The following is a 50,575-nucleotide window of genomic DNA, read 5'->3' as shown; positions in this document are numbered from 1 at the left end:
CGCACCCGGGCAGCCGCCTCTCGCTCCTCCAGCATTCCCAGCACCGACGCCACCGCGAACCCCTCGACCATGAAGCGGACACAAGACGTCGCGATACCTGCCTCAACCCGAGCGAAACCATGCTTGACCAGCAGGAATCAAGGGATCACGTTCGGTTGAGATACGGCTTCTTAGACGCAGAAGCTACCCACAACGCCCCGGAAGTCCCACTACAAACCACACAACCCAGGTCAGCCCCATCCCACCCCGTAAAAGCCCATTCTCAACCAACCCCCAACGCCGCACCTCACACCCCACCCAACACACCAACTACCCACCCCCCGATCGACAACTTGAAGCCGCCTGTTTCAGCCTGTGAACGTTTCTGCCCGCGTGTTTTGCGCGAGGTATTGACGCTGATCACCGGAACCCTATTATCCAGTTGCTCGATACTTCGACCCGTGTTCGCCATGCCGAACACTTCAGGGCCGCACCACACCGCCTCCGGACAGCCCCTGACGGGCCGAACCGGAGTCGCTTGCTCAAGGATGACGAGGTCCTTATGCACAGACGTAGTTTCAGTCTCAGACGTCCGTCCGCGGTGCTCGCCGCCGTGGTCGCGGCCCTGGCCGCGTTGGCGGCGCTGCTCGTCGCCGGCCCGGCTCAGGCGGCCACCTCCAGCGACGTGCGCGGTGTTGATTCCGGCAAGTGTCTCGATGTGTCGGGCTTCAGCCAGACCGACGGCGCGAACGTGCAGATCTGGGACTGCCACGGTGGAGTCAACCAGCAGTGGACGTTGACGGACAGCAACCAGCTGACCGTGTACGGCAACAAGTGCCTGGATGTCCGGGGCGGCGCCACCACGTCCGGGACCCCGGTGCAGATCTGGACGTGCAACGGCAGTGACAACCAGCAGTGGCGGGTGAACCCCGATGGCACGATCGTCGGCGTGCGGTCCGGGCTGTGCCTGGAAGTCTCGGGCTGGGGTAAGGCCAACGGCACGGGAGTGCAGATCTGGTCGTGCCACGGCGGCGCCAACCAGAAGTGGACCGGCCTGTCCGGGGCGAGCAACGCGTGTGCTCTTCCGTCGACCTACCGGTGGACCTCGTCGGGTCCGCTGGCGGAGCCGGCGAACGGGCAGCTCGCGCTGAAGGACTTCACCACCGTGAAGTACAACGGCAAGAACCTGGTCTACGCGACCACCGCCAACGCAGGTGGGTGGGGCTCGACGATGTTCAGTCCCTTCACGAACTGGTCGGACATGGGGGCGGCCACCCAGACCAAGACGAACCAGACCGCGGTGGCGCCCGAACTGTTCTACCTCTCGACCAAGAACATCTGGGTGATGGTGTACCAGTGGCCGGCGTTCCTCTACAGCACGTCCAGCGACCCCACCAACCCCAACGGCTGGTCCGCCCCGCAGTCGCTGTTCACCGGCACGCTCCCCCCGGGCCCCGATCCGAACCAGCAGGACGCCCCGCTCGACGCGACCCTGATCGCCGACAACCAGAACATGTACCTGTTCTTCGCCGGTGACAACGGCAACATCTACCGGACGAGCATGCCGCTCGAGAACTTCCCCAGCAGCTTCGGCTCCTCGTACACGACGGTCATGAGCGACGTAAAGGACAACCTGTTCGAGGCGCCGGAGGTCTACAAGGTCCAGGGCCAGAACCAGTACCTCATGATCGTTGAGGCGTCGGGTACGAACCGCTACTTCCGCTCGTTCACCGCCTCCAGCCTGAACGGTCCGTGGACCCCGCAGGCCGCCACCGAAAGCAACCCCTTCGCGGGCCAGGCCAACAGCGGTTCCACCTGGGCCCAGGGCGTCAGCCACGGTGACCTGGTCCGCAGCAACCCCGACCAGACCATGACCATCGATCCCTGCAACCTGCAGTTCCTCTACCAGGGCCTCCTCAAGGACATCCCGCCGGGCACCGGCTACATGAGCCTGCCGTACCGGCCGGGCGTGCTCACCCTGCAGCGCTGAACCGCCCGGTCCACGGTGATCGCGATGGGGTGCGGTCCGCCGACGCGTAGACGAGCGGTCTACGGCGTAAGCGACTCCACCTGCTGACCGATACTCACCGCCTTGAGGAACCCCAGCCGCGCGTCGGCTGGGGTTCCTCCCTTTCGTGGTTTTCCCCCGCGGGCGCATGGCGGCGTAACGGGCAAGCGTGCACTGATCCGTACCTGACATCCGTGCGCAGTCCGGCAGGATGCGATGACGATCCCGCATTCGAGGAAGTCGTGGCCGAACGCCGCTGGTGCCCGGCTGGTCGGCCTGGTGGATCAAGTCGATGACGTCGTCCACCATGCCCTGGCGATTTGGCCCAGAGACGGCCTAGTCCGCGCCCGGAGACGCCCAGGGCCCCGTGGATCACTCATGACGTCCTCGGGGGCCCGACTCGGGGGCCGCACCGTGGGGGCCGGCCGCGTGCCGGGCAGTGGAGCGCTGCTTTGTGTTGGGGTCCCGTTGTCAGTGCCCGGGAGCACAATGGGGAGGTTCACTCACCTGGAGCAACAGGAACACGATGGAAAGGCGCCTCATCCGTACCGCCGTCTTCGGCACGCCGGACTCAGACGAGCCGGCTCTGTGCCCTGAGACCGCTGAGGAGCTGGATGCGTTCCGGCGTGACCATGAGGACGTCACCATCTGGTGCGGCACCATGTTCGAGGGCGGTTGTGGCCGTCAGCTCATGACCCGGCGGTGCACCGACAAGATCTGCCACTTCGCCCACTACGGAAGCGGCGGCTCCGACCATCAGTGCGGCCGCAAGGAGCGCGGCAAGGACAGCGCCGACCATCTCTTCGCCAAAGCCCACCTGGCGTCCTGGCTGCGGGCCCACGCCACCACCGCCGAGTTCACGTTCCCCGAGCCTCGCGGCTCCGCTGTGGTGATGCGCCTGGAGGACGGGCGGACTCTCCTGGTCCACCTGGACCGGAACCGGCCCGTCGCCTGGGAGAACGAGGCGTGGGAGACCATTCTGGGGCCCGGCGTAGCCATGTCCTCCGGCGTCCTTGCCCAGCGCGGCTACGTCCATCGGATCCGTTTCGAGGACCGTCCCGGGGGCGGCCGCACCATGCGCTGTTCCGCCCCCGCCACCGCTACCGCTACCGCTACCGCTACCGCTACCGCTACCGCTACCGCTACCAGCCGCATCATGCGACACCGAAATGAGAACTGCGCCTGGTATAGAGGTAAGTCGTCGCAGCTTGGCCATGCGTCCCTCCGGTTCTTCGCCCCATGTGCGGTTGCCCGGGTGGGCGGGACCGCGATTGGTACTGAGACGCCGGAGAAGGGCGCGGCGTTCGGCCCGTGGTCCGGAGATCTCCACGCCTTCCCCGCTCTCACCCCTTCCGTCGCGTTCCAAAGGTCGTGCGGGGGTTGCGCCTCTTGAGCCTCGCCCCCCTCCGTGGGTCGCGGGCAGCCGGGGTCAGGCGCCAGTATCCGTACGGGTTGTGGAAGAAGTCGTCGTCCTCGAACCGTTCGCACTCCACACGGTTCATGATCCAGCGCGTGGCGTCCTGCGCGATGCGGAAGCCCTCGCCGTTCTGGACGCCGTGGTCCGGCTGCTCGGTCAGCAGGTAGTACGACGCGATCTCCATGGTGGTCACCCACTCCCACAGCAGCTCCGGCTCGGGCACCGCGGTGCTTCTGGGGGCCAGCTCCACGTCGGCCTCGCCCAGGAGGTGCATGCCGCAGCTGTAGTAGACCTCCCCGTCGTGGATCACCGGCACGACCCACGCCCGGACGAGGGCGCCGACCAGGTCGTCCGCGGTCTCGGCGGCCGCCGCCTCGCTCGCCAGGGCCAGCCACCGCTCCCGACCGCAGGCCACCCCGCTGGACTCGTTCTTCACCGCGGTGGCTCCGTTGGCCAGCAGGGCAGCGGTGACGGCCAGCGCCCGGCGGGACACGTCGAGGCCGGTGGCCTGGGAGACCGGCGGTGACAGGACATAGGCGACCGAGTCGTGTGCGTCCACCGCGGCCCAGTCGTCGTCGCCGAACTCGTCGACGCCGGTGGCCCGGCGGGAAGCCACCGCGACGTCGAACGCCTCACGCATCCGGGGGGCAGGCTCCCGCTGGAACTCGTCGAGCGTGAAGTCCCCCGCGCCCGCCTCCTCGATCACCCTGCTGATGACATCGGGATCCAGGCCCACGCCGACCGCACACAGCACGTGCCTCGGCGTCACACCGGACGCCGGGACCACGAAGCGCGTGCCATCGATGACGTGTCCTTGCCACACCTTGCTCATCTGCCCAGCATCGCAGATGTGCGTACGACGTTGTGATCTCTGTGGCACCAACAGACATTGCGGTCCGGCCCGTTCAGGCGGTTCCCCTCGTCCCCGGGAAAACAGGGGCGCGGGAACGGTCGGTCACATCTGGCTCCACCTCTGGTTGTCCTGACCGTTGCAGGACCACAGGACGAGCTTCGTGCCGTTGGCGTGGTCCGCGTTGTAGGCGTCCAGGCAGAGACCGGATGCGACGTCTCACCTCAGCGCGCTGGAAATTCTCATCAAGTGTCGCTCTTGGGTCTCACTCCATGTTCCGCCCCCGCCACCGCTACCAGCCGCATCATGCGACACCGAAATGAGAACTGCGCCTGGTATAGAGGTAAGTCGTCGCAATCAGAGTGACGCTCGGTCGGGGATGGCGTCAGAAGTGCCGTTCCCGAGACAGTGGAGCGGAGTGGGGTGTACCGCCCCATGACAACCGCGCCGCTACAGAAACCGCCCCACGGCAGTGACCTCGCCCTTCCTCGACACCCGACCAGCGGAAACACCCCGGCCTGACAAGCCGTCACTGACACCCACCCACTGACACCAACCTGCCACATCGCACCAGAGCGCTGTGCGACGGCCCGCGAATAAGGTATACAGCAGGCCCTGAATTCCGGGTGGTCAGAACTCAAAATCTGTCGACCGCACGTGCGTTAAATCCGCTCGGAGGCCGTCGGCACCGGGGGCCCCACTCCGTGAAATTCGACTCGGTGATGGCCTCCGCGACGATCGGATGCAGGTCTTCCTCCGTCGCACCGGCCTCCTGGAGCTGGAGGATCTGCGCGGCGTAGGCAGGCGAGATCGGCGTAGTGATGGTGCGCTCGCGGCCGTCGTCCGAGCTGCCCGTGCAGGTGAATCCGAAGTAGGCCGTCACCTCCACCATCATGCCGCTGGAGGTCGCCGCTCGCTCCCGCGCCTGCGCCCTGACCTGCGGTTGCCACTGAGATTCAGTCTCCTCCACCAGCGCGGCCTGCAGACGCTTCTGAGGGCGCTGTCACGTTGGCTGAGCGGGTGGGATGATCTCCGGGTTGATCATGGTGGAGGGCGATCGTCCGTGGGGAGCGCGTCGCCGCAGTACATAGGGCACCGGTACCCGGTCGAGGTGATCTCCCACTGCGTGTGGCTGTACTTCCGGTTCCCCCTCAGCTTCCGTGAGGTCGAGGAGTTGATGCTCCAGCGCGGCGTGATCGTCTCCTACGAGACCATCCGCCGCTGGTGCATGAAGTTCGGGCAGCAGTACGCCAATTCGCTGCGCCGCCGCCCCGGCCTGGTGACAAGTGGCACCTGGACGAGGTCTTCATCAAGACCAACGGCGAGCAGAAATACCTCTGGCGGGCTGTCGACCAGGACGGCATGGTGCTGGACATCCTGGTGCAGAACCAGCGGGACAAGACCGCGGCCAGACGCTTCTTCCGCAGGCTCCTGAAGAAGACCCGCACGGTGCCAAGGGTGATCATCACCGACAAGCTCCGCTCCTACAGGGCGGCCCACCGCGAAGTCATGCCCTCCGTCGAGCACCGTTCCCACAAGGGCCTGAACAACCGGGCGGAGAACAGCCACCAGCCAACCAGGCAACGCGAACGGGCAATGAAAGGCTTCCGCGGCACCGGCGCAGCCCAGCGGTTCCTCTCCGCGTTCAGCGGCATCTCACCCCACTTCCGACCCCGACGGCACCTGATGAACGCCACCGAACACCGCACCGAGATGATCAACCGCTTCGCGATCTGGGACCAGATCACAGGCGCCGCCGGCCAGCCCACCACAGCTTGAGCCAAGGCTGACGCCTGGGCCAGCCACACCCTGGCACCCCATCAGACACCCACATCCCCAACAACGTGACAGCGCCACCCCTGCCCCTGTCAGCCGCGTGGCCGCACCAGCCCCTGCCGCACCGCGAACAGCGCGGCCTGGGTCCGTGAGGTGAACCGGAGTTTGCGCAGCACGTTGCTCACGTGGGTGCGGGCGGTGCGCTCGCTGATCACCAGTTCGTCTGCGATCTGCTGGTTCGACCGCCCCTCGGCGACGAGGACGAGGACGTCACGTTCCCGGCCGGTGAGCGAGGCGAGCCCGGTCGGTGGCGAAACAATCTCCTGGGTGAGTCCCCTGGCCACCACGGGATCCAGGAACACCTCGCCCCGGGCGGCCGCGCGGATCGCGGCGACCACCTCACCCGCTTCGGCGTCCTTGAGGAGGTAGCCGACGGCTCCCTGCGCGAGCGCGGCGTGGACGCGTTCCATCTCGCCGAAGCTGGTGAGCACCACGCCCCGGAGCCCGGGGTGGCGCTGCTTGATCACTCCGATCGCCGTGACCCCATCCATCTTGGGCATGAGCAGGTCGATCAGTACCACGTCCGGCAGTTCCCGGTGCGCGGCCATCGCGTCCAGTCTGGTGAGGGCCTCCTCACCGTCGGCGGCCTCCGCGGCCACCTCCATGTCGTCCAGGACCTCGAGGTAGGCGCGGATTCCACGGCGTACGACGGCGTGGTCGTCTACGATCAGGACCCGGATCGGACGGGGTCCGCCGGCTCCCGGAGCGGGACCGCCGTCGGGGCGCTCCGGGACTCCGAGTCCGCGGGAGGCGACTCCGGTACCCGTACGGGGAGGGGTATGACGACCCGTACGGCCGTACCGCTCTTCCCGGATCTGATCCTCATGGTGCCGCCCCATCGCTCCGCCCTTTCCCGCATGGTCGTCAGTCCGTATCCCTGGCCGCCGGTCGAGCCGGTCGTCCGGCTGCCCTCCCCTTCCGGCACGGCCCGGCGCCCACCGGATGCCGCGAAGCCGCGACCGTCGTCACGGACGCTCGCGGTCAGAGTGTGGTCGCGCACGCCGAGTCGGATGGTGACGCTGGTGGCCTCCGCGTGCTTGACCGCGTTGTGGATGGCCTCCGCGACGATCCGGTACATATCCTCGGCCAGGTCCCGTTCGACGGCGTCCAGCTCCGCTCCGCACAGCAGCTGGATGCTGAGGCCGGTCCGGTTCTCGGTGCTCTTGACGAGCGCGCTCACCGCGTCCTCCAGGCCGAGCCGGGTGGAGGAGGACGGACGCAGTTCGTGCACCATCGCCCTCAGGTCGGCGAGGACGGTCCGCGACAGGGCCCCGACCTCGTCCGCGAACTGCTGGACGGCCTCCGCGGGCACCGGTCCGCCGCGCGCCCCCAGCACTCCGGCCGCGTTGGCCTGCATGCCGATGGAGAACACCTGCTGGACGATCGAGTCGTGCAGGTCCCGGGCGAGGCGCTGGCGCTCGTTCCGGCGGGCCCCCTCGCGCTCGCGCTGCAGCAGCGTGGCGTAGTCGACGGCGAGCGCGGCCTGCTCCGCCATGGCGGCCAGGAACTCCAGCGTCCGGCCGCCGATCTCCTGCCCAGGCGCGAAGTACGCGTTGAGCACGCCTTCGGGACGGCCGCGCGCCATCAGCGGGACGCTGACGAAGGAGTCCCAGTTGAGCTCGCCGAGGTAGGCGTGCAGCGGTTCCCAGGCCGGGTCCTCGCGGATCTGGGCCCAGCGATGGGGGACGACGATCGGTTCGCGCTCCTTCAGGGTGTCCAGCATGCACAGCCGGGCGCCTCGGTCGCGGCACTCCAGCAGACGGTCGAGGAACGCGTCCCAGTGCCGCAGCCCCGCCGAGCCCATCAGCCGCAGTTCCCTGCCGGTGCTGTCCAGGATGAGGATCTGCACACCGGCCAGGCCGTCGGTCTGGACGATCTGCCGGGCCACGGCGTCCAGGATCGAGCCGAGCGAGCCTTCCGAGGCAAGGGCGATCGACGTCTGGGCGATCGCCGCGATCCTGCGCTGCCGGTGCCATGCGGCGGTCACGTCGCGGAACGACACGACCATGAGCTTCGGGTCGTCCGGCAGGCCGCGGGCGCGGTAGGCGAACTCTCGCCGGGTGCCGGAGGCGGGCTCCCAGTGGACGACGCTCTCGTCCGACTGCTCCTCCAGCAGCCCTGCCCGCCACTCCCCACGGGCCCCTTCGCCGAGCGTGAACGGGGACGTCGTACCAAGCAGGTCGGCCTCCGCGCTTGCGCCGCACATCGCGACCCCCGCGCGGTTGACGCGGACGAACCGGCCCCCGAAGTCCACGACCGCCAGGCCGTCCGGCGCGACGGCGGCGACCTCGTCCCACCCCACGAGCGGCGATGCGGACATGACCGGTCTCCTCCTCATCATCATGATCGACGGGCGACGGACCTGCCGTCGAAGACCGCCGTGCCGGAGGCGATGCGCCGGAGAACGCGTCGGTGGTGAGCGGGGCAGGGGGCGCCTGGCCGGTCACAGCATCGTAGCCCGGCGGATTCGGCGCGGGTCTACGTCATTCGTCCTGTTCACCGCCCCGTCGAAGCGCCGAGCCGGTCGAGTCATTGCACGCGTTCCTCAGGGCTGCGCCCCGCCTACCGTGAGGAAAGAGCGCCCGTGGTCCGCTGCTCCCCGAGACAGCGCCCCGGCCGTGTGCCCGGCCGTGCGGTCTGCCCATGCCGCGAGGACGAGGAGGTCTGAGGTATGGACGTGTCCATCGGCACGATCTGGGAGGCGGTCTCCCGGGCCCTGCCCGATGCCGTCGCCATCACCGAGCCCGGACGTGACATCACCTACCGGGAGTTCGACGAGCGCGCGTCACGGCTGGCCGCCGCGCTGGAGGTGGCCGGGGTGCGCGGGGGCGACACCGTGGCCTGCTACCTGTTCAACGGCTCCGCTTACCTGGAGACGGTCTTCGCCGCCTTCAAGCTCGGCGCGGTGCCGGTGAACGCCAACTACCGCTACACCGGTGAGGAGCTCTCCGAACTCCTCACCGACGCCGACGCGGCCGCGGTCGTCTTCAGCGGTGCCCTGGCCGACCGGGTCACGCACGCCGCCGGCCACGTACGCACGCTGAAGCTGCTCGTGCGGGTGGGCGATCGGCCGGCCGACGGCCCGGCCGGCCCCGACGTGCCCGAGCTGGAGGCGCTGCTTGCGGCCCACGCACCACGGGAGCCGTGGGCGCGGCCCGGCTCGGACCGGCTCTTCATGTACACCGGCGGGACCACGGGCAGGCCCAAGGGCGTGGTGTGGCGGCAGAGCGATCTGCTGCACTCCCTGGTGGTCCCGATCTTCCATCCGCTCGGTGTCCGCGAGCTCCCCTCGACGCTCGGCGAGGTCGTGGCCGTCGCGGTCGGGGCCCACGGTGAAGGCCGTGCACCGACCACCATGCCCGTCGTGCCGCTCATGCACGCCACCGGGCTGTTCAACACCATGGGCGCCCTGATGGTGGGCGGCCGGGCCGTCACCGCGCGGCCGGGCGGCCTCGACCCGGAGCACGTCTGGCACACGGTCGCCGAGCAGCGGGTCGAGACGGTCATCGTCGCGGGCAACGCCGTGTGCCGACCACTCGTCGATGAGCTCGCCCACGCGGAGGAGATCGGGACACCGCACGACCTGAGCTCCGTGCGCCGGATCCTCAGCTCCGGCACCGCGCTCAGCGACCCACTCAAGAGGGTGCTGCACGAGCGTGCCGAGGTCACGGTCATCGACGCCATCGCGTCCAGTGAAGGCGGTCCCTTCGCCTTCGCGATCACCTCGTCGGTACGGGACCTGCCCGCTCGCTTCTTCCCCGTGCCCGCGACGAAAGTGGTCGGCCCCGATGACCAGTTCGTCGAACCCGGCAGTGACGAGGTCGGCACCCTCGCCTACCGCGGGCCCATGCCGCTCGGTTACTACAAGGACACCGCGAAGAGCGCGACGACGTTCCGCACCATCGACGGGGTCCGGTACGCGATCCCCGGCGATCTCGCCACGATCGAGGCCGACGGCGCGATCCGGTTCCTCGGACGCGGCTCGGGCGTGATCAACACCGGCGGGGAGAAGGTGCACCCGCAGGAAGTCGAGAGCGTCCTGCTCTCGCATCCCGCGGTGAAGGACTGCGTCGTCGTCGGGGTCCCCGACGAGACCTGGGGAGAACGGGTGGCAGCCGTCGTGGCGATCCCGCCCGGCGCGGCCGTCACCGGCGAGGAGCTGCGTGACTGGGTGCGGCTCAACCTCGCCGGCTACAAGGTGCCGCGTTCCGTCGTCCTGAGGGACTCCCTGCCGCGCACCCCGACCGGCAAGCTCGAAATCGCTTGGGCCAGGAAGACGGTCCGGGACTCCGGCGCGGGCGACGGAACGTGACAGCCGGGTGTGAGAAGGCCGCTCTGAACGGCTGTGGTGCCGCTGGGACGCGCATCCGGATTGCGGGCGGCACCGCCGGTTCACGGGAGATGCACGCCTCGGGACGGCGGCACCCGGGCAGCGGCGGCGTATGTCATGCTCTGCCGCCCTGTCGGGTTTCAGCCCACGCGCTCCTGGCGGGCTTCGAGCGCCCGCAGCGCCTCCACCACGCCGGCCACGTGGTCCCGCATGGCCGCTTCGGCCTCCGCCGGGTCGCCGGCGACGATCGCCCCGATGATCCGCTGGTGCTGGGGCAGCGACACACGAGTCCGTCCCGGCACCAAGGAGAGCATGAACTGGTGCCGGACCACCTGGGCCCGCAGCCGTTGAATGACCTGGTTGGCCGTCTCGTGGCCGACGATGTCGCGCACACGGCGGTGCAGGCAGGCGTTGAGGTCGCTGTAGGCCATCAGTTCGCCGTCGGTGACCGCCTGGGCCGCGCCGATCCCGCGCAGTTCCTCGGCTCGCGCAGGGTCGCCCCGTTCCGCCGCGCGAGCGGCGGTCATGCCTTCCGGAACCATCCGAACCTCCGTCACCTCGACCGCCTCGACCGCCTCGACGAAGGAGATCTCCCGGACGCGGGCGCCGCTGTTGCGCTGGATTTCGACCAAGCCCTCCACCTCCGGTTGTGGGAGTGCCGACCGAACACCGGAGCGGCTGGCGCCGAACTGTTCGCAAAGGTGCGCATCGATCAGGCGTTGTCGCGGCACGCAGTCACCGCGCAGCAGCGCGGCCCGGATCACATCGGTGACGCCGGTACCCCCAGAAGTGCTCACCGTGCTCCGACACCATCCACCACGGGTCCAGGTCAAGAAGACAGTCGAGAAGACCGGCGGTCAGTCCTGATAGGTGACGCCCAGTTCGGCAAGTCTGGCTCGCAGTCCGTAGTAGTCGACGCCCAGCGTCCCGGAGCGCAGGACTTCCCGGGTGGCGGCCTCCTTGGCGATCCGCTTCTCGGCGAGCTGTGCCGCCTCCTCCGCCTCGGCCAGGGGCACCACGACCACGCCGTCGTCGTCGGCGACCACGACGTCACCGGGCGAGACGGCAACCCCGCCGAGCGTCACGGGCACGTTGACCGATCCCGGGGACGCCTTCACCGTGCCCTGGGCGGAGATCGACCGGGCCCAGACGTGGAACCCCATCTCCCGCAGTTCGACGGTGTCACGCACACCGGCCGCCGTGACGAGTCCGATGACGCCCCGAGCGGCGAGGGAGGTCGCCAGCAGTTCGCCGAACATGCCGTCCGTGGACGGCGAGGTGGTCGTCACCACGAGGATGTCCCCGGGCCGGCAGACCTCGACGGCGGCGTGGATCATCAGGTTGTCCCCCGGGTGGGAGCTGACCGTCACCGCCGGGCCGGCTATGCGCACGTTCTGCTGGTTCGGCCGCAGACCGGTTCCCGCGAAGCCACGGCGGCCGATGGCCTCGTGGACGGTGGACACCCCCGCCTCAGCGAGCCGGGCGACGACGTCCGCGGCGGGCCGGTCGATGTTCCTCACGACGGCATGACGGTTCGGCATGTCTCCTCCGGGGGCTACAGGGCTGGTATCAGGAGAATTACCTACATCCACACCATTGTCAATAAATTCCTTGACTATATGCCGACTTCGGGCGGTTAGACCTCTTTCACCCCGCACTTCGTATGTGAAAACCGCGCTGCGACAACGGAGTTCGCATGGCCCCGGGGTCGACGCGCCTCTCCCCTCTCGATCCCAAGGAGTCCTCATGACCCACGACACCCCCACTCCGCCCGAAGGTGCGCTGCTGGTCGTCAGCGCGCACGCCGGCGACTTCGTCTGGCGGGCCGGCGGCGCCATCGCGCTGGCCGCCGAACGCGGTCAGCGTGCGAAGGTGCTGTGCCTGAGTTTCGGCGAGCGCGGCGAGTCCGCCCGGGCCTGGCGGGACGGCCTGCGCCTCGGCGAGATCAAGGAGCTGCGCCGTACGGAGGCCTCGAACGCCGCGGCCGCGCTGGGTGCGGAGATCGAGTTCCTGGACGCCGGGGACTATCCGCTGCTGGAGACCCCGGAGTTGGTCGACCGCATCGTGCGCGTGTACCGGGAGGTCGACCCCGCGGTCGTCCTCACCCACACCCTCGCGGACCCCTACAACGGCGACCACCCGGCAGCCGCCCGCATGGCGCTCCAGGCCCGTGTGCTCGCACAGGCGGTCGGCTATGACGCGCCCGGTGAACCGCTCGGCGCTCCCCCGGTGTTCTTCTTCGAGCCGCACCAACCAGAGCAGTGCGACTTCAAGCCGAACGTCCTGCTGGACATCACGTCGGTCTTCGACAGGAAGCGCAAGGCCATGGAGTGCCTGGCCGCCCAGCAGCACATGTGGGACTACTACACCGACCTCGCCAAGCGGCGCGGCGTACAGCTGAAGCGCAACGCAGGTCCCAACCTCGGCCTCTCACACGGAACCATGGGCGAGGCGTACGTGCGGCTCTACCCGCAGACGACCGGAGTGCTGGCATGACGGCGCCACTCAGGACCGGTGGCCGCGGGACCACGCACATCTGGGTTCCGTTCCGCGACACGTCCCTCTACGTGGACTACGCGATCGAGATCGCGGACGGGACGGAGGAAACCGCCCGGACGCCAGATCACCGGAGCGTGCTGGCCGCCGCGGTCCCCGAGGACGGCATCACGCGCGACGACCGCTACGGCACACCGATGTGGCGCATCGACGTCCGGCGGCTGCACGCCGTGGTCGAAGCTCTCTGGAGCGAGGACCGCCAGGTGCGGATCCACCTCGACCAGACGCCGCGTCCCGGCCGGCACGCCGGCACGCGCGACGGATGACGTAGTCCGGGCCAGGACCATGCGCCGCCCCGTTCCGGTCATTCGAGCGATGACCTGCGCGTTCCCCGGTGGCTAGCGTCAGTCACGGCCGCCGATCCACGGCGGCAGTGGTCCGCGATCGACCGTGCCGAGGAGATGACGAACGTGATGAGCCCATCAGTCCCCGGCCCGGACACGCGCACTCTCGCCACCACCGGCGCCGAGTTCGAGGGCACCGTCACCGTACTGACCCGTCGGACGGTGGCGGACGATGTCGTGTCACTGGAGCTCGCACCGCGCTCCGGTGACGACGGACCGCTGCCGTCCTGGCAGCCGGGAGCGCACATCGACGTCGTCCTGCCCACGGGTGTCACCCGCCAGTACTCGCTGTGTGGCCCGGCACAGGACACGGCCTGGTGGCGCATCGCGGTGCTGCGGGAGCCGGATGGACGCGGCGGTTCCCAGTGGATCCACGACAGCGTCCACGAGGGCGGCGAGCTCACGGTGCGCGGTCCCCGCAACAACTTCCCCCTGCGCACCGCCCCGAAGTACCTGTTCGTCGGCGGCGGCATCGGCATCACCCCGCTGCTCCCGATGATCGCCGAGGCCGAGGCCGTGCGGGCCGAGTGGTTCCTGCTCTACGGCGGCCGCAGCCGCACGTCCATGGCGTTCCTGACCGAACTGGAGCGCTACGGCGAGCGTGTGACCGTGCGCCCGCAGGACGCGTACGGGCTGCTCGACCTCGCCGGCTTCCTCGGCGATCCCGACCCGTCCGCCCTGGTCTACTGCTGCGGTCCGGCCGGACTGATCGACGCGGTCGAGGCGTACTGCGCCACGTGGCCGAGCGGCGCGCTGAACGTCGAGCGGTTCGCCGCGGCGGGCGGGCGGATCCCCGTCGGCGGTACGGCCGAGCAGCCGCTCGAGGTGGAGCTGCGGGCGTCCGGGGTGACGCTGACCGTGCCGCCGGAGCTGTCGGTCCTCAAGGCCGTGGAGCAGGCGGGCGTCCCGGTTCTGTCCTCCTGCGAGGAGGGCATCTGCGGCTCGTGCGAGACCGCCGTCCTCGAGGGCGAGGTCGAGCACCGCGACTCCCTGCTCACCGAGGACGAGCGCGCCGCGAACGACACGATGCTCATCTGCGTCTCCCGCGCCCGCAGCGGCCGCCTCGTCCTCGACCTCTGACTGGACCCCTGAAAGGAAAGACCCGCCATGCTGACACCGCACGTACGCAACGGCTGGTACCTGGGAGCCTGGTCCGACGAGATCGGCCGGACACTCAAGCAGCGCTGGATCACGGACCTCCCGGTCTGCTTCTACCGGCTTCCCGACGGAACCGTCACCGCCGTCGAGGACCGCTGCCCACACCGCAAGTACCCGCTGTCCCTGGGCCACCTCGACGACGAGGGCGTCCTCCAGTGCGACTACCACGGCTACCGCTTCGACGGCCAGGGCGTGTGCGTCGGGGTCGCCGAGCAGGCCGACCGGCCCAAGGCGGCGCTGCGCCGGTTCCCGCTGGTCGAGCGGGACAGTGCCGTCTGGATCTGGCCCGGTGACCCGGAGCTCGCCGACGAGAGCCTGCTGCCCGACACCTCGTGGCTCACCGACCCGAACTGGACGCACGTGCACGGTGTGGTCCCGCTGAAGGCCCGGCACCTGCTCCTCCTGGAGAACCTCCTCGACCTCACCCACGAGACGTTCCTGCACCCCACGAGCATCGGCAACGCCGCCGTCGCCGCCACCCCGATCGACGTGACGGTGGACGGCGACCGGGTCAGCTTCAGCCGCCGCATGGTCGGCATCGAGGCGCCCCCGTTCTACGAGAAGTCCTGCGGACTGACCTCTCCGGTGGACCGCTGGCAGGACGGCGACTTCTACCCGCCGGGCATCTTCGTCCTCAACATCCGCGTCGCGGCCACCGGCACCGAGGAGCCGGACGGCTTCCACATGAAGGTGCTGTACGGGATGACGCCGGGGCGCGGCAACGAGACGCACGACTTCTACGCGCTGGGCCGCGACTACCTCATCGACGACCAGGAGCTCACAAAGTTCCAGCACGAGCAGCAACTCGCCGTGATGCAGGAGGACGTCGACGCCCTGGAGGCCCAGGAGGTGATGTACGCGTCCGATCCTGGCGGCACCGCCGAGTCCAGCATCAGGTCCGACCTAGCCGCACTGCGCGGACGTCGCGCGGTGGCGAAGATGCTCGCCCGCGAACAGCGGACCGGCGGCACGCGCCCCCGGGCTTCCGCATGAGCGGCCGCCACGTCTTCGTACTGCTCCACGGAGCCTGGCACGGCGGCTGGGCGTGGCAGCGCGTCGTCCCGCTGCTGCGCGCGGCCGGGCACGAGGTGCATGCCCCCACGCTGACCGGGGTCAGCGACCGCGCCCATCTGCTCAACCCGCAGGTCGGGCTCACCACGCACGTCCAGGACGTCGTGGCGCTGGTCGAGGCCCACGACGCCCGCGATGTCGTGCTCGTCGGGCACAGTTACGCCGGCCAGATCGTCACCGGGGTCGCGGACCGGATCCCGGACCGGCTGGCCAAGCGGATCCACCTCGATGCCTTCGTCGGCGACGACGGTGACGCGGCGATCGACCTGCTTCCCGAACGCATCGCCGGGCACTACCGGGAGTCCGTGGCCGGACCCGGCTTCGGCTGGCTCATCCCGGTGCGCTCGCTGAGCGTGCTCGGCGTCGCCGAACAGGCGGACCTCGACTGGCTCGGCCCGCGGCTGACCCCGCACCCGTGGCTCAGCTACACCGAGCCGCTGCGGCTCACCGGCAAGGCGGCCCAAGTCCCCGGTGTCTTCCTCGAATGCACCGACTGGATGCGGGTGTTCACCCCGCACGCCGAGCGGGCCGCCGCCCGCGGCTGGCCGGTCCACGAGATCGCCACCGGACACGAGGCCATGGTCACCGCCCCCGCCGAACTGGCCGAACTGCTGCTGGAGATCGCAGCAGCCTGACCTCGTGAAGGGACGCCCGTGGAATTCCTCGTCCGCACCGAGAACACCCTGCCTCCGGACACTCCCGACGACGTACGCGAAGCCCTGCGCAAGGGTGAGCGCGAACGAGCCATGCAGCTCAGGGAGGCGGGAATCCTCAAGCGGCTGTGGCGGGTCCCTGGCCGTAACGCCACCATCGGCCTGTACGAGGCGGCCGACCCAGCGGAGCTGCACGACGCCCTGGCGTCCCTGCCGATGTGGAAGTGGATGGACATCACGGTGGAGGCCCTGGCCACCCATCCGCAGGAGAAGGCGCCATGACCGGCCAGGAGAGCCCTCGGGTCGCGGTCGTCACGGGCGCCGCCGGCGGCCTCGGGCAGGCCATCGTCCGCAGACTGGCCACGGACGGGTTCACGGTCGCCGCACTCGACGTCGCCGAACCGGACGGCGCCGGTGACGTTGCCGGTGTGCGGCCGTGGCGCTGCGATGTCAGCGACCCGGCGGCCACCCGTCGGACGGTGCACGAGGTCGCCGAGACATACGGCGGAGTCGACGTCCTCGTCAACAACGCCGGTCTGCTGTCCGGCCGTGCGCCACTGCTGGAGGCGACCCCCAAGGAGCTGCACCGCTTCTTCGCCGTCAACGCCGTCGGCCCGCTGCTCATGGTGCAGGCGTGCGTGCCGTATCTGCGCGGCAGCCCGCACCGCGGGCGGATCATCAATGTCGCGTCCCGCACCTTCTTCACCGGGGCACCCGGTCAGATCGCCTACGTGGCCGCCAAGGGCGCGCTCCTCGGGATGACCCGGGTGATGGCGCGCGAACTGGGCGCGCACCGGATCACGGTGAACGCGGTGGCGCCCGCGCAGGTGGCCACCCCGGGCACCCGGGCGCACTCCGGCGACGAGGTCTTCGCCGAGACCATGAGCCGACAGGCGATCAAGGAGTTCGTCACCCCCGAGCACTTCGCCGGGCTCGTCTCCTACCTCGCCTCACCGGACGCGGCCATGGTCACCGGTCAGACGCTCGTCTGCGACGGCGGCGGACTCCTGCACTGACCGTCACGGCAACCACACAGGAGAGGAGAGGAACGGGATGTCCAGCAGCACACCCCAGGTACCCGGTACCTACGTCTTCGACGCCGCCGAGAGTCGCCGCGGACGGGCACTGAACCAGCTCTGCGGGTCCCTCAAGTACGCCGAGAACCGGGAGAGGTTCAAGGCCGACGAAACCGCGTACTGCGCGGCGTACGAACTCACGGCGGAGCAACGGGACGCCGTTCTCCAACGCGACTGGACCCGGATGATGGAACTGGGCGGCTCCATCTTCTACGTCTTCAAGCTCGCCATGGTCGACGGGAAATCCATGCAGTACCTCGGCGGGGTCTTCACCGGCATGACCCCCGAGGAGTTCGCAAAGGCGCTCAAAGCGGGAGGGCGGAGCTTTGGCTGAGGTGATATGGGGACTGGCCACCTCGCACGTACCGTCGATCGGTGCGGCCATGGACCACGGGAAGACCGAAGACCCCTACTGGAAGCCGCTGTTCGACGGATACACACCGGCGCGCGAGTGGATGGCCCGGCACACCCCCGACATCGCCGTCGTCGTCTACAACGACCACGCCAACGCCCTCGATCTGAGTGTCACGCCGACCTTCGCGATCGGCTCGGCCCCGTCGTACCAGGTGGCCGACGAAGGGTGGGGCAGCCGTCCCGTGCCGGCCGTCACCGGCGCCCCGGAGTTCTCCGACCACCTGGTCAAGAGCCTGATCGACGCCTCGTTCGACCTCACGGTGTACCAGGAGCTCGATGTCGACCACGGCCTGACCGTGCCGCTGTCGGTGTACTGCCCCGACCCCGGCGAGCGCTGGCCGTGCGCGGTGGTGCCCCTCCTGGTGAACGTCATCCAGTACCCGCAGCCGACCGCCGCGCGGTGCCTGGCACTCGGCCGCGCACTCGGCGAGGCGATCCGCGCCCACTCGGAGGACCTGAAGGTCGCCGTCTTCGGCACCGGCGGCATGTCCCACCAGCTCGCGGGCGCCCGCGCCGGGCTGATCAACCAGGACTTCGACCGGATGTTCCTCGACGCGATCGAGCACGACCCGGAGAAGCTGGCCGCGCTGACGCGCGAGGACTACATCCGCGAGGCCGGCTCCGAGGGCATCGAACTCATCATGTGGCTGATCATGCGCGGCGCGCTGGGTCCACGGATCCGCCGGGTGCACGAGACGTACCACGTGCCCGCCTCGAACACCGCGGCCGGGATGGTGTTGTTCGAGAACTTGAGCGTCCGTTCCTGACCGAGGTCCGGTGACTCATGCGCCTCGCGTCGTCAGCCCCGCTCGGCCACCACCTTCGCCACCGGCCCGGCGCAGCGCTCGATCCACTGGGCGACGGCGCCGTCCGGCGGCGCGACGATGGCCTCTTCGATGCCCAGGTCGGCGTGTTCGGCCATGGCCTCGGCGAAGCCGTCGAGCGTACCGCTGGGGTCCATGTAGAGGACGGTCTTGCGGATGGTTCGGTAGTCGCGGTCGACGTCGTCGCGTTGGTCGCGCGGCACCTTCAGCTTGTGCGCCACGCTCTCCACGTCGGAGACGAAGAGGTTGCAGGCGTGCGCGTACCGGGCGACCAACCGCAGGGTCTTCTTCTCCAAGCCCCCGCCGATCATGATCTCCGGGCGCGGGGTCCTCACCGGTGCGGGGGTGCAGATCGTCTCGGCCAGGTGGTAGTGCCTGCCCTCGAAGGGGCCGTTGTTCTGCGGGTCCCACATCTGCCCGCAGATGCGCAGCGTCTCCTCCAGCCGCTCGAAACGCTCGGCGACCGGCGGGAACGGCACTCCGAGACCGATGTGCTCACGTGCGTACCAGGCGGCGCCGAGCCCGAGGAAGGCCCGGCCGCCGGCAAGCACGTCGAGCATGGTGACGATCTTGGCCAGCAGCCCGGGATGACGGTACGTCACCTCGCTGCGCCGGTCTTCAGCCGCCTCGTCGATGGCTCCTACCTGTCGGTGATCGGCACCGTGAAAGTGTGGGTCATCGACGCGCACCGCCGCCGAACGCGCCCGCGGCGGTGATCCTGGGGACGCCGTACGTGCCGTCCGACTCACGGTGCACGGCCTGTATCCGTGCGGTGAGAGCGGCGTCGGCCGCCTGCCGAGCGGCCCGGTCCGCGGCGGTGCGGCGCCAGTAGCAGAAGCTGGAGCGGGCGACGCCGAGGATGGTGCACAGCCGCTTCACGCCGTAGCCGCGCTGGTGGTCGGCGACGAACTGGAAGCGTTGCGGTGGGAACACGAATCGGCGTACTGCGCGCTCCGCCACACGATCATGAACGGGATCTTCACACCCAGGAGACAATCTCCGGCACCAGCCCCGCCGATTGACATCCATAGGGGCCTCAAGCTCGCCGTCCGCTACGAGGCGACCGTCCTGGTCGCAGCCATCAATGAGTGGTTGTGACCAGCACTTTCGAAACGCGCCCCAGCGGAGAGAACAAGTCCGCACTCGATGCGATCGTGCAGTAGGTAGGCATGGCGATCGACCTCGCTACCCGCCGGGAACCGACCCAGATGATCAGCGACGAGCGGCATGCGCAGATCCAGTCGATACGACTCATCGCCGCGACCGCGACCGCTGCCGCGGGGCAGGTACGCGACATCCGGCTCGACCGACTTGAGAGCCCACCCGTCCCCCGGTCAGATCTCTTCGAAACCATCATCGAGCTCGCCCTGGATCAAGCCCGTTCGGCGCTCGCCGGAGCGGCACTCGAAGCCCTGGCGAAGCGCATCATCACCTCACGCCTGGGAGTATCACTGGAACTGGGTGAAAGCTGAACTGCCTGGATATGGCTTCCTCGTAACGGATGCGCTCGAAGATACTTCCGGGCCAATCAGTTCACCTGCACATACACCCCAGTCACCTGCGGACAAGCCTCCGCAAGGAGGTCGCGCCCCACTGGCCGGCTCATCCACGCCGTGGATGAGCCGGATACGGGATTCGGATCGCGCGGAGGATGGCGGTGCTGCCAGGGACAGCCCATAGTCGTCCCTACCCGCACGCCGCTGTCCGGACCAGCCGCCGACGTGCGGTCGTCCCCAGCATGCCGTGCGCCCTCGGCGCCCCGAGAAGGCATGCCCACCCTCGTACGCCGTCCCCTGGAGTCGCCATGCCCGGTTCCGTGTCCCCGACCCCGCCCTCCGCCGCGGTCGACGACGGTGCTCCGTCACCCGTCGCCGTGTCGGGCCCCGCTCATGTGGTGCGCCTGACCTTGCTGATGGTGGGCAGCTGTCTGCCGATCCTGGGCGCGGTGCTGATCGCCCCGGTGCTGCCGAGAATGCAGGAATTCTTCGCGTCGACGCCGGGGGCCAAGGCGCTGGTGCCCCTCGCGCTGACCGTTCCGGCGCTGTCGCTGGCACTGCTGGCCCCCTTCGCCGGGGTGATCGTGGACCGGCTGGGCCGCAAGCGCCTGCTGATCGTCGCCACCGTCCTGTACGCCGTGTTCGGAACGGCGCCGCTCTGGCTGGACTCGCTGGGCGCGATCATCGCCAGCCGCGCCCTGGTCGGTGTCGCCGAGGCCGCCATCATGACCTGCTGCACCACACTGATCGGCGACTACTACAGCGGCCGGCAGCGGGCGAAGTACCTGGCGCTGCAGGCCGTGTGTACCTCCGCGTCGGCCACCGCCTTCTTCGTGGTCGGCGGCGCCGTCGGCGCGGCGGGCTGGCGCGTGCCCTTCTGGATCTACGCCGTGGCCCTGGTGATCGCCCCGCTGATGGCCGCCGCCCTGCCCAACCCGGCGGCCCGCGCGGCCACCCACGAGGCCCCGGCCGTGGCCATGACCGGTCGTCCGTTCCCCTGGCGGCCGCTGGCGGGGATCTGCGCCCTCACCTTCTTCGGAGCGATGGTCTTCTACACGGTCCCGGTGGAGATGGCGTACCTGCTCGACGACCTCGGTGTGAAGGACCCCGGCGTCATCGGCCCGGCCACGGCGATCGCGAGTGCCGCCACCGTGGCCGGAGCGGTGATCTTCGCCCGGCTGAAGCGCTCCCCGGACCCGATGCTGCCCGCGGTCTTCGCGGTCTGCGCGGCCGGTTTCGGGGTGATGTTCCTCGCCGGCAGCGCCCCGCTGCTGGTCGTCGGGGCGGTGGTCAACTGTCTGGGTACGGGCATGCTGCTGCCCGCCCTCCTCACCAGTGCCATGTCCCGGCTGGCGTTCGAGGACCGCGGCCGGGGCACGGGACTGTGGACGTCGGCCTTCTTCGGCGGCGCGTTCGTCTGTCCGCTGGTGCTGCTCGGCCTGGAGCAGGCGGTCGGCTCTCTCGCCGGTGCGGTGGGCACGCTGGGGCTGGCCGCGGCCCTTGTCGCGGCGGGACTGCCGGCGGCTCGCCGCCGTGCGGACGCCATCGCCCCCCAGCCGATGCCCGAGCAGGCGGCCTGAGCAGAGCAGACGCTGCAGACGTGGCAAACGCGGCAGTGGACCGGCCGCACACCGCGGAACCCGTCCCCACGGCGACCCATGGGGACGGGTCGTGCCGGTCCCGGGCCGTGATCAGAGCCGGCCCGGCGCCGGCCCGGCGCCCTGTCCGACGGACGGTGCCTCCGCCGTGCCGTGGCCCGTCAGCGTCGCGCCCACCTCCGCGGCCTTCTGCCGCAGCCAGATGTGGGCCGCGTCCTGGGTGTGCACCGGGTGCCACCACATCGCCTCCTGCACCGGCACGGCCTCGAACGGGCAGGGCAGGACCCGCACCGCGGCGGAACGGACCGCCCGGCGCGCCAGACGCTCCTGGATCATCGCGATCCGGCGGGTGCCCTCGACCATGTGGGGCAGCAGCTGGAAGGTCTGCACGGACACCTCCACCCGGGGGCTGATGCCGAGCATGCTGAGCTGGCGGGCGGCCGGGGCGTCGTAGGGGCGCTGGTAGACGGCCCAGGGCAGGCGGGCCAACTGGTCGAGGGTGACCTCGTGGCCGATCTCGGGGTGGTCGTCGGCGATCATGCACAGCCAGCGGTCCTGGTGGAGGTCGACGAAGGGGAAGCCGTCGATGACGCCGTGCGGCATCAGCAGTCCGTCGACGGTGCTCAGCAGGGTGGCGGTGTTCTCCGTGATGTCGGGCGTCGGGTGCCGGAAGGTGAGCCGGATCCCGGACGCCTCCTGGTGCAGCACGCGGGCGAGGGCGGCGCCGAACACGGCCGCGCCGTAGTCGGCGGCGAGCAGGGTGAACTCGCGGATCTCGGCGGCCGGGTCGAAGTCGGCCTGGCTGGAGAAGACACGCTCCAGCAGGTCGCACGCGGTGGCGCTGCGGTCGCGCAGGGCGACACCGAGCGGCGTCAGCTCGTAGCTGTTGCCGGTGCGGGCGAGCAATTCGTCGTCGAAATGGCGGCGCAGTCGGGACAGCGCCGCGCTCATGGCGGGCTGGCTGAGTCCGACGCGCTCGCCGGCCCGGGTCACGTTGCGCTCCTCCAGCAGCGCGCGCAGGGCGAGGACCAGATTGAGGTCGAGTCTGGACAGGTTCATCGGGCACCACCTGTGCGAGCAAGAGCCATCCACGTCATGGATTCGGCGCATCCATAGGAGAAATTTCCGTGATCCGCCGATCGAGGCCACAGTAGACCGCAACCCAGCAGGAGGAAATCTGATGGCAACGCTCGTGCAACCTGCCGGCCCGTTTGCGCTCGGCACGGTATCCGTTCCGGACGGGGAGCCGTTTCCCGGTCTCCTGGCCAAGGAGCGGGTACTCGACCTGGGCAAAGCCCTGGACTGGGCACCCTCCGACATGCGTGCCGTACTGGAACGCTGGGAGGAGACCCTCCCCGTCCTGTACGCCCTGGCGGACGACGACGCCCTGGACTGGCGGCCGCTGGACGGCCTGCACGTGCACGCCCCGCTGGAACCCCGCCAGATCTTCCAGTCCGGCGCCAACTACCGCCAGCACGTGATCGACCTGGAGGTCGCCCACCGCTCCCCCGACGACCCGCGCACCGTGGAGGAGGCCCGCGCGGAGATCGCCGCGGTCATGGACCGCCGAGCCGCCGAGGACCTGCCGTACGTGTTCATCGGGCTGCCCAGCACCATCGCGGGCCCGTACGACGACGTCGCACTCCCTTCCTGGGCGAAGAAGCCGGACTGGGAGCTGGAGCTGGCGGCGGTCATCGCCAAGTCCGCCTACCGGGTCTCCGTCGAGGAGGCCCCGGAATACGTCGCCGGCTACACGATCGCCAACGACCTCACCGACCGCGCGACCGTCTTCCGGCGGGACATGCCCGCGATCGGCACCGACTGGCTGCGCTGCAAGAACGCCCCCGGCTTCACCCCGCTCGGGCCCTGGATCGTGCCCGCCGAGTCCGTCTCCGACCCCGGTGACCTGCGGGTGACGCTGAAGCTGAACGGCGAGACCATGCAGGACGAGTCCACGAAGGACATGCTCTTCGGCGTCGCGCGGCTGGTGTCGTACATCTCGCAGACCTCCCGGCTCCTGCCCGGCGACCTGGTGCTGACCGGAAGCCCGGCCGGCAACGGCATCCACTGGGGGCGGCTGCTGCAGGGCGGCGACGTCATGGAGGGGTCCATCACCGGTCTTGGTATGCAGCGCACCCGCTGTGTGGAGGAGAACTCGTGAGCCTGGACCGCCACGACCCGGAGGGTGCGATCGCCGAGGCCGCCAAGGCGTACTCCAACTGGGGACGTTGGGGCGAGGACGACGTGCTCGGCACGCTGAACTTCCTCGGCGAGGCCAAGCGGCGCGAAGGCGCGGCACTGGTGCGCCGGGGCGTGAGCTTCTCGCTCTCGCAGCGGTTCGACATGGACGGCCCGCAGAAGGGCTGGCGCCGGCGGACCAACCCGGTGCACACCATGCTCGACACCGGCACCGACGCGGCGCTGGGCAACCAGGGCTTCCCGCACGGTATCGGCGGCGCCGACGACGTGATCGCGATGCCGCTGCAGTGCTCCACCCAGTGGGACGGCCTCGGGCACATCTTCGACCACGGCAAGGCCTGGAACGGACGTGACGCCGAGAAGGTCGTCACCTCCGCCGGCGACCTGGTCACCGGGATCGAGCACATGGCCCCGTACGTCGCCGGTCGCGGCGTACTGCTGGACGTGGCCCGGGCCATCGGTGACGACGACGGCACGCCGGAACTGCCCGACGGTTTCGCGATCACCACAGAGCACCTGACCGAGACCGCCGAGGCCCACGGCGTGAGCGTCGGATGCGGCGACATCGTCCTCGTCCGCACCGGGCGCCTCGCCCGCGCCCGGCGTGACGGCTGGGGCGACTACGCGGGCGGCCCCGCGCCCGGTCTGTCGTTCACCACCGCCGGCTGGCTGCACCGTACCGAGATCGCCGCGATCGCCACCGACACCTGGGGTTTCGAGGTGCGGCCGAACGAGTTCGAAAACGCCTTCCAGCCGCTGCACCAGGTCGTCATCCCCAACATGGGCCTGCTGATCGGCGAGATGTGGGACCTGGACGCCCTCGCCGAGGACTGCGCGGCGGACGGCGTGTACGAGTTCTGGCTGACCGCCGCACCGCTGCCCATCACCGGAGCCGTCGGCTCCCCGGTCAACCCCATCGCCGTCAAGTAACCCGCCCGGCCGCCGACCCGCTCAGCCGCCCGGCGCCCAGCCGCCAACCCGGCGCTCGCCGACCGCCCCGGCACGCGGCCGCCGACCCGCTCGGCCGCCGGCCATCGGCGCCGACCTGCTCACCCGCCGGATGCGCCGCCACCCTCCCCTGACAGCAGCGGCGCATCCGGCCCCGCACACCGTCCCCACCTCGCACCCCGTCCCCACCCCTGGCCCGCGCTCCCAGCGGGCGAGCCGCACACCGCCGCCCGAAGCCGCGCGGCCCAACCTCGGGAGGTTCCCCGACATGGCTGACACCCTCACCCACTCTCGACCTCACTCGAGCGGGGGGAGCCCCACCGTCCTCGTCATCGGCGGGGGCGCCTCCGGCAACGCCGTCACCATCCTGCTGCGCCGTGCCGGTGTCAGCGTGGACCTCATCGAGGCCAAGCCCGACTGGAACGCCACCACCGGCTCCGGTATCACCCTCCAGGGCAACGCACTGCGCGTCCTGCGCGAACTGGGCGTGTGGGAGCAGGTCAGCTCCTCCGGATTCGCCTTCGGCTCGCTGGGCATGACCGCCCTCGACGGCACCGTCCTCTTCGTGGCCGAGGACCTCCAGACCGGCGGCGACGACCTGCCGGCAACCCTCGGCATGCAGCGCCCGCGGCTCCAGCAGATCCTCATCGACGCGGTCCGCGCCTCGGGCGCCGACGTCCGCCTGGGCACCACCGTCGACACCCTGGAGCAGGACGCCGACGGCGTCTCGGTCCACTTCAGCGACGGCACCGAGGGCCGCTACGACCTGGTGATCGCCGCGGACGGCCTGAACTCCGCCACCCGCGCCGCGGTCGGCATCACCGACAGACCCGAGCCCACCGGCATGGCGATCTGGCGCATCGCGGCCCCACGGCCCGAGGGCGTGGACCGCACGGACCTGGCGTACGGCGGCCCGGCCTACATCGCGGGCTACTGCCCCACCAGCGAGAACACCATCTACGCGTACGTCGTCGAGGCCGGCCGCGACCGGGCCTCCATCGACCCGGCCACGTACGCGGACGAGATGCGGCGGCTCGCCCAGGCCTACGGCGGTTTCTGGCCCGAGATCACGAAACACATCGACGACCCGGCCAAGGTCAACTACACCTGGTTCCACCGCCACCTCGTGGAGGGCCCGTGGCACCGCGGCCGGGTCGTGCTGGTCGGAGACGCCGCCCACTGCTGCCCGCCGACCTTCGCCCAGGGCGCGGCGATGTCCCTGGAGGACGCCTCCGTCCTCGCCGAGTTGCTCACCACCCGAAGCGACTGGGACGACCGGCTCTTCACCGACTACCACGCACGGCGCCTGCCCCGCGTACGCATGGTCGTCGACGCCTCCGTCCAGCTCGGCCAGTGGCTGCTCGACGCGGTGCGCGACGCGGACGTGCCCGGACTGGTGGGCCGCACCATGAACGCGCTGAAGGAACGCCCGTGACGGAACACCTGCCGACACCGACGATCGACGTCCACGCCCACCTCCTGCTCCCGGAGGTGGATGAGGCCGTCGCCGGTCACCCCGGCCTCGCCGAGGCCCGGGGCCTCGACGCCCGCCGCAACGGGTCGGCGGCCCTGGCCGTGAACGGTCCCATGGTCGGCGCGCGCGTGCCGAAGCTGACGGACGTCACCGTGCGCCTCGCGGCCATGGACGCGGCCGGCGTGGACGTGCAGCTGGTGAGCCCCTCGCCGTCGCACTACCACTACTGGGCCGAGCCCCGGCTGGCCGAGCGGGTCTGCCGGCTGGCCAACGAGGGGACCGCAGCACACTGCGCCAAGGCCCCCGACCGGCTTCACGGCCTCGGGCTGGTCCCCCTCCAACACCCCGACCTCGCCGTCGCCCTGCTCGACCACGCACTGGACCAGGGCCTGAGGGGCGTGGAGCTGTCCTCGCACGCGCCGGGGCCGGGCGGGACACGAGCGGTGGAACTCTCCGACCCGCGGCTCACACCCTTCTGGGCACGCGCGGAGGAGGCCGGCGCCCTGGTCTTCCTGCACCCGTTCGGCTGCACGCTCGACGAGCGACTGGACCAGTGGTACCTGTCCAACACCGTCGGCCAGCCCACCGAGAACGCCGTCGCCCTCTCCCACCTGATCTTCTCCGGCGTCCTGGACCGCCATCCGGGCCTGAAGCTGATCGCGGCGCACGGCGGCGGCTACCTTCCCACCCACATCGGCCGCTCCGACCACGCCTGGCGCGCCCGCCCCGACGCCCGGGACTGTGCCCGTGAGCCGAGCAGCTACCTGAAGCAGCTGTACTTCGACTCCCTCGTCCACGACCCGCACGTCCTGCGGGAGTTGGTGCGCGCCGCGGGCGCGGACCGGGTCCTGCTCGGCTCCGACTTCCCCTTCGACATGGGCACCGACGACCCGCTGGGCGCGCTGCGCACCGCGGACCTGCCCGACCCCGACTTCCACGCCATCCGCGGCGAAAACGCCGCCGCGCTGCTCAACCTCGCCTGAGGAGGACCCCCTATGAGCAACCGCCTGCTCACCCACCTGCGGCACGTCGACCTCGCCGTGCCCGACTACGACAAGCAGCTCGACTTCTACGCCGGCGTCTGGGGCCTGACCAAGGTCGCCGAGGACTCCGGGATCTCCTTCCTCGCCGCCGAGGGCAGCCCCGAACAGTACGTCGTACGACTGCGCCAGGCCGACGAGAAGCGCCTCGACCTGGTCTCCTACGGGGCGGGCAGCCCGGCCGACGTCGACACGCTGGCCGAGCAACTCCTCTCGCAGGGCGTGCAGTTGATCTCCCAGCCGGGAAAGGTGGACACCCCCGGCGGTGGCTACGGCTTCCGCTTCTTCGACGTCGACGGCCGCACCATCGAGGTCTCCGCCGACGTCGAGGCCAGGCAGCACCGCAGGGTGGAGGAGAAGGAGTCGATCCCGGTCCGGCTGTCGCACGTGGTGCTCAACTCCCCGGACCTGAACAGGACGCGTGAGTGGTACGAGCGCCACCTCGGCTTCCGTCTCTCCGACACGCTGGGCTCGCCGCACATGGGCGAGGTCATGCACTTCATGCGGATCAGCAACCAGCACCACTCGATGGCCATCGCCAAGGGCCCGCACACCTCCCTGCACCACGTTTCCTTCGAGATGCGCGGCCTGGACGAGTACATGCGCGGCTCGGGCCGCGTGATGCGCTCCGGCGCCCGCAAGCTCTGGGGCCCGGGCCGGCACATGGCGGGCGACAACACCTTCACGTACTTCCTCGACCCGCACGGCAACACCGTCGAGTACACCACCGAGCTGGAGGAACTGGACGAGGACACCTGGCACCCCCACGTCTACGACTTCTCGGAGCCCGAGGTCACCGACCAGTGGGGCACCGCGAACCCGATGAACGAACTCATCGTCAAGGAGTCGTTCAACGACGTCGACCGCGGCGTGTTCGTCGCGCCGCCGGTCTGACCGCCCGGCCGGCAAGGTCCTCCAGCCCCCGGGGCGCGGTGATCCGCTGTCCTGCCGTGACTGCACTGCCCGCCCCCGGCTCCTCCGTGCCTGCCCGCCCCACGCCGACTGGACCCCTCCCATGCGCTTCGCCACTTACGAACACCGCGACCAACACCATGTGGCCGTCGTCGACAAGGACGGCATACTCCGCCCCCTGTCCGGTGTCCACTCCCTGACCGGACTGCTCACCGAGGCGGGCAGTATGCCGGAACTGCTCGACGCGGGCACCAGGATGCTCGACGCCCAGGCCGGTCCCCACGTCTCCGAAGTGCGGCTGCTGCCTCCGCTCCAGCCGCCCACCGTGCGGGACTTCGTCACCTTCGAGGAACACGTCGAGGGCGTACGGCGCTCCGTGGACGGGGCCGCCGGGGTGCCGGAGCGGTGGTACGCGGCGCCGACCTTCTACTTCACCAACCCCTACGCGGTGTACGGCCCGCACGACGACATCCCCGTGCCCCCGGGGTCGAGCCTGCTCGACTTCGAGCTCGAGGTCGCCGCCGTGATCGGCAAGGAGGGCCGCGACCTCACCCCCGAGCAGGCCCGCGACCACATCGTCGGCTACACCGTCTTCAACGACTGGACGGCCCGTGACCTGCAGTCCGCCGAGATGAAGGTCGGCCTCGGCCCCTGCAAGGGCAAGGACACCGCCACCACGCTGGGCCCCTACCTGGTCACCGCCGACGAGCTGGAGAAGTACCGGGACGCGGACGGCTTCCTGCGCCTGGCACTGACGGCGGAGGTCAACGGCGAGGTCGTGGGCAGGGACCTGCTGTCCAACATGAGCTGGACCTTCGAGGAGATGGTCGCCTACGCCTCGCGCGGCACCGTCGTCCGCCCCGGCGACGTCCTCGGTTCCGGCACCTGCGGCAACGGCGGCTGCCTCGCCGAACTGTGGGGCGTACGAGGCACGCAGGACCCGGCGCCGCTGAAGCCCGGCGACACGGTGACGCTCACCGTCGAGGGCATCGGATCCGTCGCCAACACCGTGGTGCCCGGCCCCGACCCGCTGCCGGTTCCCGTCGCCCGGCGCCGCCCCCGGGAGCGGCCGTGACCAACCTCCACCCCAAGAGGCTCGCCGGCAAGGTCGTCGTGGTCACGGGCGCGGCCGGCGGCCAGGGCGCCGCGGAGGCCGAGGCACTCACCCGCGAGGGCGCCCGGGTGATCGCCGCCGACGTGACGGAGGCACCCGGCTGCCGCCGCCTCGACGTCACCAGCGAGAAGGACTGGGCCGAGCTCGCCGCCGAACTGAACGAGGCGTACGGGCAGGTGCACGGCCTGGTCAACAACGCGGGCATCACCTGGCGCGCCCGGATCGACTCCGTGCGCCCCGAGGACATGGCCCGCGTCCACGCCGTCAACGTCACCGGGCCGCTCCTGGGCATCCAGCACCTGGTGCCGCTGATGCGCGCGGGCGCGTCGATCGTGAACGTCGGTTCGTCGGCGGCGCTGACCGCCCACTACCCGGTCGCGTACACGGCCAGCAAGTGGGCGCTGCGCGGCCTGTCAAGGACCGCCGCCATGGAACTGGGGTCTCGTGGCATCCGCGTGAACATCATCCACCCCGGATTCATCGAGACGGAGATGACCGCCTCCGCCGCTCCCGCGTTCCGCGAGGCGAACATCCGCGAGACCCCGCTCGGCCGCACCGCAACCGTCGACGAGATCACCCCGCTCGTCACCTTCCTCCTCTCCGACGAAGCGTCCTTCATCACCGGAGCCGAGATCCCCGTCGACGGCGGCCTCACCGCGCACGGCGGCGCCAAGCCGATCTCGGACGCCCTGCGCCCGGACGTCTGAACCAGCAGCAAGGCAACGACAGACACGACAGAAAGGCCCTCCCTCCATGGACAAGGTCTGTGCGAGCGCCGCGGAGGCGGTCGCCGACATCCCCGACGGGGCGTCGCTGGCCGTCGGCGGCTTCGGCCTCAGCGGCATCCCCGACGTACTCATCCAGGCCCTCCACGCCCAGGGCGCCACCGGCCTGAAGGTCGTGTCGAACAACTGCGGGGTGGACGGGCGCGGACTGGGCGTCCTGCTGACCGACGGCCGCATCGCCCGTGTCACGGGCAGTTACGTGGGCGAGAACAAGGAGTTCGCCCGCCAGTACCTGTCGGGCGAGCTGGAGGTGGAGCTGGTGCCGCAGGGCACGCTGGCCGAGCGGCTGCGCGCCGGTGGAGCGGGCGTCCCCGCCTTCTACACCCCTGCGGGGGTCGGCACCCAGGTCGCCCGCGGCGGACTACCCTGGCGGTACGCCGCCGACGGCATGGTCGCTGTGGCCTCCCCGCCCAAGGAGACCCGCGACTTCGCCGACCGGACGTACGTCCTGGAGCACGGCATCACCACCGACTTCGCCCTCGTACGGGCCTGGCGTGGCGACCGCCACGGCAACCTGGTCTTCCGCAAGTCCGCCGCCAACTTCAACCCGCTGGCCGCGATGGCCGGCCGCATCACCGTCGCCGAGGTGGAGGAACTCGTCGAGCCGGGCGCGCTGAGCCCGGACGAGGTCCATCTGCCGGGCATCTTCGTCCAGCGGATCGTGCCCCTCACTCCGGCCCAGGCCGCCGACAAACAGCCCGAGAAGAGGACCGTACGCGCATGAGCACCACCCTCGGCACGCAACTGGGCTGGACCCGCGACCAGATGGCCGCCCGCGCAGCCGCTGAACTCACCGACGGCTCCTACGTGAATCTCGGCATCGGCCTGCCCACCCTCATCCCCGGTCACCTCCCGCCGAACGTCCATGTCGTTCTCCACTCCGAGAACGGCATCCTCGGCACCGGCCCCTATCCCACCGAGGACCAGGTCGACCCCGACCTCATCAACGCCGGCAAGGAGACCGTCACCGTCCTGCCGGGAGCCTCCTTCTTCGACTCGGCCCTGTCCTTCGGCATGATCCGGGGCGGCCACATCGGCACCGCCGTGCTCGGCGCCATGCAGGTGTCGGAGAACGGCGACCTCGCCAACTGGATGATCCCCGGAAAGATGGTCAAGGGCATGGGCGGCGCGATGGACCTCGTCCACGGTGCCCGCCGCGTCATCGTCCTCATGGAACACACCGCCAAGGACGGCACCCCGAAGATCGTCAAGGAGTGCACTCTCCCTCTCACCGGCGAGCGGTGCGTCCACCGCATCATCACCGACCTCGGCGTCCTGGACGTCACGCCCGAGGGCCTCGTTCTCGTGGAATGCGGGCCGGGTGTGACCGCCGAGAACATCGCGGCCCGTACCGACGCCCCGCTGATCCTCACGCCCCTCTGATCGGGAAGCAAAGGACCATGGACGCGTCGGGCGGGCAGGGACCGTGGTCCCTGCCCGCCCGATGTTCTCGTCCTTTTCCCCGGTGCTGTCACGTTGGCTGAGCGGGTGGGATGATCTCCGGGTTGATCATGGTGGAGGGGGATCGTCCGTGGGGAGCGCGTCGCCGCAGTACATAGGGCACCGGTACCCGGTCGAGGTGATCTCCCACTGCGTGTGGCTGTACTTCCGGTTCCCCCTCAGCTTCCGTGAGGTCGAGGAGTTGATGCTCCAGCGCGGCGTGATCGTCTCCTACGAGACCATCCGCCGCTGTGCATGAAGTTCGCGCAGCAGTACGCCAATTCGCTGCGCCGCCGCCAGCCCCGGCCTGGTGACAAGTGGCACCTGGACGAGGTCTTCATCAAGACCAACGGCGAGCAGAAGTACCTCTGGCGGGCTGTCGACCAGGACGGCATGGTGCTGGACATCCTGGTGCAGAACCGGCGGGACAAGACCGTGGCGAAGCGATTCTTCCGCCGACTCCTCAAGACGGCAGGCGTGGTGCCGCGGGTGGTCGTCACGGACAAGCTGCGCTCCTACGGCGCCGCTCACCGCGAGGTCATGCCCTGCGTCGAGCACCGGCAGTCGAAATACCTGAACAACCGGGCCGAGAACAGCCACCAGCCCACTAGACAGCGCGAACGCGCGATGAAGGGCTTCCGGAGCACCGGCGCAGCCCAGCGGTTCCTGTCCGCGTTCAGCGGTATCTCGCCCCACTTCCGGCCCCGCCGCCATCTGATGCCCGCACACGACTACCGCGCCGAGATGACCGTCCGCTTCGCGATCTGGGAGCAGATCACCGGCGTCGCCGGCCTCGCCACCGCGGCCTGAGCACAGCCCGGAACCGGGCTCCACCACGCCGCGACGCACCATCAGACACCTTCCCACCCAACAACGTGACAGCGCCATCCAGAGGATGGATAGGCAAGATCCACCAGTTGAATGGCGCAGGGGGTAGGCGCCAGGGAGCAACATGCCCCATAGTCGTGCAAGTCCTGGCGCCCCTCTCATTCCTCCGGGCGTTTCCCTTCAGTGCACTGGCGCTCTGCGGTGTGGCACGGCCACGGCAGCAGCCTGCCGCGTGCCCTGTCACCGCCCGCTATGGAGGCCTTACGTGCCCGATTTCACCTCCCCACCCGTTCCCGTCGGCGGTTTCGCCGTCCGGAGCACCGAGCCCGTGCCCGAATCCGGGGGCAGTCTGCGCCTGACGCTCCTGATGAGCGGGAGTTGTCTGCCGGTCATCGGGGCGGTGCTGCTCGCTCCCGTGCTGCCGAAGCTGCAGGAGCTGTTCAGGACGGTGCCGGACGCGGACGCAGTTGTCCCGTTGATCCTCACGATCCCCGCGCTCACGCTCGCCCTGGTCGCCCCCTTCGCGGGTGTCCTGCTCGACCGCCTGGGACGCAAGATTCCGCTGGTCGTCGCGACCGTCCTGTACGCGCTGTTCGGCACCGCTCCTCTGTGGCTGGACTCGCTCGGCGCCATCGTGGCCAGCCGTGCCCTCCTCGGTGTCGCCGAGGCCTTCATCATGACCTCCTGCACGACACTGATCGGCGACTACTACGCGGGCCGGGCACGCGACCGCTACCTGGCCCTGCAGACGGTGTGCGCCACCATTGCCGCCACCGCCTTCTTCATACTCGGCGGCGCGATGGGCGCCTCGGACTGGCGCGCCCCGTTCCAGCTCTACGCCGTCGGGCTGCTCCTCGCCCCCGCGATGGCCGCATTCCTGTCCAAGCCCGGGCCGGGCGCCCCCATGGACGAGGCACTCACCGTCGGGCATCGGCCCTCCTCGGCCGGCCGGCTGGCCGGCATCTGCCTGCTCTCGGTGTTCGGTGGCATCGTCTTCTACGCCGTCCCGGCCGAAACGGCATACCTGATGAACGGCCTGGGCATACAGTCCAGCGCCCTCATCGGCATGATCACCGCAATCGCCAGCGCCGCCACGGTCATCGGCTCCGTCATCTTCGCCTCGACAACCGGCCGGCCGGAGCGCAGGCTGGCCGCGATCTTCGCCCTGTGCGCAGCAGGGTTCGTGCTGATCAGCCTGGCCCACAACGTGGCCGTTCTGATCTTCGGCACCTTCCTGAACTGCATCGGCACCGGCTTTCTGCTGCCCACGCTGCTCACCTGGGCCATGTCAAAGCTGGAATACCGCAACCGCGGCCGGGGCACCGGACTGTGGATCGCGTCGTTCTTCCTCGGGCAGTTCCTCTGCCCGCTCTCCCTGCTCGCCCTCGAGTCCGCCACCGGCCACCTCACGACGGCCGTCGGCGCCCTCGGCCTCGCCTCCGCGCTCGTGGCGGCCGGACTGCTGCCCCTCCTCCTCCGGAAGACGAGCCCGCAGGGGACCCTGCAAGCGTGAGCCGGGCCGGGCCATCCGCTTCCCGGCCCTCGCCGCAGCTCTCGGCGCCCTGTACGCCGCCCAGGCCTGAGAGGTCGTTTTCAGGAACCGAGTGCGCCCAGGCGCACGCCGCCAGCATGCGGAAGCACAGACGCAGAACGGGGCGTCTTGGGATGAGACAGGTGCAAGCCGTACTGCGCCCCAGGCGCCGCACCATGCAGTGCAGCGGCCACATCCGCTCCACCTGCCCCAATGGGCTGACCGACCCGCACCAAGAAACGCAGGAGAAAAGCGCGCACCAAGCGAGAAAACGACCTCTTAAGGTACTGGGGAGCAAAGGTGAACGCTGGATCGGCGACGTGCGCGGCGAAACTCGCCAAGATCTTGCGGCCCTGGCTCGGAGGGTGGATCAGCACCGCCTCCAGCGCCACCGCCAGATGGGCCCGGGAGTACTCCGTCGCCGGCACGTACAGCTCCCCGAGCGGGCGCAGGGACGGATGGGCGCACAAGTGCCGGTCCTCACGCAACCGCTCCAGCTGCATTTTCTGCGTGAAGTCGATCAGTGCCAGCTTCTCGGCAACGTCCAGGATGGTCCACTCGACGCCGAGCATGATGTCCACCGCGTCGGCCTGTCCGGGCTGCTGGGCACGCTCGACGCCGTCGACCAGGCCGCGGGCGTCGGCCTCGCCCTCCTCCTTGAGGACCTGCACCTTGTGGATCAGATCGGCGCACACCGCGGTCCAGGTCAGCACGATCGCCGCACGGGCGGCGCCGGAGGCGTAGCAGCGGTGCGCCTCCTGCACCAGCGGCCGGACATCCGGGTTGAACACCCGGGTGACACGCTCTTCCAGATCGAGCATCAACTCTCCTCGGTACATCACGATGACCAGTCCGCCCGGCGGCCCCGGCAACACCGTACGAGGTGCCGGGGCGAACAAGTTGGGCCCCGTACGGCTGGGTTGATGGCGAGTGTGTCGAGCATCGAGACACGGAATCTGACTCGGACGCCCCGTCGGGCACGTCGACTGAGGCATAGGCAGCGGACAGCCGCTCGCCCCAGACGCCTTATCCGCGGCTGCGGGCCTTGCTGAGGGCTCTCAGTGACGCTCCGCAGGAGGTGGACGACGAGCGCGATCTCCGCTTCGTGCTGCAGGGGGCCGGACGGCCTGCAGCACCTGCTCTTGGACGAGATCCCTCTGCCCGCAACGACTCCGGCCCCCTACCGGCGGAGGTCACCGGCATCACCAAGACCTGACACCCCACGGACCACAGTGCAGCGGGAGCGTTTCACGAGCAGTCCGCTGCCTGTCGTCAATGCCTCACGGCCCTCCCCGCCAGGCCGAACGCCAGTGGTCACCGGAGCGCCGCGGTGCTGTCATGGGTAGGAAAGACGGCGTGGACGAGCCAGCAGGGGCCAGCGCGCCGCGCGTCGTCCGCCCGGGCGGTCCGACCGCGGCCGCCCCGTCGCAAAGCGGAGGAGGCCGATGCCATGCTGCACCGCCGCACGGTCGGTGACGTGATGACCGAGGAGGTCCTCACCCTCCGCCCCGACACGCCGTTCCAGGAGGTCGCCGCCCTGCTGGACGCGAACGACATCGTCGCGGCGCCGGTTGTCGACGCCGACGGCGCCCCCGTCGGCGTCGTGTCCGCCGCCGACGTGCTGCGACACGAGACCGGCATGCCTGATCCGCAGGGTCAGGACGGGAACGACGAGCGCGCCTGGGGCAAGGCCCGGGCCCGGACCGCGGGCGCGCTCATGAGCAGCCCCGTCTTCACCGCCCGCGCCGACTGGACGATCCCCCGTGCCGCACGGGAACTCCGCAAGCGGCACGTCAAGCAGCTGCCGGTGGTCGGAGACGACGGGCTCCTCACCGGTATCGTCACCCGCAGCGACCTGCTCGACGCCTTCATCCGCTCCGACGTCGAGATCCGCAGCGAGATCGAGCAGGACGTCCTGGGGCGCATCCTCGGCCTGGACGAGGGCACCGTCGCGGTCGAGGTCCGGGACGGTGTCGTCACCCTGCGCGGTCACGTCCCGGAACCGCGTCTCGTCCCAGTGATCGTGGGCCTCTGCCAAGGCGTCGACGGTGTCGTCGCCGTAGACGCCCACCTCGCCGCCACCCGGACGGACTAGGTGTTCTGCCCCGGGAGTCCGGCCGCTCCCGGTACCAGGCGCAAATGACGACCTGGGCCTGCGGATCACCGACCGGGCGCTGAGCGCGCTCACCCCTGGCTGCCTTCCGCCGGGATCCGACGCCTGCGGAAAGGCCCTAGGGGATCTCGATCGGTCACCCTGTCGCTTCGTCGCGTACAACCGCGGCGATGTCATTGGGATCAGTACTGGGCTCACCGCGGTCGGCGCTATCAAGGCGCGGTTACAGCGGGAGTTGTATGCCGAGTTCCTGCATGGCCCGGGAGGGCGGCCCGCCTTCGGAGCGTTCGGTTTTGTAACCCTTGACACAGGGTTCGAGGGTGCGGGGGTCGACGGCTTCGGCGGGGCGCTCCTGGCGTACAGGCCGTCGGGGTCGCTGTCGCGGTCGTGGGGCAGGAGCCAGAAGACGCGGCGGCGGAAGGTGCCGGAGGCGCGGGAGGCCTTGGCGTCGGGGCTGAGGATGGCGTAGCCGACCATGCGCCCGTCGCGGTGGTAGGGGGGTCAGCGGAAAGGGAATGCGATACAGCTTTGGCAGACGATCTACTTCACAGTCTCCAGTCCACGACCAGCGCGAGCACCCCCGGAATACCGTCACACCAGCCTTTTGATCAGCGACTTCAAGTTGGCGGAGGCTCGGTCATCCGCATGCCGTGCACAGCCATCGCGGCGTGCGGGCGGGTGACGCCGGACGCGACGTGCAGCCCGCCCTGGGCTGCGAGCGTCCCACCACCGATGCCGACCAGGGTTCGCTCCCGCCCGCCCAGCAGGAACGCGGCCGCGAAGAGGGGCACGGCTCCGGCGAACTGCACCCACACGGGCGGAGCCGCGCCTGTGGCCAGCGCATGACCTCCGGCGGCGAGCAGCACGCATAGCACAGCGAACACCGCCGCGCGCAGGCTCCGTACCTCCACGGACACACTCACGTCCGCCGATGCTGCCATGCGACCAGAGGACCTTTCGCCTCGCCTACGGCATTCGCCCACCGCCCGCCGGGCCGATCCGTCATGAGGGACGCCTCCGTCATCGGAGTCGGCCGTGCTCACCGAGGGCAGGTACTACCTGCGCCGAGGTCTGCTCCCTCTGCCTGAGCACCGGCAGGGTTGGCGGCCACGTGCTGCCGGTGGCACCCGGTGCCTGACGCCCCAGCACGCCGAGCAGAGACCGAAGGGCTCCCGCAGTCACGTCCTTGCGGGAGCCCTTCGTCGTGCCAGGAGGGCGAATGAGCACGGTGATCGCCACGATGTAGTAGAGGCAGCCGCGGAACGCGTCGGAGAGGTCGCCCGGCACCGGGCGTCGCCGAGCGCTTTGTGGAAGACGAGGCCGATGAGGGCCACGCCGACGCCGTTGCCGACCGGCAGCCCAGTGGTCAGCACGCCGGAGGCGGAGCCGGCGTGGTGCGCCGGCTCCGGCGTGAGTCGTACCTGTCAGGCCAGTCGGTCGACATGGCTTGCGGGCGGCCTCGGCAGGACGTTGCGGCGGGCCAACAAGGGCCTGTCAACTGGTCGGACGCAACGAGAGGTTGTAGTAGCGGATCTCCTCGTACTCCTCGAGTCCCTCGCTGCTGCCCTCGCGTCCGAGGCCGGACTGCTTGACCCCGCCGAACGGTGCGGCCGCGTTCGAGGGGACGCCCTGGTTGATGCCGACCAGGCCGGTGGCCAGTTGGTCGGCCACGTTGAAGGCGCGGTCGAGGTTCTCGGTGAAGACGTAGCCCGCCAGGCCGTGCTCGGTGTCGTTGGCGCGGGAAATGGCCTCGTCCTGGTGGGAGAAGCGCTGGATGGCGGCGATGGGACCGAAGATCTCGGTGCGGGCGAGGTCGGCGTCAGCCGGTACGTGGTCCAGGAGCGTCGGTTCGAAGAACGTGCCGGGGTGGCTGGGAGCCGAGCCGCCGGTGCGGAGGTGTGCGCCGCGGCGGGTCGCGTCCTCGACCAGGCCGGCGAGTCGGGTCACGGCGCTGTGGTCGATGACGGGGCCGAGGCCCACGCCGGGGGCGAGTCCGTGGCCGACTTCCATGACGGTCAGCCGGTCGGTCAGGGCGTCGACGAAGTCGTCGGCGATGCCGTCCTGGACGAAGATGCGGTTGGCGGCGATGCAGGACTGGCCGCCGTTGCGCATCTTGGCGGCGAACGCCCCGTCGACGGCCCGCTCCAGGTCGGCGTCGTCGAAGACCAGCAGCGGGGCGTTGCCGCCCAGTTCCATGGAGCTCTTCAGTACGTTGTCCGCGGCGAGACGCAGCAGGACCTTGCCGACCGCGGTCGAGCCGGTGAACGACACCTTGCGCACCCGCGGATCGGTCAGCACCGCGGTGCTGAAGGCGGGGGCGTCGGTGGTGGTGACGACCTGGACCAGGTCTTCGGGGACACCGGCTGCGACCGCGAGTTGGACGGCGAAGATGGTGGTCAGGGGGGTCTGGGGCGCGGGTTTGATGACCACGGGGCAACCGGCGGCGAGCGCCGGGGCTATCTTGCGGGTGGCCATGGCGAGCGGGAAGTTCCACGGGGTGATGAGGACCGACAGCCCCACCGGTGCACGCCGGGTGAACAGACGGGCCCCGCCGGTGGGAGCGTCGCGGAGGTTTCCGGCCGGGCGCACCGCTTCCTCGGCGTACCAGCGGACGAAGTCGGCGCCGTAGGAGAGTTCGGCGCGGGCCTCGGCGAGCGGCTTGCCCATCTCGCGGGTGATGAGCAGGGCGATGATCTCGGCGTTGCTCATGATCAGGTCGTACCAGGCGCGCAGGATGTCGGCGCGGTGCCGGGTGGTGGTGGCGGCCCAGGACCGGCCTGCCTCGTCGGCGCGGGCGACCGCGTCGAGGGCTCGCTGGACATCGAAGTCGGGTACCTGGGCGATCGTGTGGCCGGTGGCCGGATCGTGGACGTCGAAGGTGCGGCTCACGCCCGGCACGGCGAGATTGAGGTTGGCCAGAACCTTGTCGGAGCCGGCCAGGGCGGTCGGATCGGCGTCGGGGAGGGTGCGCATGGTGGTCACTTGGCTTCCTGGTCGGCGATGACGGTGTCGATGGCGGCCACGAGCTGCCGGATCTCGTCATCGGTGGTGATGAACGGCGGGCTGACCTGCACGGTGTTGCCGCGCAGCGGACGAGTGACGAAACCGTGCTCGACCAGTTCGTCGGTGACCGCTTCGGCGCTGAGTCCGTCCGTGAGCGTGATGCCGCCCAGGAAACCTGCGACACGCGTCTCCACGACCGCTGCCCGGGCCGTGAGGCCGTTCAGTTCGCGGGCGAGCAGTTGCTCCAGCTCGGTCACCCGGGGCAGCAGCTTGTCCTCTTCGAGGAGGTCGAGGTTGCGCAGGGCGACGGCGGAGGCGGTCGCGTGCCCGGCGTAGGTGGCGCCGTGGCGGAAGACAGGGGTGTCGGAGGAGTCGCGGTAGAACGGCTGCCAGATGCGGGGTGCGACCAGCACGCCGCCCAACTGGGCGTATCCGGACGTGACGCCCTTGGCGAAGGTGATCAGGTCGGGACGCAGGCCGTAGCGCTCGGAGGCGAACATGTGGCCGGTACGGCCGAACCCGGTGATGACCTCGTCGACGATCAGGAGGATGTCGTACTCGCGGCAGATGCGCTGCAAGCCCTCCAGGTAGCCGGGGGCGGGCGGGTTGACGCCGCCGGTGCCCTGGATGGGCTCGGCCACGATCGCCGCGATGTTCTCCGGGCCGATGTCGCGCACCGTGCGCTCGACCGCCTCGATGTCATGGGTCGACACGCGCGCGGTCTCGGGTACCAGGGACTCGGTGCCGTAGCCGACGCGGTTGAAGTCGAGGCCCGCGATGCTGGTTCCGTAGGCGTGCAGGCCGTGGTAGGCGAACTCGCGGCTGAGGATCACCGTCTTGTCGGTGCGTCCCTCGCGCTGCCAGTGGCGGCGGGCGAGCTTGCAGGCGACGTCGATGGCGTCGGAACCGCCACTGTTGAGGATGACCTTGGGGTCGTCGATGGGCGAGAGCGTGGCCAGTCGCTCGGCGAGTTCGACGGCTCGGTCGTTCAGGTAGCGGCCGAAGATGTGGTAGGTCTCCAGCCGCCGCATCTGCTCGTAGGCGGCCTCGGCGAGTTCGGGGCGGGAGTGGCCGACGTTCGCGTGCCACAGGCCGGCGGTGCCGTCGAACAGACGGCGGCCGTCCGTGGTGAAGACGTAGCTTCCTTCGGCGCGGTCGACGGTCAGCTGGCGTCCCAGGACGGACGGGATGTGGGCCTGGGCACTCCAGAGGGCGGGACCGGTCAGGACGGGCGGGTTCTCGTGGGACATGACTGTTTCCCTGGGGTGTGGAGTTACTGGGCGGTGTAGCCGCCGTCGACGGGAAGGGTGATGCCGGTGATGTAGTCGGCGCTGGGCGAGGCCAGGAACGCGATGGCGTTCGCGACGTCCTGCGGGGTGGCCGGCCTGCCGAGCGGAATGCCGTCGGCCACCTTGCGGGCAACGGTCTCGGGGTCCTCGTGGGAGGCGAGCCATGCCTCGTAGAGCGGCGTGCGGGTCATGCCGGGTGCTACGGCGTTGACGCGGATGTCGTACGGCGCGAGTTCCACCGCCGCCGCTGCCGTCAGGGCCTTCATCGCGCCCTTGCTGGCGCTGTAGACACCCATCGTGGGAACGCCGGCTGTGGCCAGCCGGGAGGTGACGTTGATGATGCTGCCGCCCGACTGCCGCATGGCGCGCCCTGCCGCCTGGAGGACGGCGATCGCGGCGAAGGTGTTGATCTCGAACGTGGCGCGGATCTCGGCGGCCGGGACGTTCAGCAGTTCTCCGGTGTGGTCGGCTGCCGCGTTGTTCACCACCACGTCCACCCTGCCGAACCGGTCGACGGCGTGTTCAAGGAGGCGGTCGGGTTCGCCGTCCCGGGTGAGGTCTGCCGGGGCGAAACAGGCGCTGTCGGAGCCCAGTTCACGCGCCAGGGCCTCACCTCGTTCGCCGCAACGGCCGCTGAGGAGCACGGCGAACCCGTCCTGGTGGAGTCGCCGGGCGGCTTCGGCGCCTATCCCTGAGGTGGCTCCCGTGACGAGAGCCACCCGGGACGGCGTCGGTACCTGGCTCGTCATCGACGTGCGACGGCCTTCTGCACGTACCGCACGACCACGTACGTGGCGAGGATGACGGCCAGACTGAGGACGCTGAGGTAGAGCTGCGAGCGGGCGTCCGGAACCAGCAGCATGGAGCTCAGCACGACCAGGATGCCCGCGAGAGTGATCCAGCTCAGGTACGGGTAGCCCCACATGCGCAGCTTGAGCAGCTCGGGGGCCTCCCGCTCCAGCCGGCGCCGCATGCGCAGTTGTGATCCGGCGATGATCGCGTAGACGAACAGGCCCACGGCCCCTGCGGAGTTGATGATGAAATCGAAGACGGTGTCCGGCGCGACGTAGCTCATGGCGACGGTGACGTAGCCGGCGGACGTGCAGGCCAGAATGGCCTTCCAGGGCGTTCCCTTGCGGTTGCGGTCGGCGACCCACCTCGGCGCCCAGTTGTGGCGCTGGAGTGCGAACAGCATCCTGGAGGCCGTGTAGAGGCCGGAGTTGAGGACCGACAGCACGGACGTGAGCACGACGACGCTGATGACAGTGGACGCCGCAGGAATGCCCATCTTGCCGAAGGCGGCCGCATACGGGCTGGTCTGGGTCGGGACCTGGTCCCACGGGGTGATCATCACCAGCAGGGTCACCGAGCCGACGTAGAAGATGATCACACGCCAGACCGTCGAGGAGGTCGCCTTGACCACGGACTTCACCGGGTCCGCGGACTCCGCCGCGGCGATGGTCACGATCTCCGTGCCGACGTAGGCGAAGATCACCATGACGATGCCGTGCAGGATCGCCGACAGGCCGTGGGGGGCGAAGCTGCCGTGGGTGACGTTGCCGACCGACAGCGTCGACCCCGGCCAGACTCCCAGGGCGAAGAGGGTGCCGGCGAGGAGGAAGACGACGATCGTGACGATCTTGACCGAAGCCAGCCAGAACTCGGTTTCGCCGAACGAGCGGGTGGACACGAGGTTCGAGGCGGTGAGAAGGGTCATCAGGACCAGAGAGAAGACCCACTGGGGTACGTCTGGGATCCACAGCATGAGCAGTTTGGCGCCGGCCACCGCCTCGAACGCCACGACGCCCACCCAGAAGTACCAGTACAGCCAGCCGATGGTGTAGCCGGCCCAGCCGCCGAGCGAGGCGCGGGCGTATTCCATGAACGACCCGAGGGTGGGCGAGGCGGTGGCCATCTCCCCCAGCATCCGCATGACGAGGATGACCAGGAGGCCGCCGAGGGCGTAGGAGAGGATGCTCGCCGGACCCACGGTGTGGATGACGGCTCCGCTGCCGACGAAGAGGCTGGCACCGACGATGCCGCCGAGGGCGATCATTCGGACGTGCCGTTGTCTGAGCGGTCCTGGCGCGTCGGACTGGAGGCGCTCTGTGGTGACTTCGGGAGTTGTCTGCACTGTTCTGAGCCTTTCTGCGGCGTCGTTGCCGGTGGTCGCATGCGACAACGGGGGCCGTGTGCGCGCCAGGCGATTCGCGGGTCGGAAGTGGGCGCAGAGCGCCTGGCATCGCGGTAGCTGCGGCGGGGCAGGGCCTGCGGCGTCGGGCGACGACGCGGAGACGCTGTCCCAGGGCAAAGTCGGGCTGTGCGACCGTCGGCGTGGAACTGTAGAACAGTTCTACTGTTGAGCGCCAGAGGTCCAGCTCGGTACGATGGCGCCATGACGGCACTCGACGGGTTTGTGGCCCGCAGGACAACGACCGCACAGCAGATCGCGGACGGACTTTCGCAGCGGATTCTCGCGGGCGCCTTCCGCCCCGGTGAGCGCCTGCGCGAGAGTGCGATCGCCGCCGAACTCGGCATCGCACGCAACACGGTCCGCGAGGCGGTCCGCCTGCTCGAGCACGGCGGTCTGGTCCGGTTCGAGATGAACCGCGGGGCCATGATCATCTCTCCGACACCGGAGACGGTCGCGGAGCTCTACACCGCTCGTCAGCGCTTGGAGACGGCCGCGCTGGCGACACCCCTCTCCGCTGACCAGCTCGCGGTCGTGGAGGAGTCCTACTCCCGCCTCGAGACGGCGACCACATCACACGAGCGTGCCGACATCGTGGCCGCGGACCTGGCCTTTCACGCGGCGATCGTGGCAGCCCTCGGCAGTAGCCGCATCGACGCGTTCTACGCGGGACTGACCCGGGAACTGCGCTTCTATCTCATGGCCCTGTCCGCGTACGAGCGGGAGTACGAGAACCCTCGCAAGGTGGTCAGCGAGCACGAGCCGCTCATGGAAGCGGTTCGGGCAGGCGATGCCCGGCGTGCACAGCGCGAGGCGAGTCACCACATCGAGACGAACGCCGAAAGGGTGCAGCGAATCCTGGCCGCCCACAACGACGGCTGACGCCGTACCCCGTACACACCGTGACGGTGGTGGACGTCGAGCGCCCCGGCGCGCGACGAAGACCGAACCGTTCCAGGACGAAACGATTCTGCGTCTTGGGACCCTCTTGGCGAAATGGAAACGATTTTCATATACGCTCCCGTCGATGCCTCCTTGATCGCCATCGTCGGAAGACAAGAACGCGAACCATGAGAACACCCCGCCGCCGACTGATAGCCGGCTTGCTCCTCGCTCCCCTCCTCACCGGCTGTTTCGCCTCCCGTGAGGACGACTCGTCGTCCTCCGCCTCGTCGGGCTCCGCGGCGGGAGCCCGGCTGCGCGTGGCGCTGGCCTTCGCACCGACCCAGGACTACTCCCCCTACGGCCAGGACGCCTTCATCATGTCCAGGCTGGGTGTCTCGGAGGGCCTGACCGAGCTGGACGCCAACGGCACCGCGGTCCCCGCGCTCGCCGAGTCGTGGAGCAGCGACAAGGACGACAGGAGCTGGGTGTTCACGCTGCGGCACGCCACGTTCCAGGACGGCACCGAGGTCACCGCCGAGGCCGTCGCCTCCGCCCTCACCCACGCCGCCCGGGCCGAGCCGGCGCCCACCGCCCTGACCGGCGTGAAACTGACCGCCGAGGCCGAGGGCGAGGACCGGGTGCGGGTCGACACCGGTACGGCCGACCCCGTGCTCCCGCTGCGGCTGTCGAACCCGAGCCTGGCGGTGTTCTCCCCGAAGGCGTACGAGAAGAATGGCGCCGTGAACCCGGTCGGCACCGCCACCGGCCCCTTCGAGATCACGAAGATCACCGGTGACACGGCGGCCACCCTGAACCGCTTCGACGACTACTGGGATGGCCTCGCCCAGTCGCCCGGCGTCGACGTCCAGTTCATCGCCGACGGCACCGCCCGCGCCAACGCCCTGCGCACCGGCCAGGTGGACATCGCCCAGGCGATCCCCGTCTCGCAGATCGCCTCCCTGGACAAGGACACCGTCCACGAGACGGACACCGCCCGCGACACCAGCCTGTACCTGAACACCAAGTCCGGCCCCTTCTCCGACCCCGGACTGCGGGCCGCCGCGCGCGAGGCCATCGGTACCTCCGTCATCGCCAAGCAGGTGTACGAGGGGTACGCCGAACCCGCCAAGGGCCTCTTCGGACCTGCGCTGCCCTGGACGTCCGGCAAGCGCGTCGCACCCACCGCACGGGCCAAGGCCACCAAGCCCGACGGCAGGCCCATCACCATCGCCACCTACTCCACCCGGCCCGAGCTGCCCGAGGTGACACAGGTGCTGCAACAGGATCTGGAGAAGGCCGGGTTCAAGGTGAAACTGGTGGTCCGCAGCGACTCGCAGGTCGAAAGCGACATGCTGGCCGGGAAGTACGACGCCGCCGTGACCTCCCGCAACATGATGCTCGACACGGGCGACCCCGTCTCCGTACTCGCCAGCGACTTCACCTGCAAGGGCACCTACAACCTGTCGCAGCTGTGCGACAAGAACGTCGACCGGCTCGTCGCCGCCGCCCAGGCACAGCCCGACACCGGCAGGCGACAGGACGCCGCCATGAAGGCCGAGGCGGCGATCCTCGGCACCGACGCGGTGATCCCCCTCGTCCATGCCAAGGCCGTCCTGGGCATCGCCAAGTCGGTGCAGGGCGCGCTGTTCAGCTGGGACGAGCGTCAGTACGTGGGAACAGGAACCCGGCGCTGAACGGCACCTGCGGCCGCTCCGGCGGCCCCTCCGCTCTGTCCGCCGTCCTGCGCGCTCTCGCGCGGGGCGGCGGCCCCACGCTGCTGTGGCGGGCCGCGCTCACCGCCGCCCTGGTGTGCGCGATCGGCCTGCTGCCGTGGCTGTCGCGCACCGACCCCGCGCTGACCGTGCTCAAGGCCCGCTCCGCAGAGCGCGATCCCACCCCCGGGGCACTGCGGGCCATACGCGATCAACTCGGCCTCAGCGACGGCCCGTTGCCACTGCTCGGGCACTGGCTGGGCGGACTGCTGCACGGGGACGCGGGCCGCTCCTGGGTCTCCGGCAGCGAGGTGCTGCCCTCCGCCGTGCAGGCCCTCGGTGTCTCCCTGATGCTGATGGCCGGGGCTGTCGCGGTCGCCGTGTGCACGGCCGCCACGGTATGCGCCCGCACCCTGTGGCTGGGCTCCAGACGCCGGCTCCGCACCAGGCGTCCGGGCGGCACCGGATCGGCGGTGCTGGCCGCACTGCCGGAGTTCCTTGCCGCCTCGGTGCTGGCCTCGGTCATCGGCGTGCAGCTCGGCTGGCTGCCCGCCCTCGGCTGGTACGGCCCCCAGTGGATGGTCCTGCCCTCCCTCGCACTCGGTCTGCCCGCCGGGGCGGTCCTCGGGCGGCTCCTGGACGACCTGTTGCCCGGCGCGTTCGCCGAACCGTGGGCGCTGGCCGCCGCCGCCCGCGGCGTCCCGCCCTCGTCCGTGGCCCGCAAGGCGCTGCGGCGGTGCGTGCCCGGGCTGCTTCCCAACCTGGGCCTGTTCGTGGTGGGGCTGACCGGCGGAGCCGTCGCCGTGGAGCAGATCTTCGACATCCCCGGCCTCGGCCAACTCACGCTGCGCGCAGCCCTCGCCCAGGACCTGCCCGTCCTGCAGACCGGCACGCTGACCCTGGTTCTGCTCGCCGCGGTCGCCAGTGCCCTGGCGCGACTCACCGCCCGGCTGCTCATCGGGCCCGCGCTGCGCGACGGCGCCCTGCATTCCCTGCATCCGCCCGCACCGCCGGCGCGCAGCACCCTTCCCCTGCTGTACGGGGCACTGCTGGCCGCCGTCATCGCCCTCGGCCTGCCACGCGACCCGCTCGCGCTGGACCCCGGCGCCCGGCTCCGAGCCCCCTCCCCCGCGCATCCATTCGGCACCGACGCGCTCGGCCGCGACATCCTGGCCCGCGTCGCCCACGGCGCGCTCACCACCCTCGGCATCGCCCTGGCCGTCAGCGCCGCCGCCCTCGTCACCGGCATCCTGCTGGGCCTGCTCCCCCGCCTGTGCGGGCCCGTGGCCGACACCATCAACGCCGTACCACCCGTCCTGGCCGGACTCCTCGTGACCGGCCTCGCGGGCAGCGGCTCATGGACCCCGGCCATCGCCGTGGCCGTCGGCGCCTGGACCCCTCTGGCCACCCACACCTCCGCCCTCTTCCAGCAGGAACGCGCCACCACCCATCTCACCGCCACCCGCGCCCTCGGCGCCACGGAGTGGTACCTGCTCACCCGGGAGTTGCTCCCGGCCGTCCTGCCGCCCGTCGTCCGCCACGCCCTGCTCCGACTGCCAGGCATCGCCCTGAACCTGGCCGCGCTCAGCTTCCTCGGCCTCGGTGCCCAGCCCCCCTCCCCCGAATGGGGCCTGCTGCTCGCCGAGAACCAGCCGTACGCCGAACGGGCCCCCTGGGCGGTCCTCGCCCCGGCCGCCGTCCTCACCCTCCTCGGGGCGCTCGCGGTCACGGCGGCCGGCGGAGTACGCCTCCCCCGGCTCAGGCGACGGGCGTCGTCCCGCCCGGCAGCGCCCACGGACCGCCCCCGTGGGGCAGCGCAGACGGTGCCCCAGCCACCGCGTACTCCCGTACTCACACCACCCGGAAGCTGACGGACACCCCTATGACCGAGCTCATCTCCCGTGTCCGGACCCGCCGAACCGTCCGGTCCACGAAGCCTTCACGCGAGCGGACCTTCAAGCACCTGTCACCGCTCCTGCGGCTGCTGCTCCTGACCCAGCTCACCTTCAACATCGGTTTCTACGCCGTCCTGCCGTTCCTGGCCGAGCACCTCGGCACCGCGCTCGGCATGGCGGGGTGGATGGTCGGCTTCGTCCTGGGCCTGCGGACCTTCAGCCAGCAGGGTCTCTTCGTGGTCGGCGGCGCACTCGTCGACCGCTACGGCGTACGCCCGATCGTGCTGACCGGCTGCGTGCTGCGGGTCGCCGGGTTCGCCTGGCTGGGGTACGCGGAGCAGACCTGGACGGTGATCGGCGCGGTGCTCCTCATCGGCTTCGCCGCCGCACTGTTCTCCCCGGCGGTGGAGTCCGAGGTGGCCCGGCAGGCGGTGCTCTGGGAGGAGGAGGGCCACGGTTCACGCACCCGGGTGCTGGCTCTGCTGAGCGCGGCCGGACAGGCCGGTGCCTTCGTCGGCCCGCTGCTCGGCGGCCTGCTGCTCGCCGTGGACTTCCGCACCACCTGCCTCGCCGGAGCCGCCGTCTTCGTCCTCGTCCTGGCAGGTCACGCCAGGCTGATGCCGCAGCACATCCCCGGCCGAGTCCGCACCCGGAAACGGGGCGGGGCCCGCGCACTCCTGCGCAACCGCCGCTTCCTCGCCGTGTGCTGCGCCTACGGCACATACCTGCTCGCCTACAACCAGCTCTACCTCGCCCTGCCGGACGAGGTGCAGCGCGCGACCGGCTCCCAGGCAGACCTGTCCTGGCTGTTCGCGCTTTCCTCCGTGCTGGTCGTCTGCGCCCAACTGCCCATCACGCGCTGGGCAGGTGACCGGCTCGGCCTTCGCCGCTCAATGATCGTCGGGCTGCTGCTCATCGCGGCCGGTTTCGGGATCGTGGCCGCTGTCCGGCCCGCCGGTTGGACTGGCATCGCGGGACTGCTGCCCGCCGCCGGGTACGTCGTCCTGCTCACGCTCGGCCAGATGCTGGTCGTTCCGGCCGCCCGCGCCTGGGTGCCCGACCTCGCCGAGGACGGGCGGCTCGGCCTCTACACCGGCGCCCTGTCCTCCGTCTCCGGCTTGATCGTCCTCGTCGGCAGCTCTGCCACCGGCTCCCTACTCGACCTGGGACTCCCGCCCGCCGTACCCTGGCTCGTCCTCGCCGGCGTACAGATTCTCGGCATGGCCCTGCTGCCTCGCCGCCCGGAGCGGACGGAACAAGTCGCTCAGACCAAGCGGACCAGACCGGCCGGGAGCTCCAACCCAGCATGCTGAGGTGCCGGCGCAGCCTGTGCGGTAGTGACCGTGCTTAGTACTCCAGCCGGACCTCTGTATTTGTCCTGGTCAACGGCTTGGCGGTGGGGAGTGTAGCGGGGTTTCGGCATGGGCGGGACGGTCTTGGGCCGGCTGTCCCACCAACGTGTGCCCGCGCCGCATGCAGTGACGGGGCGACGAGCAGCTCCTTGTCGTGATGCACGACGTACCGACGAACGCCTGGGACCTGGAACTCGAAGAACTCTTCCTGTGAACCGGAGCCCGCTTTTGCCGTGTGGAGGCCCGGCAGTGGATGCGGGACTACGTCCGCGGACTGCTCGGCCCGGTAGGCCGAAAGAACAGCTGGCAACTCGCCGAGTACGCCGGTCATACCATCCCACACGGCCTGCAGCACCTGCTCTCCCACAGCCGGTGGGACGCCGACGGCCTGCGCGACGACCTGCAGACCTACGTGGCCGAACAACTCGGCCAGACAGGCGGCGTGTTGAACCTCGACGACACCGGCTCCGTGAAGAAAGGCATCACCTCCGCAGGCGTGCATCGCCAGTACTCCGGCACCGCCGGACGGACAGAGAATGCCAGATCGGCGTCTTCGCCGCCTATGCCACCACCCGCGGCCACGCCCTGGTCGACCGCGAGCTCTACCTGCCCAAGTCCTGGACAGGCGACCGGGAACGCTGCCAAGCCGCCCGCATCCCCGACGAGCGCACCTTCGCCACCAAAGGCGACCTCGCCCGCGACATGATCCTGCGCGCCCTGGCCTCACCGCTTCCCATCGCCTGGGTCACCGCGGATTCCGCCTACGGACAGGACTCGCACTTCCGGCGCTTCCTGGAAGACGCGCAGCTCTCCTACGTCGTTGCCGTGCCCAAGTCGCAGCAGGTCCATGGCCCGCGCATCGACCATCTCATCGCCCAGGCCCCGCCCGAGGCATGGCAGCGTCTGTCAGCGGGGCCGGGAGCCAAGGGCGAACGGTTTTACGACTGGGCCGCCGCCCGTCTGCCCGCCGTGGCCGAGTTTGACGGCGATGAGCCGACCCGGCAGCGATGGATGCTGGCCCGCCGCAGCATCAGCAAGCCCGACGAACTCGCCTATTACCTCGCCTGCGCTCCGCTGGACGCCAGCGTCGCCGACCTGGTCCGGGTCGCCGGACGCCGGTGGAAGATCGAGGAGTGCTTCCAGAGCGCGAAGAACGAATGCGGCCTGGACCAGTACGAGGTCCGCCGCTGCGTGGGCTGGTACCGGCACATCACCCTCGCCATGCTCGCCCACGCCTTCCTCGCGGTGATGGCCGTCCAGGAGCGCGAAAAAGGGGTGTCGAGGCCGACACACCCGACCTCGTGGACCTCACACCAGCCGAAATCCGTCGTCTGCTGGCAGCTCACCCCCGCCGCCATCCTGCACGCCGCGTTACCACGCGATGAACTGGTCCCGATGGCGGCGTCGCCACCAAGCACGTGCCCGACGCTGTCACTACATGCGGCGCGGGCACACGTTGGTGGGACAGCCGGCCCAAGACCGTCCCGCCCATGCCGAAACCCCGCTACACTCCCCACCGCCAAGCCGTTGACCAGGACAAATACAGAAGTCCGGCTGGAGTATTAGTGAGCGTTTGGTTCTCTGATCTCTGTTTCATTCGGCTTAGCTGTCACGCCAGTTGGGTGTGGTCTCGTGGGTGAGGCGGCGGGTCATGAGGTTGATGGCGGCGAGTTGGATCATGGCGGCTGATCGGTGGGGGTGGGTTTCGTAGTCGCGGGCCAGGCGTCTGTGGTGCATGAGCCAGCCGAGGGTGCGTTCGATGACCCAGCGGCGGGGTTGGACGTGGAAGCCGCGGGTGGTGGGGTCGCGTTGGACGATTTCGAGGTCGATGCCGAGGTGGGCGGCGTGTTCGACGGCTTTGGTCTTGTAGCCGTTGTCGGCCCAGGCTTTGGTGATGGTGGGGTGGCGCTCGCGGATTTTGGTCAGGAGCTGGGTGCCGGCGGCGGAGTCGTGGACGCTGGCGGCGGTGACTGCGACGGCCAGCAGGAGGCCGAGTGTGTCGGTGACGATGTGCCGCTTGCGTCCGATGATTTTCTTGGCGGGGTCGATGCCTTGGCTGGTCAGGTGGACGGTGGCGGAGGTTTTGATGCTCTGGCTGTCGATCAGGCAGGCGCTGGGCTCGCTGGTGCGGCCTTCGGCCTGGCGGACTTTGCCGCTTAAGACGTCATCTCATTTGGTGAGTCTGCGGTAGCAGATCAGGGTGCAGGCGATGCTGGTGAAGGCGAGGAAGTGGTCGGCCTTGCGTTCGTAGCGG

Annotated in this window: 43 protein-coding genes and 7 pseudogenes; 32 read left to right on the top strand and 18 right to left on the bottom strand. The window is 69.9% G+C overall.

Annotated elements, in window-relative coordinates; genetic code table 11:
* Positions 1 to 541 precede the first annotated feature (541 nt).
* On the top strand, positions 542 to 1,969 hold the full coding sequence (locus tag AC067M_RS43810; RefSeq protein ID WP_478702584.1) for a non-reducing end alpha-L-arabinofuranosidase family hydrolase: 1,428 nt from the start codon (positions 542 to 544) through the stop codon (positions 1,967 to 1,969).
* A 544-nt stretch (positions 1,970 to 2,513) separates the two neighbouring features.
* Complete coding sequence (locus AC067M_RS43805) at positions 2,514 to 3,380, top strand: competence protein CoiA family protein (RefSeq protein WP_478702583.1); 867 nt, start codon at positions 2,514 to 2,516, stop codon at positions 3,378 to 3,380.
* Here AC067M_RS43805 and AC067M_RS43800 read toward each other — a convergent pair.
* The 3 genes and pseudogenes from AC067M_RS43800 to tpg form a co-directional block, all read right to left on the bottom strand.
* On the bottom strand, positions 3,331 to 4,236 hold the full coding sequence (locus AC067M_RS43800) for a hypothetical protein (RefSeq protein WP_478702582.1): 906 nt from the start codon (positions 4,234 to 4,236) through the stop codon (positions 3,331 to 3,333). The two genes, AC067M_RS43805 and AC067M_RS43800, sit on opposite strands and share 50 nt — an antisense overlap.
* 123 nt (positions 4,237 to 4,359) lie before the next feature.
* Positions 4,360 to 4,473: pseudogene (locus AC067M_RS43795) on the bottom strand (RICIN domain-containing protein); the annotation flags it as partial.
* Positions 4,474 to 4,891: 418 nt separating this feature from the next.
* A complete protein-coding gene (gene tpg / locus AC067M_RS43790) occupies positions 4,892 to 5,224 on the bottom strand; it encodes a telomere-protecting terminal protein Tpg (RefSeq protein WP_478702581.1) in 333 nt (110 codons plus the stop codon).
* A 93-nt stretch (positions 5,225 to 5,317) separates the two neighbouring features.
* On the opposite strand from tpg, the pseudogene AC067M_RS43785 reads away from it, so the two are divergent.
* Positions 5,318 to 6,033, top strand: a pseudogene (locus AC067M_RS43785) (IS6 family transposase).
* Between the two features lie 89 nt (positions 6,034 to 6,122).
* Here the strand turns inward: AC067M_RS43785 and AC067M_RS43780 are convergent.
* Both AC067M_RS43780 and AC067M_RS43775 read right to left on the bottom strand, forming a co-directional pair.
* A complete protein-coding gene (locus tag AC067M_RS43780) occupies positions 6,123 to 6,770 on the bottom strand; it encodes a response regulator (RefSeq protein ID WP_308404494.1) in 648 nt (215 codons plus the stop codon).
* Complete coding sequence (locus tag AC067M_RS43775) at positions 6,758 to 8,410, bottom strand: sensor histidine kinase (protein WP_478702580.1); 1,653 nt, start codon at positions 8,408 to 8,410, stop codon at positions 6,758 to 6,760. Before AC067M_RS43775 ends, AC067M_RS43780 begins: the two co-directional genes overlap by 13 nt.
* Positions 8,411 to 8,761: 351 nt before the next feature.
* Here AC067M_RS43775 and AC067M_RS43770 point away from each other — a divergent pair, with 351 nt between their 5' ends.
* Positions 8,762 to 10,402 carry an AMP-binding protein gene (locus AC067M_RS43770; RefSeq protein ID WP_478702579.1) on the top strand — a complete coding sequence of 547 codons (1,641 nt, stop codon included), beginning with the start codon at positions 8,762 to 8,764 and terminating at the stop codon, positions 10,400 to 10,402.
* Positions 10,403 to 10,560: 158 nt separating this feature from the next.
* On the opposite strand, the gene AC067M_RS43765 is transcribed toward AC067M_RS43770, so the two are convergent.
* Together AC067M_RS43765 and AC067M_RS43760 are read right to left on the bottom strand one after the other, a co-directional pair.
* Positions 10,561 to 11,184 carry a GntR family transcriptional regulator gene (locus AC067M_RS43765; protein WP_478702578.1) on the bottom strand — a complete coding sequence of 208 codons (624 nt, stop codon included), beginning with the start codon at positions 11,182 to 11,184 and terminating at the stop codon, positions 10,561 to 10,563.
* Positions 11,185 to 11,277: 93 nt separating this feature from the next.
* Positions 11,278 to 11,961: a 4-carboxy-4-hydroxy-2-oxoadipate aldolase/oxaloacetate decarboxylase gene (locus AC067M_RS43760; protein ID WP_478702577.1), complete on the bottom strand. Its 684-nt coding sequence runs from the start codon at positions 11,959 to 11,961 to the stop codon at positions 11,278 to 11,280.
* A gap of 205 nt (positions 11,962 to 12,166) precedes the next feature.
* Here AC067M_RS43760 and AC067M_RS43755 point away from each other — a divergent pair, with 205 nt between their 5' ends.
* The 9 genes from AC067M_RS43755 (at position 12,167) to AC067M_RS43715 (ending at position 18,459) form a co-directional block, all read left to right on the top strand.
* Complete coding sequence (locus AC067M_RS43755; protein WP_478702576.1) at positions 12,167 to 12,916, top strand: PIG-L deacetylase family protein; 750 nt, start codon at positions 12,167 to 12,169, stop codon at positions 12,914 to 12,916.
* Entirely contained in the window at positions 12,913 to 13,242 is a 330-nt protein-coding gene (locus tag AC067M_RS43750; RefSeq protein WP_478702575.1) for a hypothetical protein, read from the top strand. The genes AC067M_RS43755 and AC067M_RS43750 overlap by 4 nt, the downstream gene beginning before the upstream one ends.
* A 147-nt stretch (positions 13,243 to 13,389) precedes the next feature.
* Entirely contained in the window at positions 13,390 to 14,400 is a 1,011-nt protein-coding gene (locus AC067M_RS43745; protein ID WP_478702574.1) for a PDR/VanB family oxidoreductase, read from the top strand.
* Positions 14,401 to 14,427: 27 nt separating this feature from the next.
* The gene (locus AC067M_RS43740) at positions 14,428 to 15,471 is read left to right on the top strand and encodes a Rieske 2Fe-2S domain-containing protein (RefSeq protein ID WP_478702573.1); all 1,044 of its coding nucleotides are present in this window, start codon (positions 14,428 to 14,430) and stop codon (positions 15,469 to 15,471) included.
* On the top strand, positions 15,468 to 16,184 hold the full coding sequence (locus tag AC067M_RS43735; RefSeq protein WP_478702572.1) for an alpha/beta fold hydrolase: 717 nt from the start codon (positions 15,468 to 15,470) through the stop codon (positions 16,182 to 16,184). The genes AC067M_RS43740 and AC067M_RS43735 overlap by 4 nt, the downstream gene beginning before the upstream one ends.
* A gap of 18 nt (positions 16,185 to 16,202) precedes the next feature.
* Positions 16,203 to 16,484 (top strand): muconolactone Delta-isomerase family protein, encoded by a 282-nt coding sequence (locus AC067M_RS43730; RefSeq protein ID WP_215453050.1) that lies wholly within the window; start codon positions 16,203 to 16,205, stop codon positions 16,482 to 16,484.
* A complete protein-coding gene (locus tag AC067M_RS43725; RefSeq protein WP_478702571.1) occupies positions 16,481 to 17,218 on the top strand; it encodes an SDR family NAD(P)-dependent oxidoreductase in 738 nt (245 codons plus the stop codon). The genes AC067M_RS43730 and AC067M_RS43725 overlap by 4 nt, the downstream gene beginning before the upstream one ends.
* A gap of 37 nt (positions 17,219 to 17,255) precedes the next feature.
* Positions 17,256 to 17,612: a protocatechuate 4,5-dioxygenase subunit alpha gene (gene ligA / locus AC067M_RS43720; RefSeq protein ID WP_478702570.1), complete on the top strand. Its 357-nt coding sequence runs from the start codon at positions 17,256 to 17,258 to the stop codon at positions 17,610 to 17,612.
* 1 nt (position 17,613) lies between these two features.
* Positions 17,614 to 18,459, top strand: coding sequence for a class III extradiol dioxygenase subunit beta (locus AC067M_RS43715; protein ID WP_478702587.1), 846 nt, complete (start codon positions 17,614 to 17,616; stop codon positions 18,457 to 18,459).
* A gap of 32 nt (positions 18,460 to 18,491) precedes the next feature.
* Here AC067M_RS43715 and AC067M_RS43710 read toward each other — a convergent pair.
* Positions 18,492 to 19,118: pseudogene (locus tag AC067M_RS43710) on the bottom strand (LLM class flavin-dependent oxidoreductase); the annotation flags it as partial.
* A gap of 73 nt (positions 19,119 to 19,191) precedes the next feature.
* A complete protein-coding gene (locus AC067M_RS43705; protein WP_478702569.1) occupies positions 19,192 to 19,449 on the bottom strand; it encodes a hypothetical protein in 258 nt (85 codons plus the stop codon).
* A 236-nt stretch (positions 19,450 to 19,685) separates the two neighbouring features.
* Here AC067M_RS43705 and AC067M_RS43700 point away from each other — a divergent pair, with 236 nt between their 5' ends.
* A complete protein-coding gene (locus AC067M_RS43700) occupies positions 19,686 to 19,988 on the top strand; it encodes a hypothetical protein (protein WP_478702568.1) in 303 nt (100 codons plus the stop codon).
* A gap of 332 nt (positions 19,989 to 20,320) precedes the next feature.
* Positions 20,321 to 21,592 carry an MFS transporter gene (locus tag AC067M_RS43695; protein ID WP_478702567.1) on the top strand — a complete coding sequence of 424 codons (1,272 nt, stop codon included), beginning with the start codon at positions 20,321 to 20,323 and terminating at the stop codon, positions 21,590 to 21,592.
* 111 nt (positions 21,593 to 21,703) lie between these two features.
* Here AC067M_RS43695 and AC067M_RS43690 read toward each other — a convergent pair whose 3' ends face one another.
* Positions 21,704 to 22,669, bottom strand: coding sequence for a LysR family transcriptional regulator (locus tag AC067M_RS43690; RefSeq protein WP_478702566.1), 966 nt, complete (start codon positions 22,667 to 22,669; stop codon positions 21,704 to 21,706).
* Between the two features lie 121 nt (positions 22,670 to 22,790).
* Between AC067M_RS43690 and AC067M_RS43685 the strand changes: the two genes are divergently transcribed.
* The 11 genes and pseudogenes from AC067M_RS43685 (at position 22,791) to AC067M_RS43635 (ending at position 33,863) form a co-directional block, all read left to right on the top strand.
* Positions 22,791 to 23,771, top strand: a complete 981-nt coding sequence (locus AC067M_RS43685) for a fumarylacetoacetate hydrolase family protein (RefSeq protein ID WP_478702565.1) — start codon at positions 22,791 to 22,793, stop codon at positions 23,769 to 23,771.
* Positions 23,768 to 24,739, top strand: a complete 972-nt coding sequence (locus AC067M_RS43680; protein WP_478702564.1) for a cyclase family protein — start codon at positions 23,768 to 23,770, stop codon at positions 24,737 to 24,739. The genes AC067M_RS43685 and AC067M_RS43680 overlap by 4 nt, the downstream gene beginning before the upstream one ends.
* A gap of 286 nt (positions 24,740 to 25,025) precedes the next feature.
* Positions 25,026 to 26,192: an FAD-dependent oxidoreductase gene (locus AC067M_RS43675; RefSeq protein WP_478702563.1), complete on the top strand. Its 1,167-nt coding sequence runs from the start codon at positions 25,026 to 25,028 to the stop codon at positions 26,190 to 26,192.
* The gene (locus tag AC067M_RS43670; RefSeq protein WP_478702562.1) at positions 26,189 to 27,214 is read left to right on the top strand and encodes an amidohydrolase family protein; all 1,026 of its coding nucleotides are present in this window, start codon (positions 26,189 to 26,191) and stop codon (positions 27,212 to 27,214) included. The genes AC067M_RS43675 and AC067M_RS43670 overlap by 4 nt, the downstream gene beginning before the upstream one ends.
* Positions 27,215 to 27,226: 12 nt before the next feature.
* Positions 27,227 to 28,165 (top strand): VOC family protein, encoded by a 939-nt coding sequence (locus AC067M_RS43665; RefSeq protein ID WP_392042150.1) that lies wholly within the window; start codon positions 27,227 to 27,229, stop codon positions 28,163 to 28,165.
* Between the two features lie 121 nt (positions 28,166 to 28,286).
* Entirely contained in the window at positions 28,287 to 29,258 is a 972-nt protein-coding gene (locus tag AC067M_RS43660; protein ID WP_478702561.1) for a fumarylacetoacetate hydrolase family protein, read from the top strand.
* On the top strand, positions 29,255 to 30,004 hold the full coding sequence (locus tag AC067M_RS43655; RefSeq protein ID WP_478702560.1) for an SDR family NAD(P)-dependent oxidoreductase: 750 nt from the start codon (positions 29,255 to 29,257) through the stop codon (positions 30,002 to 30,004). Before AC067M_RS43660 ends, AC067M_RS43655 begins: the two co-directional genes overlap by 4 nt.
* Positions 30,005 to 30,050: 46 nt before the next feature.
* Positions 30,051 to 30,806 (top strand): CoA transferase subunit A, encoded by a 756-nt coding sequence (locus AC067M_RS43650; protein ID WP_478702559.1) that lies wholly within the window; start codon positions 30,051 to 30,053, stop codon positions 30,804 to 30,806.
* Between the two features lie 20 nt (positions 30,807 to 30,826).
* Entirely contained in the window at positions 30,827 to 31,465 is a 639-nt protein-coding gene (locus tag AC067M_RS43645; RefSeq protein ID WP_478702586.1) for a CoA transferase subunit B, read from the top strand.
* Between the two features lie 148 nt (positions 31,466 to 31,613).
* Positions 31,614 to 32,332: pseudogene (locus AC067M_RS43640) on the top strand (IS6 family transposase).
* 283 nt (positions 32,333 to 32,615) lie between these two features.
* Positions 32,616 to 33,863, top strand: coding sequence for an MFS transporter (locus AC067M_RS43635; protein WP_478702558.1), 1,248 nt, complete (start codon positions 32,616 to 32,618; stop codon positions 33,861 to 33,863).
* A gap of 80 nt (positions 33,864 to 33,943) precedes the next feature.
* On the opposite strand, the gene AC067M_RS43630 is transcribed toward AC067M_RS43635, so the two are convergent.
* The gene (locus tag AC067M_RS43630; RefSeq protein WP_478702557.1) at positions 33,944 to 34,702 is read right to left on the bottom strand and encodes a hypothetical protein; all 759 of its coding nucleotides are present in this window, start codon (positions 34,700 to 34,702) and stop codon (positions 33,944 to 33,946) included.
* A gap of 629 nt (positions 34,703 to 35,331) precedes the next feature.
* On the opposite strand from AC067M_RS43630, the gene AC067M_RS43625 reads away from it, so the two are divergent.
* On the top strand, positions 35,332 to 35,976 hold the full coding sequence (locus tag AC067M_RS43625) for a CBS domain-containing protein (protein ID WP_478702556.1): 645 nt from the start codon (positions 35,332 to 35,334) through the stop codon (positions 35,974 to 35,976).
* A 241-nt stretch (positions 35,977 to 36,217) separates the two neighbouring features.
* On the opposite strand, the pseudogene AC067M_RS43620 reads toward AC067M_RS43625, so the two are convergent.
* The 6 genes and pseudogenes from AC067M_RS43620 to AC067M_RS43595 form a co-directional block, all read right to left on the bottom strand.
* Positions 36,218 to 36,483, bottom strand: a pseudogene (locus AC067M_RS43620) (DUF6009 family protein); the annotation flags it as partial.
* 128 nt (positions 36,484 to 36,611) lie between these two features.
* Positions 36,612 to 36,935 (bottom strand): hypothetical protein, encoded by a 324-nt coding sequence (locus tag AC067M_RS43615; RefSeq protein ID WP_478702555.1) that lies wholly within the window; start codon positions 36,933 to 36,935, stop codon positions 36,612 to 36,614.
* Between the two features lie 553 nt (positions 36,936 to 37,488).
* Positions 37,489 to 38,967 carry an NAD-dependent succinate-semialdehyde dehydrogenase gene (locus AC067M_RS43610; RefSeq protein ID WP_478702585.1) on the bottom strand — a complete coding sequence of 493 codons (1,479 nt, stop codon included), beginning with the start codon at positions 38,965 to 38,967 and terminating at the stop codon, positions 37,489 to 37,491.
* Positions 38,968 to 38,972: 5 nt separating this feature from the next.
* Positions 38,973 to 40,247: an aminotransferase family protein gene (locus tag AC067M_RS43605; protein ID WP_478702554.1), complete on the bottom strand. Its 1,275-nt coding sequence runs from the start codon at positions 40,245 to 40,247 to the stop codon at positions 38,973 to 38,975.
* A gap of 23 nt (positions 40,248 to 40,270) precedes the next feature.
* A complete protein-coding gene (locus AC067M_RS43600; RefSeq protein WP_478702553.1) occupies positions 40,271 to 41,035 on the bottom strand; it encodes an SDR family NAD(P)-dependent oxidoreductase in 765 nt (254 codons plus the stop codon).
* Entirely contained in the window at positions 41,032 to 42,420 is a 1,389-nt protein-coding gene (locus AC067M_RS43595) for an amino acid permease (RefSeq protein ID WP_478702552.1), read from the bottom strand. The genes AC067M_RS43600 and AC067M_RS43595 overlap by 4 nt, the downstream gene beginning before the upstream one ends.
* 261 nt (positions 42,421 to 42,681) lie before the next feature.
* Here AC067M_RS43595 and AC067M_RS43590 point away from each other — a divergent pair, with 261 nt between their 5' ends.
* The 5 genes and pseudogenes from AC067M_RS43590 (at position 42,682) to AC067M_RS43570 (ending at position 49,887) form a co-directional block, all read left to right on the top strand.
* Complete coding sequence (locus tag AC067M_RS43590; protein ID WP_478702551.1) at positions 42,682 to 43,359, top strand: GntR family transcriptional regulator; 678 nt, start codon at positions 42,682 to 42,684, stop codon at positions 43,357 to 43,359.
* A 188-nt stretch (positions 43,360 to 43,547) separates the two neighbouring features.
* Positions 43,548 to 45,056, top strand: coding sequence for an ABC transporter substrate-binding protein (locus tag AC067M_RS43585; protein WP_478702550.1), 1,509 nt, complete (start codon positions 43,548 to 43,550; stop codon positions 45,054 to 45,056).
* 113 nt (positions 45,057 to 45,169) lie between these two features.
* Positions 45,170 to 46,945 carry an ABC transporter permease subunit gene (locus AC067M_RS43580; RefSeq protein WP_478702549.1) on the top strand — a complete coding sequence of 592 codons (1,776 nt, stop codon included), beginning with the start codon at positions 45,170 to 45,172 and terminating at the stop codon, positions 46,943 to 46,945.
* A gap of 11 nt (positions 46,946 to 46,956) precedes the next feature.
* Positions 46,957 to 48,282, top strand: coding sequence for an MDR family MFS transporter (locus AC067M_RS43575; RefSeq protein ID WP_478702548.1), 1,326 nt, complete (start codon positions 46,957 to 46,959; stop codon positions 48,280 to 48,282).
* Between the two features lie 292 nt (positions 48,283 to 48,574).
* Positions 48,575 to 49,887, top strand: a pseudogene (locus AC067M_RS43570) (IS701 family transposase).
* Between the two features lie 36 nt (positions 49,888 to 49,923).
* Here the strand turns inward: AC067M_RS43570 and AC067M_RS43565 are convergent.
* A pseudogene (locus AC067M_RS43565) lies at positions 49,924 to 50,469 on the bottom strand (IS5 family transposase); the annotation flags it as partial.
* Positions 50,470 to 50,575 lie beyond the last annotated feature (106 nt).

The sequence above is a fragment of the Streptomyces sp. NPDC043427 genome, from assembly GCF_056436655.1.
The sequence above is the reverse complement of the archived record's forward strand: the minus strand, read 5'-3'. Positions and strand labels throughout refer to the sequence as shown.

Coding starts and splice junctions, on each gene's coding strand:
- AC067M_RS43810 (WP_478702584.1), top strand. CDS start 542: ATGCACAGACGTAGTTTCAGTCTCAGACGTCCGTCCGCGGTGCTCGCC.
- AC067M_RS43805 (WP_478702583.1), top strand. CDS start 2,514: ATGGAAAGGCGCCTCATCCGTACCGCCGTCTTCGGCACGCCGGACTCA.
- AC067M_RS43800 (WP_478702582.1), bottom strand. CDS start 4,236: ATGAGCAAGGTGTGGCAAGGACACGTCATCGATGGCACGCGCTTCGTG.
- AC067M_RS43775 (WP_478702580.1), bottom strand. CDS start 8,410: ATGTCCGCATCGCCGCTCGTGGGGTGGGACGAGGTCGCCGCCGTCGCG.
- AC067M_RS43770 (WP_478702579.1), top strand. CDS start 8,762: ATGGACGTGTCCATCGGCACGATCTGGGAGGCGGTCTCCCGGGCCCTG.
- AC067M_RS43760 (WP_478702577.1), bottom strand. CDS start 11,961: ATGCCGAACCGTCATGCCGTCGTGAGGAACATCGACCGGCCCGCCGCG.
- AC067M_RS43755 (WP_478702576.1), top strand. CDS start 12,167: ATGACCCACGACACCCCCACTCCGCCCGAAGGTGCGCTGCTGGTCGTC.
- AC067M_RS43750 (WP_478702575.1), top strand. CDS start 12,913: ATGACGGCGCCACTCAGGACCGGTGGCCGCGGGACCACGCACATCTGG.
- AC067M_RS43745 (WP_478702574.1), top strand. CDS start 13,390: ATGAGCCCATCAGTCCCCGGCCCGGACACGCGCACTCTCGCCACCACC.
- AC067M_RS43740 (WP_478702573.1), top strand. CDS start 14,428: ATGCTGACACCGCACGTACGCAACGGCTGGTACCTGGGAGCCTGGTCC.
- AC067M_RS43735 (WP_478702572.1), top strand. CDS start 15,468: ATGAGCGGCCGCCACGTCTTCGTACTGCTCCACGGAGCCTGGCACGGC.
- AC067M_RS43725 (WP_478702571.1), top strand. CDS start 16,481: ATGACCGGCCAGGAGAGCCCTCGGGTCGCGGTCGTCACGGGCGCCGCC.
- ligA (WP_478702570.1), top strand. CDS start 17,256: ATGTCCAGCAGCACACCCCAGGTACCCGGTACCTACGTCTTCGACGCC.
- AC067M_RS43700 (WP_478702568.1), top strand. CDS start 19,686: ATGGCGATCGACCTCGCTACCCGCCGGGAACCGACCCAGATGATCAGC.
- AC067M_RS43695 (WP_478702567.1), top strand. CDS start 20,321: ATGCCCGGTTCCGTGTCCCCGACCCCGCCCTCCGCCGCGGTCGACGAC.
- AC067M_RS43690 (WP_478702566.1), bottom strand. CDS start 22,669: ATGAACCTGTCCAGACTCGACCTCAATCTGGTCCTCGCCCTGCGCGCG.
- AC067M_RS43685 (WP_478702565.1), top strand. CDS start 22,791: ATGGCAACGCTCGTGCAACCTGCCGGCCCGTTTGCGCTCGGCACGGTA.
- AC067M_RS43675 (WP_478702563.1), top strand. CDS start 25,026: ATGGCTGACACCCTCACCCACTCTCGACCTCACTCGAGCGGGGGGAGC.
- AC067M_RS43665 (WP_392042150.1), top strand. CDS start 27,227: ATGAGCAACCGCCTGCTCACCCACCTGCGGCACGTCGACCTCGCCGTG.
- AC067M_RS43660 (WP_478702561.1), top strand. CDS start 28,287: ATGCGCTTCGCCACTTACGAACACCGCGACCAACACCATGTGGCCGTC.
- AC067M_RS43650 (WP_478702559.1), top strand. CDS start 30,051: ATGGACAAGGTCTGTGCGAGCGCCGCGGAGGCGGTCGCCGACATCCCC.
- AC067M_RS43630 (WP_478702557.1), bottom strand. CDS start 34,702: ATGCTCGATCTGGAAGAGCGTGTCACCCGGGTGTTCAACCCGGATGTC.
- AC067M_RS43625 (WP_478702556.1), top strand. CDS start 35,332: ATGCTGCACCGCCGCACGGTCGGTGACGTGATGACCGAGGAGGTCCTC.
- AC067M_RS43615 (WP_478702555.1), bottom strand. CDS start 36,935: ATGGCAGCATCGGCGGACGTGAGTGTGTCCGTGGAGGTACGGAGCCTG.
- AC067M_RS43610 (WP_478702585.1), bottom strand. CDS start 38,967: ATGCGCACCCTCCCCGACGCCGATCCGACCGCCCTGGCCGGCTCCGAC.
- AC067M_RS43605 (WP_478702554.1), bottom strand. CDS start 40,247: ATGTCCCACGAGAACCCGCCCGTCCTGACCGGTCCCGCCCTCTGGAGT.
- AC067M_RS43600 (WP_478702553.1), bottom strand. CDS start 41,035: ATGACGAGCCAGGTACCGACGCCGTCCCGGGTGGCTCTCGTCACGGGA.
- AC067M_RS43590 (WP_478702551.1), top strand. CDS start 42,682: ATGACGGCACTCGACGGGTTTGTGGCCCGCAGGACAACGACCGCACAG.
- AC067M_RS43585 (WP_478702550.1), top strand. CDS start 43,548: ATGAGAACACCCCGCCGCCGACTGATAGCCGGCTTGCTCCTCGCTCCC.
- AC067M_RS43575 (WP_478702548.1), top strand. CDS start 46,957: ATGACCGAGCTCATCTCCCGTGTCCGGACCCGCCGAACCGTCCGGTCC.